Genomic DNA, 56,721 nt, shown 5'->3' with positions numbered 1-56,721 from the left:
CACTTTGAATTGCTGCGTGATTTTGTCCTTAGATCGATTCCGATTTAAGGATCGATGCAGCAGGCAAACTAAGGAAGAGCGGAGAGCCCATGGCAAGCGTTCTGGCGGCAAGCGGCGGCGTCAAGCAGGTGATATGCATCAACTGGGGCACGAAATACGGGCCTCCCTTCATCAATCGGCTTTACGCCATGGTCGCGCGCAACATTACGCCGCCTTTCACATTCACCTGTTTCACCGACAACCGCAGCGGCCTGCGTCCAGAGATTCTCTGCGAGGACCTGCCGCCGCTCGACGTTGCGATGCCGGTCAATACGAAAGGCATCTGGCCGAAGGCGCGGCTCTGGGGTCCGAAACTCGGCAGCCTCACCGGCCCGGTCCTCTTCCTCGACCTCGACCTCGTGATCGTCGGGTCGCTTGATTCTTTCTTCGAGGTCGGCGAGCCCGATGATGTGATCCTGGCGCGCAACCAGACGACGCCGTTCGAACGGCTCGGCCAGACGTCATTGTTCCGGTTTCCGGTCGGCAAGCTCGTTCCCTTGCAGGAAAAGTTCCGCGCCGATCCGCAGGGGGTTGCGGATGAATACAGCTTCGAACAACGCTTCGTCACCCGCAATGCACCGGGCGGCGTAAAGCTCTTTCCGCGGCGCTGGGTTCTGCATTTCCGGCAGGATTGCCGCTGGCCCCTTCCGATCAACTATTTCCTCGCACCGCGGTTGCCTGCCGACGGCCGGGTGGTCCTCTTTCCCCGCAGTCTGCTGCCGCAGCACGCGATCGATGGACGGTTCGGCTACAAGGGGCGTCGCGCGACGCCGCTCGAACATATCCGCGGCCTTTTTTCTCCGGACCGGCGCGAGAAAAGTGCGCTGCGCTATCTGCGGCACTACATCCGCCCGACGCCATGGGTGGCTGAACACTGGCACGAATGAGCGGCTTTCCTCCGCGACATTCAGAAGAATATCAGCAGCGGTCTCGAAGATTGGCTTAGAGGCGACGAACCTCCGGTCTGCGAGCCGCCACGGCAATTTCTCGGAAACCAACGATTTCGGAGGGAAGACTGTTACACCCTTCCCTGGACTTGCTTTGGTAAAACGAATGTGTCGTGATAGCCGAGCGACTGTTGACAGCTGTCAACCATGGAAAGCGAAGAGCTTGAGAGCGGTCCGCGAGCGTTAGCTTCGTTCGGCCGCCGAGTGGGTGGGAACGGCTCGTTTTTTTGCCATCCGAGGTGTCGGAAATTATGAGCGAGATAGCTTCCGCAAGGCCCAATTAAACTCTTTTTCACCAATAGCTTACGATAGCCGCAGAATTGTTAAGAAACAGCCACCAAAGACCGCCAAACGCGCATCCAAGCGAATCCGTCACGGCATCGAGTGTCGGATATTTCGTGGTTTAACGCAATGGTCCGATGGGGGTGCGGCTATAGGAGAGGCGTCACTTCCCCCTGCCGCTGATGACAGCCATTCGGACAGCGCCCGAACGCGAAGGCTGCGTTCCTTCCAAACGGCCATGCTCGCCCTAATGCGCAAGCACCATTCCTCCGGGCTCCTTCCCTCCACTTTGCTTGGCGCGGCTCAACGCGACGATCATTGGAGCAAGCGTAAATTCCTGCCGCTGCGCCCGTTTGGTGAGCTCACGCAGGTAACCGCCTGGCGATGTGATGTGCTCGGCCCTTTCGAGAATGCAGGCGACGACGGTTGCCGCGTTCTCGCAACCAAGGACGGAGCAGGCCGCATCATAGGCATCGGCGCTGACGTTGAGCATGGAGCGGACGACGATCGCCGCCGTCATCAGGTCCTTCCAACTGGAAATCCGGCCGGAAGGCCCATAGTCGGCGATCTGTGGGCAGGCCTGCAGGATGGCGAGCAGCGGGATTTCACGATGTGGTCTTTGAGATGGCGTGACCGAGCGATCGGCGGCTGCCGACGACCACGGTGCGCCGCCAGGCGCCGGTCTCGGTAAGCGTTCGGTCAAAGCCGTTGCCGGGCTCGCTTCGACGTCGTTTCGTAAAAATGGTTCCGATCCTTTTCCCAAGCCACGTTCAGATTCAGAAAGGGAGTCTGGATGTGTATTCTGTATGTGGCATCCATTCTGGCGATCATTGGTGTCCGTTTTTCCAGAATTCAGTAATTTTTCCAATTGATTGGTAAGATCGCACCGAAGACTCTCCATGGAGCCGAGGAGAGCCTCGATGTCGGCGGGCGAGGGCTTGCGGGGAAGCGGGGCGGTAAGGTGCTCAAACAGGAGCGCGTAGTCCTGCCAGTCGCCTTGCGGAGCGCTTTCGCGGACGAGATCCAGCAACTTGGCAACGTCGCGCCGGCAGAGGCTCAATCTCTCACGCATCACGCGCAGATGCTGCCGTTCAGCGGCAAGCTGCGCCGAGGTGGTTTCGAACTCGGCCGCGCGTGCGATCAGCGGTGAGAGGTCGAACCCGAAGGCTTCTCCGACAGAGCCGCTGTGGCTTCGCCGGGCGTAGCGCTTGCCGTTGGGGCTATCGCGTCGAAGGATGAGGCCAGCATCGACAAGGGCCGCGATGTGGCGGCGCAACGTCGTTCCAGCCATGCCATGCGCTCGAAGCGAGAGCTGTGCATTCGATGGGAAAACGACGAGGCCGCTCCCCTTTGCGAGCTCGGAGCCCGGATAAAAGCTCAGCAATGCGTTCAGCACCGCCAACGATCGATCCGACACGCCGACGACCGTCTTCGCTTCACAGAGCCAGCGAAACAGTTTCCATTTGTCGACCGATCGCTCCGCCTGGGTGCGGCTGGCGGTGATTTGACTTGAGAGCATCCCAAGCGTCATCGGCCGCCGCCCAAAGGGCGTCGTCACACTTCCACGTTCCATTTTTCTTCACCTTATCCAAGGCAAAAGAAAATCGTTCGCCGAAACGACGTCAAAAACTCTTGACACTGATTCGCGGAAATGGGATTCTCAGGTTGCTACACGAGAGAAGGGTTTCCGCAGCGCTAGTCGTTCGGAAGCCTTTTTCTTTTGCTCTGTTTAATCTCCTGTTTCCTGTTGGTATTCGAGGTACAGAGATTGCAGCCTCTGCCTCACGAAATCGGCAAAACCCGGCGCAACCTTCTTACTGAAGGCGAGAGTCGTTTCCGACTCTGTCTCGCGGATGCGCACGGGGCGTGTACGGTCAGGTGCGGTCCAGGCTTCCGCCTTTGATCGCTCCTTGGCGGTGCTGAGAAAGCTGAACAGTTTCTCGAAGCGCTGATCGCTTTCACCCGTCGGAAAATCGGCTTGCTCGACAAATCCGAGCGCCCGCGTTCGGCTGCCGTCGAGATCGAGAAGATCGGCCAGTTCCATCCATCGCCGACGCCCAAAGGACGGGGCGGCACCGACCGCCTCGATCACTTCGACCGGCAATCGACGAACGATGGTGATCATCTTCGACAAGGCCGCCTTGTCGACGCCGAGCGCCGACATGATGATCTCGCGGGAGAAGCCGCGATCTTCAAGCCGGGTCGCAAACAGCGCGCGTTCGATGAAGGAAAGATCGGTGCGGGCGTTGTTCTCCTGTCCCTGGGAGACGACAAGCTGTTCGTCGCTGAGGTTGCGAATGACCGCCTTGATCTTCCCGCCGATCTCACGCAGTGCCGCAAGCCGGCGATGGCCATAGGCGACCTGATAGCGCTCCTTCGCGGTCGGGTGCGGACGCACCAGGATCGGGACCTGTTGTCCGTGGTCGCGGATCTGTTGCACCAGCGCGGCCTGCGCCTCGGCCGTAACGCCCAGCCGGTCGACGACGAAAGAAGCGTCGATCAGCGAAGGGTCGAGATCAACGATCGATTGCCCTTCGGCAAGCTGGCGCTCCAGTTCTTCAGCGCGCTCCACCTTCTGGGTGATGTTCGATAGCGACCTGGTGATTCCGCCGACGAGACCGCTTGACCGGTGGCCTTGCGCGAGGCCGGCGATCGGCCGCTCGACGGCCGGCCGCTCTCCTTCGATCGGGGCAGTCGGGCTGTCAGAAATACCGATCAGGTTCTTGCGCGCCATCGATTACTTCCTTCCCCAGACCTTGCGGACTATCTCTTCGATCTCCGCGTTGACGAGAGAGAGCGAATCCATCGCCCGGTCATAGGTGCCGCGTATGAATTGCGAGCGTTCCACCTCGTAGAGCGTCTGTTTGGTGACGCCGGCGTCCGAGATGGCGGTCGACTTCACCATGGCATTCTGGAGCATGCGATTGCCGAAGATCGCCCGCATGAAGCCGGTCATCTGGCTTTGGGGACCATCGTTTGGCTCGAAGCGTGTTACGAGATAGCGCATCCAGTCATAGCTGGTGCGGCCGCCCGCCTTCTCGACGACAGCCATGAGGTCGCTCGTCATCGACAGGAATTGCGACATCGACATCACGTCGAGCATTTGCGGATGCACGGTGATGAGCACCGACGTCGCCGCGCAGAGCGCCGACATGGTCAGAAAGCCGAGCTGCGGCGGGCAGTCGATGACGACGATGTCGTAGAAGCCCTCGATCTCGGAAAGCGCCTCACCGATTCTTGCGAAGAACAGCGTCTCGGATGAGCCGCCGATCATCGCCTTAGGTGTCTCGTGTTCGAACTCCATCAGCTCGAGATTGCCGGGGATCAGATGGAGATTGGTCGTGTAGGTGGCGCGGACGACGTCGGCGATAGAGCGCGGGCTCTCGTAGCGAATGGCGCCATAAAGTGTTTCCGCCTCGCCGACGTCGAGCTCCGGCTGATGACCGAAGAGGGCGGAAAGCGAGGCCTGGGGATCGAGATCGATCGCCAGCACGCGATAGCCGCGGAGCGCGAGATATTGGGAAAGATGGGCCGACGTCGTGGTCTTGCCCGACCCGCCCTTGAAATTCATGACCGAGATGACCTGGAGCTTTTCGCCCGGTCGGCGGTGGGGGATGTATTTTCCGGTCTTGCTGCCCTCGTCGAGCACACGGCGGATGCGATCGATGTCATCGACGGCATACATGCGCCGGCCGTTTGACAGCGGCTCCGGCCCGTGGCCTTCTGAAGCGATCTGGCGAAGATAGCCTTCACCGATTCCGATGAAGGCAGCCGCCTCGGCCGGCGTGAACAGCCGCATGGTTTTTTGTGCAGTCGGGGAGAAGATCTTTTTCTGATGTTCCTGCAGCTGGTGAGCGAGTTCCTGAGCGTCGGCGGACAGCAGTGATGGCAAATGCTCCTGCTCCTCAAGACCCTGGATTCTCTGTTGCAACATCGTCATCTCCGGAAAACTGCGCAAAATTCGCCAATAGGAACCAATCTGCGCAGTTATACTATGCGCCGATTCGCTGCCAATTTACAAACGCTTAACAAAATGCCCTTTTATGCGCTGCGCGGGTCGCAGTTTATGAATTTCACTGTTTACGAGTTGTCCGCGGACAACTTTACCGGCGACCTTCAACGCGGTTGTCCGCGGACAACCGGCGAGTTCGTCCGGGTGTCGTCAACGTGCCCACGTCGCCACCGGTTCAATCGACAGGATGACGATGCCGCGAGCGATGCTCGCGATTTGGCTAGGTGTGAACCAAACTAATGGACGCTACGCAGGTCCGATCGGAGGCTGGTCCGTCGTCGGTCGGCGCGACGGCTCGCAGTGTGATCGGCGCAGCGGAAGGTGATGGCCGCGCAGTTGGTCTGGAAATGTGGTGATTCCATCCGGCCTGTCCTTCCCGTTCGGATCGAGGGGTCAGTTGCGCGGCGTTTGTCGCGTGCTGCTGAAGCCGCGGCAGGGTTGGAACGCGGGCCTAGTGCTTTGAATTCATTTGATCCCTGTTTGGGCGATCGCTGCCACAAAGCGGCTTCGATCAATCGAAGCGTATGGGGCACCATCGCAGATCGGCTCTGCCGCCCGAGGAACTCCCGCATCCGTCGAGCCCTCGGTCGGCAGCAGGAGTGATAGAACATAAATTTAGTAGACTATTGACAGCATGCTGGATTGTGGCAGGCTTGTGTCTCGAAAACGCGAGCAGGGAAGGGCGCTGCATGTTCTATCTCGGTGGAATGACGCTTGGCTATTTCGAGCCGCCGGCACCAAAAGCGGTGATGCGCGGCGAGAAAACCGTGTCGAGTCTCGTCCGTGGCGATGCTTCGGCGGAGCGCGAACGGGAGCAGGAACAGGAATGGGCACGCGCCTTCCTGACACCTTGGCATCTCTTCTACTAGGCTTGAGGCTCGCATCGGAACCGCGGCTAAGAACATGCAGCAATTCAAGGCGTCACAGCGTGCTTTGCCCGCCTGACAGGACGCGCGGCATTGTAGACTTGGAGCAGTACGGAGGTAGCTGCCATGACGAAAACCGGTCTCTCCGACGTCTACCGAAGCTACATCGCCTGCCTGAACAAACAGGACTGGCCGAATCTGGGCCAGTTCGTTCATGATGACGTTCATTACAACGGCGAGCGGATCGGGTTATCAGGCTATCGGGAAATGCTGGAGGGAGATTTTCGCGCGATCCCCGACCTCCATTTCGATATCCATCTGCTCATCTGCGAACCGCCTCTTGTAGCGAGCCGTCTGCGCTTCGACTGCACGCCGACAGGACTCCTGTTTGGCCTCCACGTAAATGGAAAAAGAGTCTCGTTCACTGAGAACGTGTTCTATGAATTCAAGGACGAGCGAATCGAGAAGGTGTGGTCCGTCATAGACAAGGCCGCCATCGAAACCCAACTTTAGTGCGAAAAATGTCCGGAACGGTCGCTCTACGGCAAATTTTGCAGGCACGCTCAGGGTCAATAAAAGTCAACGGCGACGCGGCCGGTCCAAGGTTGAACCAGTTTCGAGGCTGGGCGATCCAGCAAGGGGAGGGGCTGCTTTCTGTATGCCTCGGCTGGGCGCACGAACACCGATCGCTGCACGCCCGCTGTCCATGGCGGCATCGGGCATGTTCTTCCGGAACTGCATGAGGCCGTCGTAACAATTTGATTGTGCAGCATCCTGCGTGGAAAAACGGTGGGCGGCCTCGCGGGGACTGTCGCCGCGGCAGGAATTGTTTAAGGTGCGGGATCAGTCACCAGCCGAGGGTCCCGCCATTTCCACCGATCGTTCTTCCCAGGAGGAAAACCGTCAAGAGCAGCCGCTTTCCCTGCATCAGCGGATCCTCAGCGACGTCGAGGGGCACATCATGTCCGGCGACTGGCCGCCGGGATATCGAATTCCTTTCGAGCACGAGTTGACGGAGCAATATGGTTGCTCGCGCATGACCGTGAACAAGGCGCTGACCGAACTCGTCAAAAAGGGATTGATCGAGCGGCGGCGTAAATCGGGCAGCTATGTCACTTTTCCGCACGTCCAGTCCGCGGTCATGGAAATCCACGACGTTAAGCTCGAGGTGCAGTCGCTCGGTCTCGAATACGGCTACCGTCTCGACGAGCGGCATGTCCGCAAGATCAGTGCTAGCGACTCGGGACGCATCGACCTGCCAGCCTCGTCGCGGTTGCTCGATATCACCTGCCTGCATCTGGCAAGCGGCCGGCCTTTTTGCCTCGAGGAACGGCTGATCAGCCTTTCGGCGGTGCCGGAGGCGGAGGCGGAGCCGTTCGATGCCGTCGCCCCCGGCTCCTGGCTGCTCGGCAAGGTGCCGTGGAGCACGGCGGAGCATCGTATCCGCGCCGTGGCGGCAAGCCGCCAGGCCGCCCAGGCCCTCGGTGTCGCGGTTGGATCCCCCTGCCTCGTCATCGAACGGCGGACCTGGAGCGGCGGTGCGCCGGTCACCAGCGTTCGGCTGACCTATCCGGGCGATCGCCACGAGCTGGTCGCGGAGTTTGCGCCGAGCGCCATCGGTTGACGGTGCGACGAAGGAGTGAATGCAGGCATGGCGTTCCTTCTGCCGTGTCGCACTTTCGCTGCCGGGTTCGCGGCCTTTTCCCGAGATAGTCGATCTCAGCTTGCGTAGCGACGGGCGCGGGTGCACCCTTGTAAAGCCTTGACCTCGCGAGGGGAGGGAACGGCGTCGGAGAAAGGACCGATCTCCGGCGCATTGCGCCGTGCGGGACATCTTGGCTGCTTGCATGTTCCTTGGATCGCAACGGATTTGAGGAGAAAACATGCAGCAATTCAAAGTGCTACAGCGACTCTGCGCGTCTGAAAAGACACACCACGCCGCTGTAGAGACGTGTCATCGTGGTAGATTGGAGGATCGCCGATGCGCTGCTTCACGGTACTTGGGCCTTCGCAGACCGGAAAATCCACGCTCGTGGAAAAGCTGGGTCTGCTTGAAGGCCAGCCAAGAAAATCCGCCTCTCCCTATGGGTTGAGCGTGACGGAGTTCGAATTCGGAAACGAGGAGTGGTGTGCGCTCGACACGCCCGGAACCAATGAAGCGCTGGCGCATGTGCAGGATGCGCTTCTCGCCAGCGACGCCTGCGTGCTCTGTGTTTCGCCGGTCCCGGACGAAGCCGTGCTCGCGGCGCCTTATCTCAAGGCGATCGAGGCGTCGGGGACGCCCTGCATTCTTTTCGTCAACCGCATGGATGAGCCGAGAGAACGGCTCAGAGACGTCGTCGCCGCTCTCCAGGACTATTCCAACCACCCTCTCGTGCTGCGGCAGATCCCGATTCGCGACGGCGACAAGATCATCGGCAGTTGCGACCTGATTTCGGAGCGCGCCTGGCGCTACCGGGAAGGCCAGACGTCTGCGCTTTTCGAGCTTCCAGAAAGCGTCATCGACCGCGAGCACGAGGCGCGGACCGAGTTGCTCGAACATCTTTCCGAATTCGATGACTGGCTTCTGGAAGAGCTGATCGAGGACCGCGAACCGGCGAGCGATGCGATCTATTCGATCTCGAAGCGGGTCTTGAGCGAAAACAAGATCATCCCGGTGCTCGTCGGTGCCGCAAGCCACAGCAACGGCATTCTGCGGCTGATGAAGGCGCTTCGTCATGATGCGCCACGGGTCGAGGCGCTGCGAACACGCCTTGCCGCCGCCGCCGGCATTTCCGATACGACGCTCTCTGCCGTCAGCTTTCATGCCCATCATCGCCCGAGTGTCGGCAAGACCGTGCTTGTTCGCGCCCTCCAGAACGGCGTGAAGCAGGGGGCCGCCCTCGGCGGCGCCGGTCTCGGGGCCTTGCAGGACCCGGCGAACGGCCGCCCTATAGCGTCGACGACGCCGGTTCCCGGTCAAGTCTTCGCCGCCGTGAAGTCCGATCACCTCATCGTGCCGTCGCTGTTGACGGCCAATGCCACGGTGGCGCCGCCGGAATGGACGGCGCCGCCAACGCCCATGCTGGAACGCATCCTGGTGCCGGAAAGCGAGCGCGACGAAACCAAGCTCTCCGAAACGCTCGCCAAGCTTTCCGAAACCGATCGCGGGCTCAAGGTCATGCAGGAGGAGGGGACCGGCGCGCAATTGGTCTGCGCCCAGGGGCCGGTGCACCTGCGCGACCTCTGCCGGACGCTCTCCGATGTCTTTCACGTCCAGGTCAGCGAGCAATCGCCGAGCCCCGTCTATCGCGAGACGATCTCGAAGTCGTCGGACGTGCATTATCGTCACCGCAAGCAGACCGGCGGCGCCGGCCAGTTTGCGGACGTGAAGCTCAGCGTTCATCCCAATGAGCGCGGCGGCGGGTTTACCTTTGCCGAAACCGTCAAGGGCGGCGCCGTTCCGAGGAACTTCATACCGGCGGTCGAAGCAGGCGCGCGCGAGGCGATGGACAAAGGCCCGCTCGGCTTCAAGGTCATCGATGTCGGCGTGATGCTGACCGACGGTCAGCATCACTCAGTCGACAGTTCGGAATACGCGTTTCGCACGGCCGGAAAGATGGGCGTCCGCCAGGCCCTCTCGCAAGCCTCGTCCGTGCTGATGCAGCCGATCTTCCGCGTAGAGATCCACATTCCTTCCATCTATTCCGGCAGTCTCGTGCCGATCGTTTCGACACTCAAAGGGCAGGTTCTCGGTTTCGACCGGGACGAGGGCGCAAAGGGGTGGGATATCTTCCGCGCTCTCGTTCCCGGGTCCGCGCTCGACGATCTGGCACGTTCGCTACGATCGGCCACGCAGGGGATCGGCTACTTCTCCAAGAGCTTCGATCATTTCGAGGAGCTTTATGGCAAGGAAGCGCAGAGCGTGATCACGGCGCATGGAGCGCATGCGAACGAACATTGAGTGAAACTTCGCGAGACCGCTGCGAGGGATATCCTCAGAGGCGGTCTCGCACCTTGGGGGCTTTAGACGACGAAATCGAAGCGGCCGAATTTCCCGTCGGCGGTCTTGCTGATCTCGAGCAGAAGCGCATCCGAATACAGGCGGTCCCGCGCGTTGCCCGGTTCGTTCGGAAAGAAGAGCTGCGTCGTAAGCAGCCTGCCGCCCCGACGCTGCACGCGAAGATGATAGTGCCGGGTCCTGCCGGAATAACGCGCTGGAACGACCGTGGCGAACCACCAGCGGCCGGTCGCATCGGTGAACTGGTGCGCGCGCAGCCGGAAACCGCTCGTGTCGTAGGCGCCCGTCTCGTCGGCATGCCAGATTTCGACGAGGCTGTTGCCGAGCGGCCGGCAGTCTCTGTCGAGAACATAGCCGGCCAGCGTAATGCGCTCGCCACCGGGGGAATCGGCAAAGAGCTCATGACGCATGGGCGCGTTGGGTTTGTAGAAGGGACCTGCTGTCCGTGCGAGGGTGAGGTCGCGATCGTTGCCGCAGGCGGGCGTCAGCGGCACGCGGGGCCGTTGCGCGGTGGCCTCTTGGATGCTCGCGATGGGCAAGGCCGGGATCGCGAGAAATGCGGTCAGCAGAGAACGTCGCGTTGGAAGCATGGCGGGCTCCTTTCACGCTCCTATCGGGCGCGGCCCGGTGCTTCCCGTCAAACATCGTCGTGCGCCGCGCCCGTCTGTCGACGTTAGCACGTAATCGACGGGAGCAGCTTCACAAAGCGTTCATCGGCGCGCGACCGCGAGTGGCCCGCGCATCCTTTCGGGACGCGCGGGGAATTCGTTTATTCCGCGGCGACGACCCGGCGGCGACGGCCGATCGTTGCCTGGGTAACAAGGAATGCTGCAAGCGCGCAGAGCGCGATGCCGGCGGCCATCGGCAGCGCCGTGCCGTCGAAGAAGATGCTGGTGATGACCATCGCCACGGCGGAGGTGACGAAATGCAGCGTTCCCATCAGCGCCGACGCGGTGCCGGCGATTTCGCCGTGATCTTCCAGCGCCAGCACTGCCGACGTAGGGATGACGAGACCGAGGACGCCGTAGCCGACGAAGAGGAAGGCCGCCATGACCGGCAGTTGATTGATGCCGAGGCTCATGACCACGAACATGCTGACCATGGTCAGCGCGAACAATATCACCGCCATCCGCATCAGCCGGACGAGTCCGAAGCGTTCGCCAAGCCAGCCGGTCGCCTGCGACACGGCGAAGAACGAGACGGCGTTGATCGAGAAGGCGAAGCTGTATTGCGTCGGCGTCAGGCCGTAATGGTCGATCAGGACGAAGGGCGAGTTCGCCAGATAGACCAGGAAGCTCGATATGCCGAGGCCGCCGATGAAGGCAAGCGTCAGGAAGTTGCGGTCGCCAAGGAGCAGCCGGTAGGCGGCCATGGCGCTGGCAACAGTGCTGTCCGACCGATGCTCCTTCGGCCTTGTCTCCTCGAGTTGCGTCGAAAGCAGGATGAGACCGATGATGGCCGCGATCATCACCGCATAGAAGACGCCGCGCCAGCCGTAGAATTCGATCACCGCGCTGCCGGTCAGCGGTGCGAGAATCGGCGAAATGCTGAAGACGAGCATGAGCAGCGACATCAGCCGCGCGGCCTGGACGCCGGTGTGCATGTCGCGCACGACCGCGCGCGGGATGACCATGCCGGCGGCACCGCCGATGCCCTGAAGGAAGCGGAAGGCGATTAGGGTTTCGATGTCGCTCGCCACCGCGCAGCCGATGCTCGCCACCGCGAAAAGCCCGATGCCGAGATAGAGCGGCGTCTTGCGGCCCCAGATATCCGAGAGCGGACCGTAGACGAGCTGGAACAGCGCGAAGGAGATGAAGAAGGAGAGCAGGCTCAGTTGCACGACGTGGTTTTCAGCGCCGAGATCCTTGCCGATCGACGGCAGGGCCGGAAGGTACATGTCGATCGCGAAGGGTCCTATAGCCGATAAAAGGCCGAGAATAATCGCAGTGCGTAGAAATGAGGTGGTCATGATGATGCTCTTTCAGAAACCGCGAAGGCAGAGCCGGATGTACCTGCCGGCCCATCGCTGTCGCTAAAGGTTGAAATGGAAAAGCAGCCACCGGAACTGCCTGGATGCGGCTTGGGAGGATCACACCGGCGCGGCGACTGCTTGTGTCAAATAAATTGGACACACATGTAAAATTAGACACCATTGTCTAAATCGTCAACACGTCTTATTTTCAGGGCATGAAAAAACCGAACGCGCCGCAACCGAAGACAGGCGGCCCCACCCAGAAAGGCCAATGCGCCAAACGCGTCTCGATATTGGACGCCGCCGCCGATGTGTTTTGCCGCGAAGGCTTTGCCGGCGCCAGCATCGACGAAATCGCGATGGAAGCCTGCGTCTCTCGGCAGACCGTCTACAACCACTACCGCGAAAAAGAGACGCTGTTCATGGCGGTCGTCCAGGACATCATGGACCGCGCCAATGCTGCGCTGTTTTCCATTCTGGCGACCTTTCCCGACAACGGCGACAATCTCGAAGACGATCTGACCGCCTTTGCCGTCCGTCTCAACAAGAACTGCGTGTGCAATCACGACGGAAAATTCATCCGCAAGCTGGTGCAGACGGAGGGCGAGCGTTATCCGCATCTCTTCGAGATCTGGCGCCAGCAGGGACCGGGCAAGATAGGAACCGCTTTATCGGCGCTCCTTGCCCGGCTTTCCCATGTCGCGCGGCTGGACATCGACGACTTCGACCTTGCCGCCAAGCAGTTCCTCGCTCTGGTTAACGCCGATCTGCCGATGAACAGCTTCTTTGGCGGAGTGCCGACGGATGAGGAACTCGAGAAGGCCGCCCGCGCGGCGGTGCGGACGTTCCTGCGCGCCTATGGCGGAAAGCCGGCTAAGGGCGCAGGGCAGGTCGAAGAACTCCGCGAAGAGCCGGTCTAACCGGACTCCGCTACCGCTGCAGCCAAGCCTCGATCCCGCGTGCCGCCGCCCGTCCCGTCGCAAAGCAGGCGGTCAGCAGATAGCCGCCGGTCGGCGCTTCCCAGTCGAGCATTTCGCCGGCGACGAAAACCCCCGGAAGCGCCTTCAGCATATAGTCGTCATCGATGGCATCGAGGCGAACGCCTCCCGCCGACGAGATCGCCTCCGCGATCAGCCGGGGTCTGAGAACCGGTATCGGCAAGGCCTTGATCAGCCCGGCAAGGTGCCGGGGATCGGCGTGAGGTGCGGCGGGTGCCATTTCCCTGACCAGCGCGGCCTTGACCCCGGCAAGGCCCGCAGCTTTACGAAGGCGGTTGGAGAAACTCGCTTTGCCGTGCTGCCGCGCAAGATCGCGGGCAAGCCGCTCCGCTGTTCGTCCAGGCACGAGGTCAAGCATGAGCACGGCCTCGCCATTTCTTTCGAGCTCGTCGCGCAAGCTCGACGCGTGGGCATAGACGAGGCTGCCCTCGATGCCGTGCCGCGTCACCACGAATTCGCCCGGGAAGACGCCGGCATCGGACGCAGCCGTCACCGATTTCAGCGGCTCGCCCGCGAAACGCTCGCGAAAGGTCTCGCTCCAGGCGACGTCGAAGCCGCAATTCGCGGGTCGAAAATCGCTGATTTCGAAGCCTCGGTCGCGCAGTAAAGGCAACCAGCCGGCATCGGAGCCGAGTCGCGGCCAGCTTGCGCCGCCGAGCGCCAGCAAGGCGGCGTCGCAATGGACGATCGTCCGCCCCTCCGGCGTTTCGAAGACATAGCCGCCGTCATCGAAACCCGACCAGCGATGGCGCGTGAGAACCCGGACGCCCTGCGCCTCCAGCCTGCGCAGCCAGGCGCGCAGGAGCGGCGAGGCCTTCATGACCTTTGGAAAGACGCGGCCCGAGGAGCCGACAAAGGTTTCCGTGCCGAGCTCGGCCGCCCAGGTCCGCACATCGTTCGGCGTGAAGGAGTCGAGGGCGGGGCGCAATCGATCCGACGCGGAGCCGAAGCGGGTCGCGAAATGCGCATAATCCTCGGCGTGGGTAATGTTGAGCCCGGATTTCCCGGCGAGCAGGAATTTGCGCCCGACCGTTGGCATGCTGTCATAGACGGTCACGGCATGGTCGAGGCTGGACAACACGTCCGCCGCCATGAGGCCGGCAGGCCCGCCGCCGATGATCGCGATCTCTCTTCTTTTCATCCGCCCGACGCCTAATCCCTGGCTGCACTCTTTGCCTGGACTTTTGGACTGCTCGGGCATGCCATGCAAGGGCGCGCCGAGCGAACTGGTCGACGTCGCCGGCCTCGCGGCCTCCTTCGGTCTCCGGAAGCCGCAGTACGCCTTGCCGATGGAATGGATCAGCCGGGCGCTTGCGGCACCGGACCGCTGGATTCGCGAAGGATGAGCTCGACTGGCCAGAGCTCGTGGATCTCCGTCGCCGGTCTGCCAGACAGAAGCTGCAGGACCAGATCCGCCGACCGCGCGCCCGCGGCGCGCAGCGACGAGCGGGTGGTCGAAAGAGAGGGCACCATGTTGTCGGCGGTGAGATAGGGAAAGACATCATCATGGGCGATGACGGAAATGTCCCGGCCGACCACGAGCCCGAAGGAGCGCACCGCGCGGTAGACGCCGAGCGCAGTCATCATCGAGCCCGCCACGAACGCCGTCGGCCGCGGCGATTGTTCGAGGAAGGAGCGGGCGAAGCGAAATCCCAGTTCGTCGGTGAAATGGCCATGGGCGACCAGGCGCGGATCGAACTGGATGCCGCGCTGCGCGAGCGCTTCGCGATAGCCCTTGTCGCGATGAAGCGAAAAGGTCAGGCCGGCGCGACCGTTGACCATGGCGATGCGCCTGTGGCCGAGGTCTATGAGGTGCGAGGTCGCGCGCCGGATGGCGCCCTCGTTGTCGATGTCGAGCCAGGCATGCGGAACCTGGGTCTCGGAGCGACCATGGACCAGAAACGGCATTCCGAGCCTGTGCAGGAGCGCGATGCGCTCGTCGTGCGGCATTGGAGAATGGATGATCACGGCGTCGACCCGGCCGCTAGTCGCGAGCCTGCTGTAGAGCTGGTTTTCGTTCTTGCCACCCTGCTCCGCGAGCGGACTGACGAGGATGTCGATGTCTTCGCTATCCAGCCGCTCGGCCATCCCGCTCATATATTCCGAGAACTGGAATTCGCCGCTGCGGCCCACCACCACGCCGATCGCGCCGGCACGGCCGGTCACCAGGCGCACCGCATTGATGTTTGGCCGGTAGCCGAGGCGCGCCGCTTCCTCCGCGACGCGTTGGCGGGTTTTCTCGCTAACCTCGGGATAGCCGCTCAACGCGCGACTGACCGTGGTCGGGGACAGCCCCAACTGTTTGGCGAACTCCTTGAGCTTCATTGATCGATCGTATTCCCTGCCCGCCCCCGCTGCACGATTTCCCAGTTCGGAGGCCATCCGACGACGAAATCATGCAGTATTTCAAACTGCCACACCGACCTTTGGCGCCCGATTGGACGCGCCGCCGCAGCATTTGCGCAAGGACTATACGCGGTTCGCCGGCGGTAACAATCCGTTCCCGCAGTGAGTGGGCGCAGGCCGAAAAAACGGCATGGAGTTTTGCAGCATCCAAATCGTTTTAAATTTATGCGAAATGTCGCGCCCGAGCCGTGTTTTGTGTCGCTTGTCGTTGCAGCTATCCACAGGCCTCGCAGAAGAAACATTTCATGGAAAAACAATGATATAGATCATGCACGTTGCCGTTGTGACATCGCCTCTGGACACGCCTTGACAGAAGTTTGGGCTTCTGCCAGCTTCTCCCGCAGCCAAACCGTTTTCGAATTCAGGGGAGTTTACGAAACCGGGGGAGCTTGGAGGAGCTAGAAAACATGAAGCCTATCCTGAGGACGCTGATTATCTGCGCTGCCATCGCCGGTGCTGCCGATCTTGCCGCCGCCGCTGAATTATCTATGGCGGCCAATTCGACCGGCAAGAATTTGAGCTTTCTGCGCGAGCAGATCGCCAAGTTCGAAAAGGAGACCGGTCACAAGATCAACCTGGTGACGATGCCGCCGTCGAGCAGCGAGCAATTCAGCCAGTACCGCCTCTGGCTTGCGGCCGGAAACAAGGATGTCGACGTCTATCAGACGGACGTCATCTGGGCGCCGCAGCTTGCCGAACAGTTCGTCGACCTGACCGAGGCCACGAAGGACGTGGTCGGTGCCCACTTCCCCTCGATCATTCAATCGCAGACCGTCAACGGCAAGCTGGTCGCGCTGCCGTTCTATACCGACGCGCCGGCGCTCTATTACCGCAAGGATCTCCTCGACAAGTATGGCAAGACGCCGCCCAAGACCTGGGATGAACTCGCCGCCACGGCAAAGGAGATCCAGGACAAGGAACGCGCCGCCGGCAATCCCGACATCTGGGGTTTTGTCTTCCAGGGCAATGCCTATGAAGGGCTGACCTGCAATGCGCTCGAATGGATCAAGTCCTCCGGCGGCGGCCAGATCGTCGAGTCCGACGGCACGATCTCCGTCAACAACGAAAAGGCTGCGGCGGCCCTCGAACGGGTGAAGGGATGGATCGGCACGATCTCTCCCCCTGGCGTGCTCGCCTATCAGGAGGAGGAATCGCGCGGCGTCTGGCAGACGGGCAACGCCGTGTTCATGCGCAACTGGCCCTACGCCTATGCGCTTGGAAACGGCGACGACAGTGCGGTCAAGGGCAAATTCGAGGTGAAGCCGCTGCCGACCGCGACAGACGGCGATCAGCCTTCCTCGACGCTCGGCGGATGGAACCTCGCGGTTTCGAAATATTCGGACGACCAGGAAGCATCGATTGCTTTCGTCAAGTTCCTGGGCTCGCCCGAGGTGCAGAAGACGCGCGCCATCCAGCTGTCGAACCTTCCGACGATCGCTGCGCTCTACGATGATCAGGAAGTCGCCGCCGCGCAGCCTTTCATGCCGAACTGGAAACCGATCTTCCAGAATGCCGTGCCGAGGCCCTCGGCGGTCGCGAAGGTGAAGTACAACGAGGTCTCCTCCAAGGTCTGGAGCGCCGTGCACAACACGCTGTCGGGCGGGGGCACGGCCGCCGAAAACCTCGAACTTCTCGAAGCCGATCTGACCGAGCTCCAGGGCGACGCCTGGTAAGTTCCCAAGGCCTGCGACGGCAGCCATCGCCGGCTGCCGTCGCAAACAGCATCGCAGGCTCTTCGGAACCCCGAAGAGCGCTTCAACCGAAATCATGCAGCAATTCAAAGTTCTACAGCGACTTTGCGCCTCTGGTCAGACGCGCGGCGCCGCAGGGAACCATGCAGCAGGTCGAACGTTCCGCCCAGAAGCTGGACGCCAACCAGTGAGCTCGTGTCATGACAGATCTTTCTCTCGCGGGGCCGCCGTCCGCACTTGTGGGCAAAAGGATAGGCTCCGACCTTCAGGCGCAGCGTGTCCGTTCGGCTTGGGTCTTTCTCGCGCCGACATTGCTTGTTCTGGCCATGGTCGCTGGCTGGCCGCTCGTGCGGACCATCTATTTCAGCTTCACCAATGCCTCGCTGACCAATCTCTCCGGAGCCGAATTCGTCGGCCTCCAGAATTATCTTTCCTGGGTCACGCTGAAGAGCGGGCGAACCATTTACAGGGGCCTGCTCGCCGATCCCGCCTGGTGGAACGCGGTGTGGAATACGCTGAAGTTCACCGCGATCTCCGTCAGCATCGAAACGGCATTGGGGCTGATCGTGGCGCTCGTGCTCAACGCGCGGTTTCCCGGACGCGGCCTCGTGCGCGCTGCGATCCTCATTCCCTGGGCGATCCCCACCATCGTCTCCGCGAAGATGTGGGCATGGATGCTCAATGACCAGTTCGGCATCCTGAACGACATACTGCTCGGCCTCGGTCTGATCGGCCAGAAGATCGCCTGGACCGCGAGCCCCGATACCGCGATGATCGCGGTGCTGATCGTCGATGTCTGGAAGACGACGCCGTTCATGGCGCTCCTGATCCTCGCCGGTCTGCAGATGGTGCCAGCCGATATCTATGAAGCCGCCAAGATCGACGGCGTGCATCCCTTGCGCGTCTTCTGGCGGCTGACACTGCCGCTCATCCGGCCGGAGCTGATGGTCGCGGTCATCTTCCGGATGCTGGACGCGCTGCGCATCTTCGACCTCATCTACGTGCTGACCCCCAACAACGCGCAGACGAAGACGGTGTCGGTGCTCGCACGCGAGAACCTCTTCGATTTCGACAAGTTCGCCTACGGGGCGACCGCCTCCACCATGCTGTTCCTGATCATCGCGTCGATCACCATCCTCTACATGTGGTTCGGGCGCGTAAACCTCGATGGAGGAGAGCGCTGATGGTCGCCACAATCGCAAAGCGGACCGGGTTCTATGCGCTCGTCGCCGCCATCATCGTCATCGCGGTTTTCCCGTTCTACTACGCGATCCTGACGAGCTTCAAATCCGGCACGGCGCTGTTTCGCGTCGACTATTGGCCGACGACGGTGTCGCTTGCCAATTACGCAGAGATCTTCTCGCACGGCACGTTCGTTCGCAACCTCGGCAATTCGCTCCTCGTCGCCACGCTGGTGGTGGCCATCTCGCTGCTGCTCGCCGTCACCGCAGCCTATGCGCTGGCGCGCGTGCGCTTCCGCGGCCGGTCGCTGCTGCTGTTGACCATCCTGTCGGTGTCGATGTTCCCGCAGATCGCCGTGCTTGCCGGGCTGTTCGAGCTCGTGCGCTTCATCGGGGTCTACAACACGCCGCTGGCGCTGATCTTTTCCTACATGATCTTCACGCTGCCGTTCACCGTATGGGTGCTCACCACCTTCATGCGCGACCTGCCGGTCGAGATCGAGGAGGCGGCGATCGTCGACGGCGCCTCTCCCTGGGTGGTGATCACGCGGGTCTTCATGCCGCTGATGTGGCCGGCATTGGTGACGACAGGGCTGCTCGCCTTCATCGCCGCGTGGAACGAATTCCTCTTCGCGCTGACATTCACGTCCTCGGACGTCCAGCGCACGGTGCCGGTCGCGATCGCGCTGCTTTCGGGCGGCAGCCAGTTCGAAATTCCCTGGGGCAACATCATGGCGGCATCGGTGATCGTCACGGTGCCGCTCGTGGTCCTCGTCCTGATCTTTCAGCGGCGGATCATTTCCGGGCTCACGGCCGGCGGCGTCAAAGGTTAGAGCGGATGAGGAAGAGCGGTTTTCCGCCCGAACCTCGCGTGATTTAGGAGAGAAGAATGGCAGAGCTTCAACTGCGGGACATTCGCAAGTCCTTTGGCGCCTTCGAGGTCATCAAGGGCGTCAGCATGGACATCCGGACGGGTGAGTTCATGGTCTTCGTCGGGCCGTCCGGCTGCGGCAAGTCCACGCTGCTCCGGCTCATCGCGGGGCTCGAGGAGATCACCTCCGGCACGCTGGCCTTTGACGGGCAGATCGTCAATCAGCTCGTACCGTCCCGCCGCGGTATCGCCATGGTGTTCCAGTCTTATGCGCTTTATCCGCACATGACGGTTTTCGACAATATGGCCTTCGGCATGCAGCTCGCCGGCAAGGACAAGGAGCAATGCAGGAAAAGGGTCGAGGCGGCAGCCGAAATGCTGCAGCTCACGCCCTATCTCAAGCGGCTGCCTCGCCAGCTCTCCGGCGGGCAGCGGCAGCGCGTGGCGATCGGCCGCGCGATCGTGCGCGACCCGAAGGTCTTCTTGTTCGACGAGCCGCTGTCGAACCTCGACGCGGCGCTGCGCGTCGCGACCCGTCTCGAGATCGCCAAGCTCCATCGCAGCATGCACAACACGACGATGATCTACGTGACGCACGACCAGGTCGAGGCGATGACGCTCGCCGATCGGATCTGCGTGCTCCGGGACGGGCTCGTCGAGCAGATCGGCACGCCGCTCGAAGTCTATGAAAGCCCGAATTCGGTCTTTGTCGCCGGCTTCATCGGCTCGCCGAAGATGAACTTCCTGAGCGGACCGTTCGCCGAACCCTACAAGGCACGGACGATCGGCGTCAGGGCGGAACATCTAGAGATCGTCGACAGTGCCGGGCAGTGGAGCGGAACGATCGTGCACTCCGAGATGCTCGGCTCCGACAGCTATGTCTATATCGACATCGGCTCCGACGAACCGGTGATCGTCCGGGAAAGCGGAACCTCCAGGCACCAGCCTGAACAGACCGTGCAGATTTCGCCGGCCGCCGGCCAGATCCATCGCTTCGATGCGGCGGGGCGCGCGATCGGCCGCACGGAATGGCGGGGTGCGGCGTAACCTCGCCGCAAGCCAAACTACAGCGCCGCGCGTCTTACCAGGCGCACAAAGATCGCTGTAGCACTTCGAATTGCTGCATGTTTTTGTCCTTAACCGGCTCCGATCCAAGGACACCTGCAGTAGAGACAAAGGCATCCGGCAGAGGATGCCGTAACCCAAGGAGAATGACCTTGTCTATCAACACCATCGTGTGGGGTGAGAACATCCACGAGCAGACGAATGCGGTGGTTCGGGAGATTTATCCGAACGGCATGCACAACACGATCGCGGCGGCGCTGAACGAGGATGCGGCGATTGCCGCGACGACGGCGACGCTCCAGGAGCCGGAGCACGGCTTGAGCGAAGAGCGGCTGGCGTCGACCGACGTGCTCGTCTGGTGGGGCCACAAGGACCACGGCGCCGTCGAGGATCGGGTCGTCGAGCGGGTCGCAAAGCGCGTTTGGGAAGGCATGGGGCTGATCGTGCTCCACTCCGGCCATTTCTCCAAGGTGTTCAAGCGGCTGATGGGCACGCCCTGCGCGCTCAAATGGCGTGAGGCGGGCGAACGCGAACGCGTCTGGGTGGTCAATCCGCGCCATCCGATCGCCGAAGGTCTCGGCGAGCATTTCGTCTTGGAAAACGAGGAGATGTATGGTGAGCAGTTTTCCGTGCCGGAGCCGCTGGAGACGGTGTTCATCTCCTGGTTCGCCGGCGGAGAGGTGTTCCGCTCGGGGCTGACCTGGCGGCGCGGCGCCGGTAACATCTTCTACTTCCGTCCCGGCCATGAAACCTATCCGACCTATCACGACGCCACGGTGCACACTGTGCTGCGCAATTCGGTGAAATGGGCGCACAATCCGCTCGGCAGCTACAAGGCGATCCACGAGGCGCCGAACGTCCCGGTGGAGAAGGCTCTGGAGCCGATCGTCGAGCGCGGGCCGAAGCTGCACCAGGCCGGCGAAGCAGGATATCGATGAGGTCCACCATGCGTTTGCTCATTCTCGGAACCGGCGGCATGGCCAACAGCCATGCGCAAGCCTTTGCCAAGATCGATGGCGTCGAGATGGTCGCCGCCGTCGATGTCGACCCGTCGCGGGCGCGCGGCTTTGCCGACATGCACGGCATTGCCCGCATCTTCACCTCGCTCGAAGACGCAATCGCCTGGGGCGAGTTCGACGCGGTGACGAACGTCACGCCGGACAAGGCCCATCATCCGACGACGCTGGCGCTGATTGCCGCCGGCAAGCACGTGCTGTGCGAAAAGCCGCTGGCCGAAAATTACGACAAGGCGGCCGAAATGGCCGATGCGGCCGAGCGCTCCGGCCTCGTCAACATGGTGAACCTCACCTACCGCAATGTCGCGCCGCTCCAGCGGGCACGCGAACTGGTGCTTGCAGGCGAGATCGGCCGAGTGCGCCATCTCGAAGCCTCCTACCTGCAGAGCTGGCTGGTATCGAAAGCCTGGGGCGACTGGGCGAGCGAATCGAAATGGCTGTGGCGGCTGTCGACCAAACATGGCTCCAACGGCGTGCTCGGCGACGTCGGCATCCATATCCTCGACTTCGCCAGCTATGGCGCCGGCAGCGCGGTCGATCGGGTCTTTGCCCGGCTGAAGGCATTCGACAAGGTGCCCGACAACCGCATCGGCGAATATGAGCTTGATGCCAATGACAGCTTCGCGATGACGGCGGAGTTCGAAAACGGCGCGATGGGCGTGATCCATGCCAGCCGCTGGGCGACGGGCCACCTGAACGAACTGCGTCTCAGGCTGCATGGCGACAAGGGCGCGCTGGAGGTGATCCACACGCCGGACGGCTCGCGCCTCAAGGCCTGCCTCGGCGCCGATGTCGAAAAGGCGATCTGGCGCGATCTCGATGCCGGAACGGTGCCGACCAACTACCAGCGCTTTGCTGAGGCGGTCGCAGCCGGTCAGGCTGTCGAACCGAGCTTCCGCCATGCCGCCAATCTCCAGAAGGTGCTCGATGTCGCAATCGAAACCGAAAGAGAACGGCGCGAACTGGATGTCGCGGATGTACTTTCGGTCGAGGAAGAACGCGCGGTCGTCGGGGGTTAAAAGGAAAATATCCCCGCTTTCGAGCGGGACGAGGAACGATACTTCGGCCAGCGTCCCGCTCGAAGGTTCACCCAATGATCCCGGACCGGCTAAGTCCAGGATCAAATTGGTCTACAGCGCCGCGCGCCTGATCAGACGCACAAGGGTCGCTGTAGCACTTTGATTCTAGAGCATCTTTTCCGCTTCCGGTGAAGCGGGATGCTCTAGGCGTGCGAGTGCGGGTGACGATAGTCCCAGACCGCCCAGGCCGACAGTGCCGCGACAAGCACGCCGAGAATGACATGCGTCCACATCGCGTTCACGTTCGTCATGAAGCCGAGCACCCAGGGAGAGACGATCAGCCAAAGGCCGATCACCATATTCACCCACTCCTCCCATTCTGCGAAGGCAGAAAGCGCCGCAATCGCCAGCGCACCAAGCACGATGCCGGCGATCCAGGCGTTCCAGGTCGGAACGGCCTCAGTCGCAAAACCGATGACCCAGGGAGAGAGGAACAAGCACACCGCCAGGATCAGGTTGGCCCAATCCTGGGCTCTTCGTCCGGCCATGAGAGTGTTTACCATGACAACCTCCACGTATGAAGCTTGACCAAAGCGTCACCCCTCGCGTGCGCCTTACGTTTCAGCTCCGGCCTTTCACTTCGCACGGTCGCTGTAACGCTTTGAATTGGCGTAGGATTTTATCCTCAAATCGCCCCCATATCAAGAAATCTTGTAGATTCGCTGCCATATAGGCTGCCGTGTCCGATCACGCGCAGGCCGATTTGCTCCGGCTTCTGCTGCCGACGTTCGACAGACCCGACAAAACCGTCCCCTCACGCTGGCGAGCAAGATCGGATTCACGCAGCGATTCAAGGCGATAATGCCGCACGCCTCGGGGGTGCGAGGCGCGCGCAGGCATGCGACCTAGAGCGCGGCGATCTTCTTCAGGTCGTCGATCGCGCCAGGTGCCGCGGCGAGAACGGCGGATCCAGTTGTAAGACGTTCACCCTCGACGGGGAAGGGCAGGTACCATCCGCCCGCTTCCTTTACCAGGCAATAGCCGGCGAGGCAGTCCCAGGCGTGCATGTGGGGTTCGTAATAGCCGACCAGGCGGCCGGCAGCGACATAGGCGAGCATCAGGGCGCCGGAACCGTTGCGCACGAAATTGCCGCCGGATTCAAGCAGCTTCTCGACTATCTTGCCGACGAATGCCGGCGTCACGTGATTATTGGCGCCGATCCCGGTGACAGAGTTGCGGATCGTGCGTGAAGCATCGAGCGACAACGGCTTGCCGTTGAGACGCGCGCCGCGCCCGAGTGCTGCGGCATAAAGTTCGCCATGGCACGGCGCCGCGATCACTCCCACCACAGGGACGCCGTCATGCAGAAGCGCGATCGAGACACACCAGTTCGGCATGCCGTTGACGAACGGGCTGGTGCCGTCGATCGGGTCGATCACCCAGGTGAAGCCGGAACTTCCCGGCACGAGGCCGTATTCCTCGCCGAGCACGCCATCGTCCGGGTAAGCTTCCGCAAAACGGGCGCGGATAAGATTCTCCACCTCGCGATCGGCGATCGAGACGACATCCTGCGGATCCCGTTTGATCTCGACGACCAGCGTCTCACGCCGGTTGAAATAGTCGAGCGCCACGGCGCCCGCCTCGCGAGCCACCGCTTCGGCTAGAGCCAGTCGGGTTTCGAGCCCGGAAGGGTCGTGTGACGTCATGAAGGTTTCCTCGGTTATGTTTTGCAAATGGGTTTCTCGGCAAGCGCGCGGTGGTGACATCTCGACCGGGGCTCAACTGCTGATGATGGCGATGCCGCGCTCCTTGAAGCCGATCGCGACATCCGTCGCCGGAGCCAGCGTTCTTTCGACAGCGGGATCGACGACGAAGAGCGTGCCTGCGGCCGTCTTCACCTCGTATTCGACGTGATCGCCGAGATAGGCGGCGTGGGTGATGCGACCGGAAAACGCGCCGTTTCTCGCCGGTTCCAGCGTGATTGCATTCGGCCGCACGGCGAGCTTCGCCGGTCCGGGGCGGATATCGCGGCCCGGTACGCGATGGGTCAGCGCCTCGACACGGATCGTCGCATCGCCGCCCTCGACGCCGAGGATATCGCAGGAAACGACATTGGCCTCGCCCATGAAATCGGCGATGAAGGCCGACGCAGGGGCATCATAGAGATCGCGCGGCGCGCCTTCCTGCGCGACATGCCCATCCCTCATCACGATGATGCGGTCGGAGACGGCAAGCGCCTCGTCCTGGTCATGGGTGACGTAGACGGCGGTGAAGCCGAGGCGCTGCTGCAACTCGCGGATTTCGGTCCGGACGCGACGGCGCAGCCGCGCGTCGAGATTCGACAGCGGTTCGTCGAGCAGCAGCACCTGTGGTTCGAGCACCAGCGCGCGGGCGACGGCGACGCGCTGTTGTTGTCCGCCGGAAAGCTCGGCCGGCAACCGCTCGCCCATGCCGGCGAGGCCGACGAGCGCCAATCCGTCCTCGGCGCGCTCGCGCGCCTCCTTTCGCTTCAGGCCGGACGATTCAAGACCGTAGGCGACATTTTCGAGCGCCGTCATATGCGGGAACAGGGCGTAGGACTGGAAGACCATGGAAACGTCGCGTTCATTCGCCGGCAACATGGTCACGTCCTTGCCGCCGATCAAAATGCGGCCGGATGTCGGATGCTCGAGGCCGGCCAGCATCCTGAGTGTCGTCGTCTTGCCGCAGCCGGACGGCCCAAGCAGCGTCACCAGCGTGCCCGGTTCGATCGTCAGCGACAGGTCGTGAATGGCCGTGAAGGCGCCGAACTGCTTGCGAATGTTTTGAAAGACGACGGAACCGGGACCTTCGGTGCTCATGCGGTTTTCTCCTGGCGAAGGGAAGCGGGCGTGGTGGCGGCAAGCGACTGCACGCGGTTCTCGCGTCTCAGCCGCCGCTCGCCGACAAGGAACTGGAAGCCGGCTATGACGGCGATCATCACCAGGATCAGCATCGAGGAATAGGCGATCGCGACACCGTACTCGCCGTTCTCGACTAGGCCGACAATGTAGGACGTCGCCATGTTGTATTCGGCGCTGACCAGGAAAATTACGGCGCTGATCGAGGTGATGGCGCGTACGAAGGAATAGACGAGCGCCGCGGTGATCGCCGGGCGCAACAGCGGGAGGATCACCTTGCGGATCGTGCGGAAGCTGTCGGCCCTCAGCGTCAACGATGCTTCGTCGAGGCTCCGGTCGAGCTGGCTCATCGCCGCGACGCCGCCGCGCACGCCGACCGGCATGTTGCGAAAGACGAAGCAGGCGATCAGGATCAGGGCGCTTCCGGTCATCTCCAGCGGCGGCAGGTTGAAGGCCATGATGTAGCTGATGCCGATGACCGTGCCGGGAATGGCGAAGCTCATCATCAGCGCGAATTCGAAGAGCTCGCGGCCGGCAAATTTCTGGCGCACGATCAGATAGGCGGTAAGGAGCCCGACCGCAGCCGTCAGCGGCGCCGAAACGAGGGCGATTTCCATCGTCGTCCAGAAGGAGTTCCAGGCAACGCCGGTCCAGGCAATGGCTCCGTCGCGCAATTCGATCGAGAAGGCTTGGGCGTAGTGCTCGAGCGTCAGCGTATTGTCGAGCCCCCAGGTCTTCACGAAACCGCCGATCAGGATCATGCCGTAGACGACGATGGTGAAGAGCGCCCAGGGAACGACCAGCGCATGGACGCCGATCGAGACCGAGCGGGGGAGGGCCGCATGCATGCCGCTGTCGCCCTTGCCGGTGACGGTCGAGAAATTCTTGCCCGAAAGCCAGATGCGCTGGGCGAGGAAGGCGGTGAGCGTGAATGAGAGCAGGATGATAGCAAGGACGGCGGCGCGCGAGGGATCGTTTTGCGAACCGACGACGGCGAAAAAGATTTCCGTCGAAAGCACGCCATGGCTGCCGCCGAGCACCAGCGGATTGCCGAAATCCGCCATGCTTTCGATGAAGCCGATGAGGAAGGCATTGGCGAGGCCGGGCTTCATCAAGGGCAGCGAGACGTGCCAGAAGGTCCGCCAGCGATCGGCTCTCAGCGTCTGCGACGCTTCCTCCATCGACGGGCTGACACCCTCGACGACACCGATCAGCACAAGGAAGGAGATCGGCGTGAAGGACAGGACCTGCGCGATCCAGATGCCGGTGAGACCATAGAGCCACCGACCTGGCTCGATGCCGAGGATTGCCGACATCGCCTGCGTCGCCACGCCCGAGCGGCCGAAGAGCAGGGTCAGCGCGAGGCCGACGACGAAGGGCGGTGTGATGATCGGCAGCACCGTCAGGAGCCGCAGGCTCTTCTTGTAGCGAAAGCCGGTGCGGGTGGCGACGAGAGCGAAGGCGAGCCCCAGAATGGTCGAGCCGCCAGCGGTCATGACTGCCAGCCAGAAGGTGCGCCAGGCGACGCCACAGCGGGTCCCGCCGATGACGCAGTCGAGGCTCCAGATCGACGGGTCGACGATGTTGCGCGTGAAGCCGTCCGGATTGAACGAGCCGTCGAAATCCTGGAAGGCGCCGACGAGCATGCTGCCGACCGGATAGAAGACAAAGACGGCGACAAGAAAGACGAGGAGCGCGATGGCCCCGACGACGAAGGCGTCACCCTTCATCGCGCCACGCTCGGCAAGCCCGAAGGAAAAGGTGAGGACGAAGACGAGCGCCGAAAGCACCGCGCCGGCTCCCATGGCAGGCTGCCCGTCGGGGAGCGCACCGAAGAACGCTTCGCTGATCGTCCAGGTCCAGCCGGTAAAGCCGATCGCCAGCCCCTGCAGCGCGAGGAGCGCGATCCCCAGTGCGCCGGTTGAGGCAAGGAGAGTGCCGCGCCGACGTGGATCGCCGACGAAGCGGGAGGCACCGGCAAGGAGGAGCAACAGCGCCGGCGCGGCAAGCCACCACCGGCCGTTCACAATGTGAAGCACGCCGGGCGAGACGGATGAGCTCCCCGGAAAATCGGCGAGCCAGCCGAAGCCGAAGAAGCCGCCCTCGATGCGGTACCAGGGTAGGAGGAGAAACGCCGCCAGCCCGAGGGCGAGAACGATATCCAGTCTGCGATTGCGATATCCCATGGATCGCGTTTGCCTCGGGTCGTCGGGGTCGCAAGAACCGTGCCCGAAGTCATCAGGGGGCATCATGCGACCGATTGCAAGAAAAGTGGAGCGGTGTGCGTCACCGCAGGGCTCATCCGTTCAGAGCGCGCGACAGCGGGTACGGTCGGCCGGCGAGAACGTCGCCGGCCGCAGTTCGCGGCGCGCCGGAATGCGCGTCAGTTCGCGTTGGCGCCGATCTCCCGGTCCCAGCGCTCCAGGAGCGCCTTGCGCTTGGCCGGATCACCATAGGTCTTGAAGTCGTAATCAATCAGCTTGATGTCCTCGAACTTCGGCGCTTCCTTCGGAATCTCGGCCGTCTTGTTCGACGGGAGCTGGAAGGATTTTGCCTCCTTCATTTTCGATTGCACCGCGGGCGAGAGCGCCCAGTCGTACCATTTCTTGGCATTGTCGAGGTTCTTCGCGCCCTTGATGATCGACATGGAGCCGATCTCGTAGCCGGTACCCTCGCAGGGCGCCACCGACTTCACCGGGAAGCCTTCGACGGCCTGCGCCACGGCGTCATGCATGAAGACGATACCGATCGCGGTTTCCCCGCGCGCAGCAGCCTTCACCGGTGCCGAGCCGGACTTGGTATATTGCGAGACGTTGTCGTTGAGCTTCTTCAGGTAGTCGAAGGCCTGGTCCTCGCCCATGATCTGAACGAGTGTTGCTAGCGCCGTATAGGCCGTGCCGGAAGAGTTCGGATTGGCGATCTGGACCTCGCCCTTGAAAGCCGGATCGAGCAGGTCGGCCCAGCACTTAGGCTCCTTGAAATTCTTCTGCTTGAAGATTTCCGTGTTGTAGCCCCAGCCGAGTGCGCCGGCATAGACGCCGACCGTGCGGTAGCCGGAACTTTCGGCCTGCTTGACCGCCCAATCCTGCAACTCACCGAGCATCGGCGACCTGTATTCGAGTGTCAGCCCCTCGGAAGCGGCCTGCAGGTGCGGGTCGCCGGTGCCCGCCCACCAGATATCGGTTTTCGGGTTGCGTGCCTCGGCGCGGATCTTGGCATAGGTTTCGCCGGACGAAAGGCGAACCATGTTGACCGAAATGCCCGTCTCCTTCTCGAAGGCGCCCTCCATCTGTTCGCAGATCACCACGTCCGCAGAGCAGATGAGATTGAGATTTCCGTCGGCATGCGCGGAAAAGGCAAAGAAAGCCACACCCGCGGCAAGCGTTGCCGCGGCGATTTTTACCGAACCCATGATTTCCTCCCAGATTGTGCCGGCGCCTCCATGCCGGACGCTGTTGCAAGCGCGTGCAAATGCTGCATGAGGAGGTTTTTCCTGTCAACATATTTCTTCGTCAATACCGCCGTTCACGGGGCACAGACGCCTTGCACACATTTGCAAAATCGTGCAATTCTCCGTGCACAGATCGCAACACATTCGGGCCATCGTGTCGCAAAAGCCTTTCGTCAGCGCTCAAGAGGTCGCCGAACGGGCGGGTGTCTCCCGTTCCGCCGTTTCGCGCACCTTCACGCCCGGTGCCAGCGTCTCTCCCGAGACGCGGCGCAAGGTGGTGGAGGCGGCCGAGGCGCTTGGCTATCACGTCAACCATCTCGCGCGCGGGCTGATGCGCAACGAAAGCGGCATCGTCTGCCTCATCGTCTCCGAGATGGGCACGCCATATCGATCGACCCTGATCCGGGCGCTGACGCAGCAACTGCAGAATGCCGGCAAGATCGCCATGCTGGTCAATACCGACCGTTCCGACGGCAGCGTCGGTCTCGCGCTCAGGCAGGCAATCCGGTATCGCGCCGACGCTTCCATCATTCTCTCGGGAATGCCGGACAAGTCGATTACGCAGCTCTGTCTCAAGAACGGTCAGAGACTGGTGCTGATCAACCGCGACGACGATCAGGAGGGGCCGTTCAGGATCAATCTGAACGACGCGGTGGCCGCGGGCCGGCTTGTCACGGCCTTCCTGCGTGCCGGCTGCCGACGCCTTGCCTTTGCCAATTCCGAGGCGGGAACGCCAAGCTTGATGGCGCGCGAGCACGGCTTCGTCGCGGCCGCGAAGGCGATGGGTCTGGATGTTGTCGTCGACCGCTACGGACCGACAGCCTATGAAAGCGGCCGCGTGCTGGCACAAAGGCTGCTGACGCTGAGTGAGCGGCCCGACGCTGTCTTTTGCGCGACCGACCTCATCGCCTGCGGCTTCATGGATGCAGCCCGGCATCAGTTCTCGGTTTCCATTCCGGATCAGCTCTGCGTCGCCGGCTTCGACGACATCGAGCAGGCCGCCTGGTCGTCCTACGAATTGACGACGTTCGCCCAGCCCGTAGAGGCGATCGCCCGGGAGGCAGTGAGATGGCTGGGCAGGGTCGACGCGCAAGATCCTTCCGCGCGCGACCATTCGATCAGACTCGACGCCGATCTCGTCTGGCGTTCCTCGATCCGCGGCGGGTAACAGCCCCACGCTCCGGGCGTCCGCAAATTTCGCCGGTGACTGGCAATCGCAACCCAACAGGCGCATGCTGGCCCTGTCGGCCTCGGCGGTCGCCGGTGAGAACGAGGCGTGCGCCGCGCTTTTCGCCACCCGCGAGGGCGATGTTCAGAAGAAGAAGCAATCAGAACCCGGAGGAGGTTGCTGTGAGCGGGCACGTCTACAAGAAGATAGAATTGATCGGAAGCTCGAAGACCTCGGTCAACGAGGCGATCGAAACGGCGATTTCGCGCGCCTCGAAGACCATGCGGAATCTCGACTGGTTCGAAGTCGACCAGATTCGGGGACAAATCGTCAACGGAGAGGTCGCGCACTATCAGGTCGTCATGAAGGTCGGATTTCGCCTCGACGAGTGATCTAAATGGACGATGGCGCCGGGTGCCTGCGCCTTTCCTCCGGGCGAAATCGAAGGCCCGGAGCGCCCTCGGCACTCCACGTCGGCTTGGATGATACAGATAGAGGATAGTCCGGGCACCGCTCTCCGAGCACGAGGTGCCCGAGGCGGACCTTTGCGTACCCGCTTCCTCGGGTCCCCTTCCTTTACATTTCGGTTTCCTATGCGCACACTCGCGCCCCAGCGGCGATCGCGTCTTTCAGACGCACAAAGGTGGCTGCAGCAGGAGGAAGGCGGTCCGTTGGGAGGCGGTCATGTTTTCACATTCCGACCATATCCGCGAAATCGAGCGCGTCGGCCGTGGCCTTCCAAGCAGTCGCGACGCTACGGTCGTCAAGTCCTGGCTGCGCTGCCTGGAACACCACCGCCTCGACCCGGCGCAGGCCTGCGAGGCCTATATCGTGCCCGAGACGCGGCTTAAGGAACATCGCCAGCAATCGGAAGACCTGATCGCCATCGCTCGCTCCGGGCTCGAACATCTGTTCCGCCAGGTCGCAGGGCAGAACTACGTGCTGCTGCTCTCCGACCGACAGGGTGTGACGGTTGAATTTCTCGGCGATCCGCTGTTCGACAACAGCCTTCGCAAGGCCGGGCTCTATCTCGGCTCCGAATGGTCCGAGTGGCGCGCCGGCACCTGCGCCGTCGGTGCCTGCATCGAGGCGGGTGAGGCGCTGACGATCCACCAGACCGACCACTTCGACAACACGCACACGCCGCTCTCCTGCACGGCCGCGCCGATCTACGATATCCACGGCGAACTTTCGGCCGTCCTCGACATCTCGCTTTTGAGTTCGCCGATCCTGAAGGCGAGCCAGAACCTCGCGCTTCATCTTGTCACCGCCAGCGCGAGGCGCATCGAGCTTGCCAACCTCATGGCCCAGGCGCGGCACCAGTGGGTGCTGCGTTTCTCGCGCTCGCCGGAATTCCTCGACGTCGACCCGGAGGCGGCGGTCTCGATCGACGGCCTCGGTCGGATCGTCGGCATGACCCATGGCGGGGCGAAGATCCTCGCCCGCTCGACCGGGCTCGACTGGCGTGATCCGCGCCAGCTCATCGGCGAGCCGGTGTCGCGCTTCCTCGATCTCGAGATCGACGACCTTCCCGAGCTTACGCGCAGGCGGCCGACCCAGGAACGGCTCGTCTTCGCCCGCGACGGCAATGCGCTCTTCGCCCACGCCATCGAGCCGCATGCCAGCATCCGCGCGCCAAGCGTCTCGCGCGCGCAGATCCCGCCGCCGCTGCGCCAGCTTGGCGGCGATGCGCCCGAAATCGTTGCGCTGCAGGCAAAGGCCGCGAAACTCGCCCGCACCGGGCTGCCGATCCTCATCCAGGGCGAAACCGGGACGGGTAAGGAACACCTGGCGCGCGCCATCCACGAGGGCAGCGGCCTCAGGGGGCGCTTCGTCGCCATCAATTGCGCGGCAATCCCCGAGCAGCTGATCGAGAGCGAGCTCTTCGGCTATCTGCCGGGGGCCTTCACCGGTGCGTCCGCCAAGGGCCGAAAGGGCCTGATCGAACAGGCGGACGGCGGCACGCTCTTTCTCGACGAGATCGGCGACATGCCGCTTGCGTTGCAAAGCCGGCTGCTCAGGGTGCTGGCCGAGCGTGAGGTGCTTCCGGTCGGGGGCACCGTGCCGCGTCCGGTCCAGATCAGGATCGTTTCGGCCTCGCATCGGCCGCTGAAGACGCTGGTTGCGAACGGCGCCTTTCGCGAGGATCTCTTCTACCGGCTCAATGCCGCGACGCTCTCGCTGCCGGCGCTAAGAGACAGGCCGGACTTCGATTGGGTGCTGGAGCAGATCCTGAAGCGGCATTCCAATGCGGCCAGAGAACTCACGCTCTCTCCGGCCGCGCGCGTGGCGTTGAGGGCGCACGACTGGCCGGGAAACATTCGCGAGCTCGACAACGCCATAGCTGTTGCTGCCGCGCTCGCCGAAGGCTGCGTCATCCAACCATGCGATCTGCCGGACCAGCTGGTCGCGACGGCTGAGCGGGAGACGGGCGATGCCGGAACAGCACTGGGCCTGATGCTCGATGCCTGCAACTGGAACATCTCCGAGGCGGCGCGAAGGCTGGGCATCGATCGCTCGACCGTGCATCGGCAGATCAGGCGCTACCACCTCGAGCAGAAGCACTGAGCGACTTTGCCTTGCAACAGGTAAGCTGCCACACCTGTGGCGGCTGTGCTGCCTGACGCAACACACCGCTCGATCATCGTCCTTGAAATCATTGTATTTTCCTCGCCCGCAACGGCTTGGCACGGCCATTGCAAATCGCTGCTCAACCATGACGGCAACGATCAGGAGGAAACATGCGAGCGCTCAGATTTCATGCGGCCAAGGATCTCAGGATCGAGGATATCCCGGCGCCGGGCGAGCCGGCAGCCGGGCAGGTGCTGGTCAGCAACCGCTTCGTCGGCATATGCGGCACCGACCTGCACGAATATGCCTACGGCCCGATTTTCATTCCCAAGGATCCGCATCCTTTTACCGGCGCATATGGTCCTCAGGTGCTGGGCCACGAGTTCGGCGGCGTGGTCGAGGCGGTCGGTGACGGAGTGACCTCGCTCCGCCCGGGCGACCGGGTTTCCGTCCAGCCGCTGATCATGCCGCGTGCCGGCGATTATTTCGCCGATCGCGGCCTTTTCCACCTGAGCACGGATTTGGCGCTGGCGGGCTTGAGCTGGGCTTGGGGCGGCATGGGCGAATACGCTTTGCTCAACGAGTACAATGTCGAGAAGATTCCCGACGAGATGACGGACGAGGAGGCTGCACTCGTCGAGCCCACCGCGGTTGCGGTCTACGCATGCGACCGCGGCGGGGTAACGGCCGGCAGCAGCGTGCTCGTGACCGGTGCCGGGCCGATCGGCGTGCTGACTCTGCTTGCCGCGCGCGCGGCCGGCGCGGCGCAGCTCTTCGTCTCCGATATCAACGACGCCCGGCTCGAATTCGCAGCATCGATCCTGCCGGATCTCGTCACGATCAACCCTGAGCGAAGAAAACCGGGTGAGGTCGTGCGCGCTTTGACCGAAGGCAAGGTCGGCTGCGACGTCGCGATCGAATGTGTCGGGAACGAGCACGCGCTCAAGGCCTGTGTCGATGCGGTGCGCAAGCAGGGCGTTGTCGTGCAGACTGGCCTGCATCCGCATGAAAACCCGCTGGACTGGTTCCAGGTCACCTTCAAGGACATCGATCTGCGCGGCTCCTGGGCCTATCCAACCCACTATTGGCCGTGCGTCATCCGCCTGATCGCGTCCGGCCTCCTGCCGGCGAAACGGATCGTCACGAAGCGCATCGCCCTCGATGAAGCGGTGACCAACGGCTTCGACGCGCTTCTCGACCCGTCCGGCAAGCACCTGAAGATCCTGATCGATCTCATGAAGTGACGCCGATGTTTCCCGCGCGGGCGGATGAGGAGCCGCCCGCGTCTCACTCAAGCGAAAAAGGAGGAGACCTCATGCTTGAAGAAAGTCCCAACACCCGCATCGACAACACGCTTGCCAAGCTCGGCAGGGCGCTCGAACAGGGCGATATCGAGGCCGCTGTCAACCTGTTCCAGGCGGATTGCTATTGGCGCGATCTCGTCGCGTTTACCTGGAACATCAGAACGATGGAGGGCCGGAACCAGATCCGCGACATGCTGACGAGCCAGCTCGCGGCGGTGAAACCGGCACTGTTCCGGCAGGACGAGAAGGAACAGGCGAGCGGCGGGGACGGCGTGAGCGAAGGATGGTTCGAATTCGAGACGGAGGTGGCGCGCGGCTACGGCCACATGCGGCTGAAGAACGGTCTGATCTGGACGCTTCTCACCACGATGACAGAGCTAAAGGGGCACGAGGAGCCGAAGGGCTTCAGGCGGCCGCTCGGCGCCGAGCACGGTCATGATCCCAACCGCAAGACGTGGAAGGAAAAACGCGAAGGGGAGGCGGCCGAACTCGGCTACGAGACCCAGCCCTATGTCGTCATCATCGGCGGCGGGCAGGGCGGCATCGCGCTTGGCGCGCGTCTGCGCCAGTTGAACGTGCCGACGATCATCATCGAGAAGAACGAACGCCCAGGCGATAGCTGGCGCAAGCGCTACAAGTCTCTCTGCCTGCACGACCCGGTCTGGTACGACCACCTGCCCTATATCCCCTTCCCGGAGAACTGGCCGGTCTTCGCGCCGAAGGACAAGATCGGCGACTGGCTGGAAATGTATACCAAGGTGATGGAGCTCAACTACTGGAGTTCGACCAACTGCAAATCGGCTGAGTACGACGAGGAGGCGAAGGAGTGGACGGTCGTCGTCGAGCGCAACGGCTTGGAGGTCGTGCTTCGGCCGAAGCAGCTCGTTCTCGCGACCGGCATGTCGGGCAAGCCGAACATCCCGAAGCTGAAAGGTCAGGAGGTCTTCAAAGGCGAACAGCAGCATTCCTCACAGCATCCGGGTCCGGACGCTTACCGCGACAAGAAGGTGGTGGTCATCGGCTCCAACAATTCCGCGCATGATATCTGCGCGGCGCTTTGGGAAGGCGGTGCCGATGTGACGATGGTGCAGCGTTCGTCGACGCACATCGTGCGCTCCGACACGCTGATGGATATCGGGCTCGGGGACCTCTATTCCGAACGGGCGGTTGCCGCCGGCATGACGACGCGCAAGGCAGATCTGATCTTCGCCTCGCTTCCCTACCGGATCATGCACGAGTTCCAGATTCCGCTTTACGAGAAGATGCGCGAGCGCGACGCGAAGTTCTATGCGGATCTGGAAAAGGCCGGCTTCATGCTCGACTGGGGCGCCGACGGTTCCGGCCTGTTCATGAAGTATCTCCGCCGTGGATCCGGCTATTACATCGACGTCGGCGCCTGCGATCTCGTCATCGACGGCAGCATCAAGCTGAAATCCGGCTCCGACGTCAGCCACCTGACGGAAGACGCCGTCGTCTTGAAGGACGGCACCGAGCTTCCGGCCGATCTCGTCGTCTACGCCACCGGCTATGGCTCGATGAACGGCTGGGCGGCGGATCTCATCTCGAAGGAGGTCGCCGACAAAGTCGGCAAGGTCTGGGGCCTCGGCTCCGAGACGCCGAAGGACCCCGGTCCGTGGGAGGGCGAGCAGCGCAACATGTGGAAGCCGACGCAGCAGGAGGCGCTCTGGTTCCACGGCGGCAACCTGCATCAGTCGCGGCATTATTCGCAGTATCTTTCATTGCAGCTGAAGGCCCGCTGCGAGGGCATTGCGACGCCGGTCTATGGCCTTCAGGAACGGCACCACCTCGGCTGATCGAGGATGAAATGCGCCAGCCGGCTTCTTCTTCCGGCTGGCGCATCAAGAATGGTCGCGGCGGAGCTTACTCTGCCGCGATCGGCGCGGGATAGCGCTCTTCGACATCATCGTCTTCGGTACGCTCGTCGGCGGCTTCCGGCTCCACTTTCCGCGCCTTCGGCTCCTTGCCGAAGAACAGCGCGTAGCCGGCTGGCAGCACCAGGATCGTCAAGACGGTCGCGACCAGGATGCCGCCCATCATGGCATAGGCGAGCGGGCCCCAGAACACGCCGCGCGAGATCGGGATCAGCGCCAGCACCGCTGTCAGTGCCGTAAGCATGATCGGCCGGAAGCGGCGGACTGCCGCGCCGATGATGGCTTCCGAACGCTCCATGCCGGCCGCGATGTCCTGATCGATCTGATCGACGAGGATGATCGAGTTGCGGATGATGATGCCGAGCAGCGCGATGACGCCGAGAATGGCGACGAAGCCGAAGGGTGCGCCGCTGATGAGCAGCGCGGCGGCAGCACCGATGATGCCGAGCGGACCGGTCGCGAGCACCAGCATCGACTTGCCGAAGTGCTGGAGCTGCGCCATCAGGAGGATGACGATGACCAGCAGCATGATCGGCGCCTTGGCGGCGATCGAGGCCTGGCTTTCAGCGCTGTCTTCGGCACCGCCCTGGATCTCGACCTTGTAGCCGGGCGCGAGGCCGTCTCTGAGGCCCTGAAGCTCTTCGTAGAGCTTCATCGTCACGTCGTTCGACTGCACGCCGTCGGGGAGCGTCGCTCGGACCGTGATTGTCGGGAGGCGGTCGCGACGCCATTCGATGCCCTGTTCTATGACAGGCACGACCTTGGCGACCTGCGACACGGGCACGAAGCCGCCGAAGTCGGTCGGCACATAGACCGAGTTGACGGCCGAAAGCAGTTGGCGATTGCCGTCCGGTTCGCGTGCGACGATCGAGACCGTTTCCTCACCATCGCGGAAATTGTCGAGCGGCACGCCGGACATCGACGCCTGCAGCATCTGGCGGATGCGCTGCGAGGTGACGCCCAGCGCCCGGGCGCGGTCCTGGTCGATCACCAGCTTCATCGCCGGCACCGGCTCCAGCCAGTCGTCGTGAACGGCGCCGAGCAGCGGGTTTTCGTTGAACTTCGCCTTTACCTCATCGGCGATGCGGCGCACTTCGGCGCGGTCCGGGCCCATCACGCGCAGTTGCACGGGCCAGCCGGTCGGTGGCCCCAGGAAGAGCCGATCGACCTTGGCGCGGATCGACGGGAAGTCTTCGGCAATGATCGTGCGCAGCTTGACGATCAGCCGCTCGCGGGCCGGCTCGTCCTTCGCCATGACCAGGAGCTGGGCGAAGTTCGGGTTGCGGAGCTGCTGGTCGAGCGGCAGGAAGAAGCGCGGCGCGCCTTCCCCGATATAGGTAGCGATGAAGCGCTTGTCCTCGTCGTCCATCATCTGCGTTTCGAGCGCCTTGGCCTGCTTCTCGACCTCCTTGATGCTGGTTCCTTCCGGCAGCCACAGATCGACGAGGATTTCCGGCCGCGAGGACTGCGGGAAGAAGTTCTTCGGAATGAACTGGAATGCCCAGAGGCTGCCGACGAACGTCGCCAGTGTCAGGACGAGGACGATGCCGTAATGGCGCACGGCCCAGCCGACGGTCGCCCGCAGGCGGCGATAGAAGCGCGTGTCGAAGACGTCGTGGTGGCTGCCCGCATGATGGCGCTGCTTCAGGATCATGTAGCCGAGCCAGGGTGTGAAATAGACGGCTACGAACCAGGAGACAACCAACGCAATGCCGACAACATAAAAGAGCGAGCGCACATATTCGCCCGCAGTCGATTCCGCGAAACCGACGGGGATGAAGCCGGCGGTCGTGATCAGTGTGCCGGTCAGCATTGGGAAGGCGGTCGAGGAATAGGCGAAGCTCGCCGCCTCGATCTTCACGAGGCCTTCCTCGAGCTTGCGCTCCATCATCTCGACGACGATCATCGCGTCGTCGACGAGCAGGCCGAGCGCGATGATCAGCGCACCAAGCGAGATGCGCTGCAGGTCGATGCCGAGTTCGTACATGATCGCGAAGGTGGCGGCGAGCACCAGCGGGATGGCGATCGCGATCACCAGGCCCGAGCGCCAGCCGATCGACAGGAAGGAGACGACGAGAACAATGATCAACGCCTCTCCGAGCGCATGCATGAACTCGCTGATCGCGTCGGTCACGACCTCCGGCTGGTTGGCGATCTGGTCGACCGACACGCCGTAGGGAAGCGAGGATTCGAAGCGGTCATAGGTCGCTTCCACCGCCTTGCCGACGTCCGTGACGTTGAAGCCTTTCGCCATGACCACGCCGATCTGGACGCTGTCGTGGCCGTTGAAGCGGTATTTGCGCTGGAAGGGGTCTTCCAGCCCCGAGGTGACGCTGGCGATATCGCCGAGCCGGATGACCTGATCCCCCGCACGCAGCCTCAACGCGCGGATATCCTCCGCCCGGTCGACTCCCCCTTCGACGGAAATGCGGACGGAGCGCGTGCCGGTATCGACGGAGCCGGCGAGATCGACATTGTTCTGACCGACGATCGCACCGCGCAGTTCGTTGAGCGTCAGCCCACGTTCCGCGAGCGCCTTGGAGGAAACGTCGATATAGATCTTTTCCGGCTGGTCGCCGATGATCGACACCTTTTCGACGCCGGGCGTCGTCAAGAGCATGTCGCGGCCCTGGATCGCGAACTTCTTCAGCTCAGGATAGCTGTAGCCGTCGCCGCTGATCGAATGGAGCGTGATGAAGGTATCGCCGAACTCGTCGTTGAAATAGGGACCGAGCAGGCCCTCCGGCAGCTCGTTGTCGATGTCGCCGACCTTCTTGCGTACCTGGTAGAAGGCGTCGGCGACCTCTTCGGCATTGGTGTCGCCTTCGACCTGCAGCGTGATGATGGCGCTGCCGGCGCGCGTGTAGGAGCGCACGAAATCGAGATGCGGCGTTTCCTGCAGCTTGCGCTCGATCTTGTTGACGACCTGGTCCTGCATCTCCTCGATCGATGCACCCGGCCAGACGGCCTGGATAACCATGACGCGGAAGGTGAATTCCGGATCTTCGCGCTGGCCCATGCGTACGAGGCCGAGCGCGCCGGTGATGATGATCAGCGCGAAGAGGAATCGCGCGATGCTCGGGTGGCCGATCGCCCAGCGCGAGAGGTTGAACGGTTTCCTGTCCTCAGTGGAGGCATCCATGGCGTCGTTCCGTTCTGTCGATCAATGGGAGTTAGCGAAGGACTTCGCCGGTTTCGGTGAGAGCTGCCTGCTGTTCGGCATCTGGCAGCTTCACCTTCAGGTCTTCCGTCATGAATTGCGTGCCGGCGGCAACGACGAGATCGCCCTGCTCAAGCCCTTCGGCGACGCGAACGCCATCGCCGGTGAATTCGGCGAGCTTGACGTCGCGCGCATGCACCGTCGAGCTGTCACGATCGACGACCCAGACGACCTTGCGGCCGTCCTTTTCGGCAAGCGCGCTCAAGGGGATGGAAACCGACGGCTGCGCATTGGCGACCGCCTCGATCGTCGCTGTCATGCCGAGCAGCACGCGCGGGTCGGTCGGCAGGCTGACGCGCACGGAAAAAGTCCGCGACTGCTGGTCTGCGCTGCCGGAGACCTCGCGCACCTTGCCGTCGAGCACGAGCGCGTCATCCGACCAGAAGCGCGCCTTGACGGTCTTGCCCGGCTTGAACTCGGAGATATCCATCTCGGGCACGGCGATCTGCACTTCCTTCTCGCCATCCACGGCGACGGTCACGACCGGCGTGCCGGTGCCGACGACCTGGCCGATATCGGCATTGATCGCGGTGACGATACCGTTCTGGTCGGATTTCAGATCCGTGTAGGTAACCTGGTTCTTCGCCTGGTCGAGCGACGAGGCGGCAGCGTCCCGAGTGGAGACCGCCTGGTCGTAGAGAAGCGCCGCCTGATCGAGCTGGGCCCTGGACGAGAACTCCTTGGTGAAGAGCTGCTCCGCCCGCATCTTGGTGAGCGCCGTCGTTTCCACCTGCTTTTCGGCGGCGGCCAGGGTTGCCTCGGCGCTCTTTACGGCAAGCTGGTAATCGGTCGGATCGACGCGGGCAAGCAGATCGCCCGGCTTCACCCGGTCGCCGATATTGACGAGCCTTTCGGTGATCTTGCCGTTGACGCGAAAGCCGAGGTTCATCTCTGTGCGTGCCTTCACCGAGCCGGAATAGTCGAGTTCACGCACACTGCCGCCGCCGGCAACCTCGACGACCTTGACCGGCCGGATAACCTCCGTGGTCTCGACCTTCTCTTCGGAGCAGGCCGAGAGGGCGGCGGCGATGGTAAGCGCGGCCGCGAACTTGGCAGCGACCGGGATGCTTATTCCGAAGGCCTTGGGTGAAAACATCGCTGGCACTCCTGATCCTGTCTGCCGCCACGCGGCTCTATTATTTCTTCAGCGCCCTGATCACGTATTCGATCAGTTCGTCGGGTGTCGCGCGATTTTGCTTTGCGAGACACTGGGCCACCATTTGCGGATGACAGAGCGTAACGGTGCTGGCGCCGAAACACCGGGCGGCGGCATCCGCGTCCTGATCGGCGAATTCGCCAGACGCGATCCCGTCACGGATGATGTCCGCTACGAGTTCGTGCAGGCGGTCGATATGTTTCTCGATGACGTGCCAATCCCGCTCGATCGCGACGACCACCATCTCGTGGACCTTCTGCTCGTCGAGCATGGTTTCGACGGTCATCTTGTGCTGGCTGTGCACGTAGCGGCGCAACCGCTCGGAGGCGCTCAAGGGAAGGTGTGAAATCTCGTAGGCCTGTTGGTAGCTGGCGGCGAGCATGCGGCCGCAGATCGCCTGGTGGATCTCGGTCTTGGAGGCAAAGAAGCGGTAGATATTCGCCGGCGACATTTCGAGGTCGCGGGCGATGTCGGCCACGTTGGTCTTGCTGTAGCCGTAATGGCGGAACAGCCGCTCGGCGGAATCGAGGATCCGCGTCACGTTTTCCTGTCTGGCTGCATCGACGCCGGTATCTGCGAGTTCGCTCATTTCATCTCACGAATTACGAGTGACGATTTTCGAATTTCGTCAGTCTTAATCCGATAGACGTAACCTGTCAACGATCTTCGGCGGCGAGGGTCGGAAAGCCGGCGCGATGACGTGGCGATCACGGGTCGAAGTTCGCATGCATGAGCGGAGAGGCGGTCGACCATCATCTTTCGCGTTGTTTGACGCGCGTCAAAGTCGGCAGGCCGGCGTCGGCCTATTTCCGGGGAGACAACCCCAGGCAAGGGCTTGGCGGTTCAACGGAGAAGATGAAATGCTGACTATGATGAAGAAGAGCCTTGGCCTCGCCGCGCTGGCAATGCTGGTCACCACGCCCGCGCTTGCGGCAGATTTCGAAGTGCACATGCTCAACAAGGGCAAGGACGGCGTGATGGTCTTCGAACCGGCTTCGCTGAAGGTCGCCGCCGGCGATACCGTGACCTTCGTTCCGACCGACAAGGGCCACAATGTCGAGACGATCAAGGGCATGCTGCCGGACGGCGCCGAAGCGCTGAAGAGCAAGGTCAACGAAAACTATAAGGTCACGTTCACCACTCCGGGCGTCTATGGCGTGAAGTGCACGCCGCACTACGGCATGGGCATGGTCGGCGTCGTGCAGGTCGGCGACAACCCGGCCAACCTCGACGCGGCGAGAGGGGCGAAGAACCCGAAGAAGGCGCAGCAGCGCCTGGACGCGGCATTCGCGGCGCTGGCGCAATAGAGACGCCGTCCGGCAAGGCCGGTGCCGCCGAAAGCCGCACCGGTCTTGCGCCCTGATCCTATGCCGCCGAAGGGCGCAACCTTCGCCCGCAAGCGTTGCAGTATTTAGTGCTTTAGGAAAGCATAAAATACTGCAGGTTCTTTCTTGGATAGGAGAGGTCGTCTAATTGCTCGGGTAAATATCCCGTTGAATTGACAGATGTTATTTTTATACCTGAGAAGAAGAGTTTAGTTTATTCTTCTTTCTTTCCCGTCTGGGATCGTTACTATGCGCATGGGTCGGATCAACGGGGAGATGTAATGTGTCAGAGCTATCTCCGCAGCAGATGACAACGCCAAGGCCGCAGTCCCGGCGGCGTGAACTTCTGACCTTTCTGGTGCTGGCCTTCGGCATCTGGCCGCTGCTCGCCGTCGCCGTCGTCGGCGGCTATGGCTTCATCGTCTGGATGTTTCAGATCGTCTTCGGACCGCCGGGTCCGCCACCGGCGCCGCATTGAGGTGCGCCATGGCGGTTACGACGATCTCCAGACGAAACCTCCTGTTCGGACGCGGCGCATCTGAGCCCGAACGGATCTGTCCGCCGGGCGTGACGCTCGAGAGCCTCGCCGCCTGCACCGGCTGCGGCCGCTGCGTAGACGCATGTCCCACGAATATCATCGACCTTGCCGCAAACCGGCCGTCGCTCGATTTTTCCGTCGGCGAGTGCACCTTCTGCGGTGATTGCCGGAGCGCCTGTCCGGAGCCGGTCTTTCAATCGGCGGACGTGACGCGCTTTGCGCATGTGGCGGCGACCGCCGATCATTGCCTGGCGAAGAACAACGTCGCCTGCCAGTCCTGCCGCGACAGTTGTCCGGAAGAGGCGATCCGCTTTCAGCCTCGCACCGGCGGGCCTTTCCTGCCGATCGTGAACGAAAATGCCTGCAGCGGCTGCGGCGCCTGCGTCGGCATCTGTCCGGTCGGCGCCGTCCAGGTCGCCGCACGGAATCGGGAGGGCGCCCATGCCTGAAAAATCGAGCGAAAAACCAGCCGAATATCATGTCTCGAGCGCCGTCGTCGTCGCCGTTCCGGCGATGGAGGAGCAGGTCCTCGCGGCGCTTTCCCGAATGAACAATGTCGAGGTTTACGGCCACCAGGGCGGCAAGATCGTGGTGGTCATCGAAGGAACGAGTACGGGCGTGCTCGGCGAGTGCCTGTCGCGGATTTCCACGCTCGAAGGCGTGGTCGCCGCCAACATGGTGTTCGAGCATGTCGAGAAAGAGGAGACGATCGGCAATGACCGACGAACTGACGCGGCGTGACATCCTCAAGGCCCACGCGGCTGGCATAGCGGCGGCAACGGCGGGCATTGCGCTTCCCGCCGCCGCGCAACCCGTACCCGGTGGCGTAAGCGCGCTGGAGATCAAGTGGTCGAAGGCGCCATGCCGCTTCTGCGGCACCGGTTGCGGCGTGATGGTGGGCGTGAAGGAAGGGCAGGTGGTCGCCACCCATGGCGACATGCAGGCGGAGGTCAATCGCGGCCTCAACTGCATCAAGGGCTATTTCCTGTCGAAGATCATGTACGGCGCCGACCGGTTGAAAACGCCGCTCATGCGCAAGCGAAACGGCGCCTACGCCAAGGATGGCGAGTTCGAGCCGGTGAGCTGGGACGAAGCCTTCGATGTGATGGCGGAGCAGGCGAAGAGGGTCCTGAAGGAGAAGGGCCCGACGGCTGTCGGCATGTTCGGCTCCGGGCAGTGGACGATCTTCGAGGGCTATGCGGCGACGAAGCTGATGCGCGCCGGCTTCCGCTCCAACAACCTCGATCCCAATGCCCGCCATTGCATGGCATCGGCCGCCTACGCCTTCATGCGCACCTTCGGCATGGACGAGCCGATGGGGTGCTACGACGATTTCGAGCACGCCGACGCCTTCGTGCTCTGGGGCTCCAACATGGCGGAGATGCATCCGATACTCTGGACCCGGCTCGCAGACAGGCGGTTGGGCCATCCGCATGTGCGGGTCGCGGTGCTCTCGACCTTCACCCACCGCAGCATGGACCTCGCCGACATCCCGATCGTCTTCAAGCCGGGCACCGACCTCGCGATCCTGAACTACATCGCCAACCACATCATCCAGACCGGGCGCGTCAACCAGGAGTTTGTCGAGAAGCACACGACCTTCATGGTTGGCGCGACCGATATCGGCTACGGCTTGAGGCCGGATAATCCCCTGGAGGTCAAGGCGGTGAATGCCAAGGACGCCGCCAAGATGACGCCGAGCAATTTCGAAGAGTTCAAGACATTCGTTTCGGAATACACGCTCGACAAGACCGCCGAGCTCACCGGCGTCGACGCAGCCTTCCTGGAACAACTGGCCGAACTCTATGCCGACCCCAAGCGCAAGGTAATGTCGCTCTGGACCATGGGGTTCAACCAGCATGTGCGCGGCGTCTGGGTCAACCAGATGGTCTACAACCTCCATCTCTTGACGGGGAAGATTTCGGAGCCGGGCAACAGCCCGTTCTCGCTGACCGGGCAACCATCCGCCTGCGGCACCGCGCGCGAGGTCGGCACCTTTGCCCATCGCCTGCCGGCCGACATGACCGTCACCAATCCGGAACATCGCGAGCATGCCGAAGAGATCTGGCGGATACCGCACGGGATCATCCCGGAAAAACCGGGCTATCATGCCGTCGAGCAGGACCGCATGCTGAAGGACGGCAAGCTCAATTTCTATTGGGTGCAGGTCAACAACAACGTCCAGGCGGCGCCCAACACTAGCAACGAGACCTACCAGGGCTACCGCAACCCCGACAACTTCATCGTCGTTTCCGATGTCTATCCGACGATTACCGCCATGAGCGCGGACCTCATCCTGCCGGCCGCCATGTGGGTGGAGAAGGAAGGCGCCTATGGCAACGCCGAACGCCGCACCCATGTCTGGCACCAACTCGTCCAGGCGCCGGCCGAGGCGCGCTCGGACCTGTGGCAGATGGTCGAATTCTCCAAGCGCTTCACGACTGACGAGGTCTGGTCGGCGGAAATCCTTGATGCCAATCCGTCCTATCGCGGCAAGACGCTGCACGACGTCCTGTTCAAGAATGGCGCGGTGGATCGCTTCCCCTTGAGCGAGGTCAACGGCGACTATGCCAACAACGAGGCGGAGGCCTTCGGCTTCTATATCCAGAAGGGCCTTTTCGAGGAATATGCCACTTTCGGGCGGGGGCATGGGCATGACCTCGCCCCTTATGACCGCTACCACGAGGAGCGCGGCCTGCGCTGGCCCGTCGTCGACGGGAAGGAGACGCTTTGGCGCTACCGGGAAGGCTATGACCCCTATGTGAAGCCCGGCGAGGGCGTGAAGTTCTACGGCCGCCCGGACGGCAGGGCGGTGATCCTTGCCGTTCCCTACGAGCCTCCGGCCGAAGAACCCGATGACGAATACGATATCTGGCTGGTTACCGGTCGCGTGCTCGAACACTGGCATTCCGGATCGATGACGATGCGGGTGCCGGAGCTCTATCGGGCCTTCCCCGGCGCGGTTTGTTTCGTGAACGCGGACGATGCCCGCAAGCGCGGCCTCAATCAGGGTGGCGAGGTCAGGATCGTTTCCCGGCGCGGCGAAATCCGTGCCCGCGTCGAGACACGCGGCCGCAACCGCATGCCTCCCGGCGTAATCTTCGTTCCGTGGTTCGACGCCAGCAAGCTCATCAACAAGGTAACGCTGGACGCTACCGATCCCATCTCCAAACAGACGGATTTCAAGAAATGCGCAGTCAAGATCGTCTCTGCCGCATGATGAGAAGCCCAGCATGGATGCTCGGAGCGCTGCTTGCGGTGCTGTTCGTGAGCACCGCGGCCATCGCCCAGATGGTGCCGGAACTTTCCGGGCCGCCGCAATCGATGGACGAACCGGGAGCCGAACCGATACCGAAATGGGTGGTCGACGACGTCCGCAAGATGCGGGCCTATCCCGATCAGCCGCCGGTGATCCCGCACTCGATCGAAGGCTATCAGCTGTCGGTCAACACCAATCGCTGCCTTTCTTGCCACAAGCGTGAATTCACCCAGGATTCCGGGGCTCCGATGATCAGCGTCACCCATTATCTGACGCGGGACGGGCAGATGCTCGCGGACGTGTCGCCGCGGCGCTATTTCTGCACCGCCTGCCACGTGCCCCAGGCCGACGTTAGGCCGCTCGTCGATAACACTTTCAAGGACATGAGCGAGCTGGGCGTCAAGCCGGCGGGAAGCGAGTGACGCCATGGGATGGATCCGGAAACTCGTCCTCTGGGCGTGGCACCTCGTCAGCACGCCGGCAGGAACACTGAGCCTCGGCTTTCTGACACTCGGCGGCTTCGTCGGCGGTGTGATGTTCTGGGGGGCCTTCAACACCGCGCTTGAGCTTACCAACACCGAAACCTTCTGCACCTCCTGCCACGAGATGCGCGACAACGTCTATCAGGAGATGTCGCGGACGATCCACTTCTCCAACCGCTCCGGGGTCAGGGCCACCTGTCCGGACTGCCACGTCCCGCATGACTGGACGGACAAGATCGCCCGCAAGATGCAGGCGTCGAAGGAGGTCTGGGGCAAGATCTTCGGAACGATCAACACCCGTCCGAAATTCCTCGAGCACCGGCTGGAACTCGCCCAGCATGAATGGGCGCGGCTGAAGGCGAACGACAGTCTCGAATGCCGCAACTGCCATTCGTCAATCGCCATGGATCTGCAGAAGCAGACGCAACGCGCGGCGGCGATCCATACGCGCTATCTGCTTCCCGGCCGGGCGACCTGCATCGATTGCCACAAGGGCATCGCGCACGAGCTGCCGAACATGGAAGGCATCGATCCGGGCTGGAAGATGCCGCCGGAACTGGAAGGCCAAAGCACCAGCAGCTTGACCCCGATCGACGAACTCAGGAAGGCGATGAGGGAGCTCCACGCCAGCAACTTCTGACGCCTTGTATCGACAGTCAATTGCTAGGGCGCGTGAGGATGAAGGCGACCGGGAGCACCATCACGGCCGCGACGAGGGCCGCAAGCGCGGCATTCGGCCTGCTGAACAGACAGAAGAGACCGTAGCTCGCGGCCATCAAAGCGACGGCGCTGAACTTCGCCCTCATCGCGATCGCGCCCTTTTCTCGCCACAGGCGCAGCGAGGGACCGAAGACGGGATGCTCGACGAGCCAGCGTTCAAGCCGAGGAGACGCGCGGGCGAACAGGCCCGCCGCCAAAAGCAGGAAAGGTGTGGTGGGCAGCACCGGCAGGAACACGCCGGCGACGGCGAATGCGACCATCAGCCAACCAAGGCACAGGCAAAGAATACGAAACGGAAGATTCATTCGCCGTCTCCAGATCGCGCGCAACTGCAGCGCCGCGCGTCTCATCAGAAGCGCAAAGGACGCCGTAGCACTTTGATTTGCTGCATGTGTCCTTAAATCGGTTACGATTTAAGGACACATGCAGCAGGCTCGATCCCGAAGGTCCGTGCCTCATCATCGCACACCCGCCTTCGAACTCGGCAAGGCGGAGGCGACATCGAGCAGCCGCGCCCCCTGGCGCGCGGCTTCGGCAATGTCCTCGAAAAGCAGCCGCGCTTCCATCAGAACGCTTCGGTCGGCGTCGTCATAACCGATCTCGTCGAGTTCGTGAAGAAGTTCCATGATCGCCGCGATGCGTCGCCGTTGGCGCCGGGCCTGGTCGAGCATCCGCTTTTCGCGTTGCCTGGCCGTCAGACTTTCAAAGCGAAGCAGCAAGTCGTCGACGCGAGCGCGGCAGCCGCATTCGAGCGAAGCGCCATCGATCAGCCGGCGGATCTGGCTGATGACGGTTGCGAGATTTTCGTCTTCCGCGGTCTCATTCGCGAGAACATCGAACTCATGTGCCATGGAACGACTCCAAATAGGTTAGTGCCGGTCGAAAACCACACACACTTTACCTCATCCTGCTCTAAGTTGACGCGTGGTCCGCGATCCAGGTGGCGCCTTGCTGGCCGTAATGGAAGCCGTTCGAAAACCGTGCGCCGGTATAGGCATCTTGAAGACGGACGATGGCATCGGCGGGGAGAGACCTGCCGGCGATCGCGTCATCGAAGACCTGAGCGACAGCGACCATGTCGCAGTCCTGGGGCGAAAGGCGGATCCGCGAAATGCCGGCCGCGGCCAATTCCGGCAGTTCCTGGATCAGTGCCTGGCACGTGTGCGACACGGTCTGTACACCGTTCAGGGCGAGAAAAGGCTGACGGTCGAGTGTTTTGACCACCAATCCATCCGGGTCGTCGCCGCAGATGAACTGACAATTGTCCTTGACCAGCCCCTTGGACCGGGCGTGCGCGCAGCGGGCCGAGATCGCCAGCGGTACACGCCCGAACGCGAATATCTCGAACGACACGCCGGGAGCATCGCGAACGATATCGCGGACGGACGCCATGGGCAGTTCGGGCGGCAGGCAGATGCTCGTCGCACCGCGCGAGGCGAGCAGCCGCGCGGTGGCGCCGTTATAGACGTTGATCAGCGGGCCGACCGAATGCGGTTTGCCGGCGAGCAGCCCGAGCGCCGACAGGTCGTTGGCCTCGACCGGATGCGTGCTGTCGCGCACCAGCGCGCGCACGACTTGGGCCTCGCGTTCGAGCGTGACGAGCGCCAGCGAGGCGAGGCCGACGCTCTTGCCGGCGCGCTCCAGCCGCTCGACCACTTCGACGACATGCGGTTCGATGAAATGCAACCGTTTCGAGCAGACCGTCTCGCCGATGACGACATGCGCGACCGGCGCTTCGTCGGCGATACGGAAATAGAAATCGCGCCATTTGGGTCCGTCCCAAAGGTAGAGGACCGGGCCGAGGCTAAGGCTTGGAAGCGTTGCGCCAGTCATGATCTACCTCCAACGCTTTTCATAGGCGCCGGATGTCGTCCGCTGACCTTCGCTCAAGAGTCGTAGCCGCGAGATGAGGGCGGGCCGCTCGGCGGCATTCGCGGCGAGAGCGCGGCGCATCACCGAGACGACCTCCGCGACATAGGCCTTGCCGCGCTGGCGTCCTTCGATCTTCAACGCGCTGACGCCAGCCTCGCGCAACAGGTCGACGTGGTCCATGACATCAAGCGAAACGGGGTCTTCGAAAGCGTATCCGCGCTCGTCGGCAACGTTGAAGCGCCCCTTGCAGAGTGTCGGATAGCCGGCTGCCTCGCCGGCGGGAAAGCGATTGATCGTGTAGTCGCCGAGTTCCGAGACGAGTTCGCGGCCATCCTCGCGGTAACGCACGTGGCTCGCCGGAGAACAGACCCCATTCATGTTCGGCGACTTGCCGGTGGCATAGGAGGAGAGCGAACAACGCCCCTCCGCCATCACGCAGAGCCCGCCGAAGACGAAGACCTCGATCTCGCATCGGATCTGTTTTGCTAGGCGGGCGATGTCGGGGATGGTGAGAATGCGCGGCAGCACGACGCGTTTTGCGCGAAACGTCTCGACCAGGAAATTGACGGCGTCCGCATTGGCGGCGGAGGCCTGGACCGACACGTGCAAGCGCTGCTCGGGGTAGCGTTCGGCGGTATAGGCCATCAAGCCGAAATCAGCGAGGATGACGGCGTCGGCGCCGAGGCGCACGGCATCGTCCACCGCCTCGTGCCAAAGCTTTTCGCGACCGGCGCGCATGAAGGTGTTGATGGCGACGAAGGTCATCGCTCCGTGCTGACGGGCATAGGCGATCGCCGCCTTGAGCTCGTCGCGGGAAAAGTTCAGTCCCGGGAAATTGCGGGCATTGGTCTCGTCGCGAAAACCGCAATAGACGGCATCGGCTCCGGCATCGACGGCCTCGCGGAAGGCGGCCGGCGTTCCGGCGGGGCAGATCAGTTCCATTGGCCGGCCTCCCGAGCCAGGACGCGACTACGAATTTCCGAGGCGGCGCGCCGCACCAGCGGTGCGAAAGGCCCCGCCAGGCTGCCGATGTCTGAGGGCAGGTCGATGTTGCAGTCGTCGAGCGCATTGCGCAGCGCCAGCATGGCTTCCATGTCGCCGATGACCGTCAGGTCGCGCGAGAAGAAGACCGCATCACCATCGAGGCGACCTTCGAGCAGCCCGAGCAGGAGGACGAAGCCGCCTGTGACCGCAGTGTCGGTGGATGGCAGATCGGGCTTGCGGTGCACGGATATGCGGGCTTTCGCAGGCTCGACCAGGAAGCCGACCGGCAGGTCGGACGGGATGAAGCCATATCGTTTGTCGGCGTAATCCCCCAACCGGTCGAACAGGCCCGGATGGCGCGCCATGACGTGAGAAAAAACGAGCCTTGTCGCTCGCTCGATGGCGGGAATGGGGATGAGCCGGAGCGGAACGGCCATCGCGGAGGAAACGGTCATATGGGGCCTGTGCAGTGTGAATGTTCTCCCAATGTTTAGCCGGCAGCCGTTCCTTGTGTTTGTCCCACATCAAAGACAGGCGGAAATCACGAGCACAAAGAAGCGGGCATGAACAAAGCCTTCCGCACCGCATCGCACTTCGCCTCGCTACAGGATTTTGCTTCGGCGCTTGAACGCGACGGCGAGTTGAAGCGGATTTCGCGGCCCGTTTCGCTCGTCCATGAAGTGACCGAGATCCACAGGCGCGTGCTTGCGTCGGGCGGGCCAGCCTTGTTGTTCGAAAAGCCGGTCGATGCTTCCGGGCGCGTGCACGAGATTCCCCTGCTCGCCAACCTGTTCGGCGCGCAAGCGCGGATCGAGCGCGGCTTCGGCCTGGAGCCGGGCGGATTGCCTTTCTTTGCCGAGGAACTCGCGGAGCTGCGTGATCCCCGCGCGCCGGCATCGCTGCGTGACGCCTGGGAGAAACTGCCGATGCTGCGGTCCGCACTTTCGATGCGGCCGAAGCATCATAGCCGGGCGCCGTGCCAGGAGATCGTCTGGAGCGGTCCGGAGATCGATCTCGGGAGCCTGCCGATCCAGTGGTGCTGGCCGGGCGAGCCGGCACCGCTCATCACCTGGCCGCTGGTCATCACCATGGCGCCTGACGATCCGACCGACATCAACGTCGGCATCTATCGCATGCAGGTTCTGGGTAGAGACCGGGCGATCGTTCGCTGGCTCGCCCACCGCGGTGGCGCGCGGCATCATCGCCTCTGGCAGAGACAGGGCCGGGACATGCCGGTCGCGGTCGCGATCGGAGCGGATCCGGCCACTATCCTCGCGTCGGTGATGCCATTGCCGGACGGGCTGAGCGAACTCAATTTTTCAGGGCTCATTCGCCGGCGTCGAACACCGGTTGCAACAGGCCGTACGGTGCCGTTGCCGGTACCGGCGAACGCGGAGATCGTGCTCGAAGGCACCGTGTCCGCAGCCGAGACGGCCGACGAGGGGCCTTACGGCGACCATACCGGTTACTACAATTCCGTCGATCGCTTCCCGGTCATGACTCTTTCGGCGATCACGATGCGTCGAAATCCGATTTATCTCTCCACCTATACCGGCCGGCCGCCCGACGAGCCGTCGCGTCTCGGCGAAGCGATGAACGTTCTGTTCGTGCCGCTGGTGAAGAAGCAGTATCCGGAGATCGTCGACCTGTGGCTGCCGCCGGAGGCCTGTTCCTACCGGGCAATGGTCGTGGCGATCGACAAGCGTTATCCGGGGCAGGCGAAGCGGTTGATGATGGGGCTCTGGTCGATGCTGCCGCAGTTCAGCTACGTGAAGCTCATCATCGTCGTCGACCCGGATATCAATGTGCGCAGCTGGCCGGATGTCGTCTGGGCGCTCTCCACGCGCTTCGACGCAAGCCGCGACGTCACGATCGTCTCCGACACGCCGATTGACTACCTTGACTTCGCTTCGCCGCGATCCGGTCTCGGCGGCAAGCTCGGTCTCGACGCGACGACAAAGATCGGCGCGGAGACCGACCGCGAATGGGGGAGGGTGCTCGACATGTCGCCAGAGGTGATGGCCGATGTCGATCGGATGTGGGCCGAGCTGGGTCTGGGAGACCGCCGATGACGGGAAGGTTGAGGATAGTCGTTGGTGTAACCGGCGCTTCCGGAGCCGCGATCCCGCTGCGCATCGCCAACCGGCTTGCGTGGATCGACGAAGTCGAGATGCATCTGGTCATGTCGCCGGCGGCGCACAGGACATTGAGCCACGAAGTTGGACCGGACGCACTGTTGCGCTTGTTCGAAAAGGCCGACCGCATCTACGAGCACGACGACATCGGCGCGGCGATCGCCAGCGGATCCTTCCCAACGGCCGGCATGATCGTTTCGCCCTGTTCGATGCGCACGCTCGCGGCGATCGCCAATGGACTTGCCGACAACCTGCTGGTTAGAGCCGCCGATGTGCATCTGAAGGAGCGCCGGCGGCTCGTCTTGATGACGCGCGAAACGCCGCTCCACCTTGGGCATCTGCGCAACATGTGTGCCGTTACCGAAATGGGCGCGATCGTCATGCCGCCGGTGCCGGGATTTTACCATCGTCCGGCAAGCGTCGAGGCGATCGTCGACCATCTCGCCGCGCGCGCCATCGATCTCTTGGCGCTGCCGATCGCGCCGATGGCAGAAGCCTGGCAGGGGTAAAGCCGGGTCAGGAAAAACGTCCCGGCGGCGGGTTCAAAGCAACAGGAAGGCTTGCAGCAGCGGATCGGCGCCGAAGATTGCGTAGTGGCCGCCGGCAAGCAGCCACAGCGTGATTGCGCCCGTGGCAAAGGCGGAGAGCACCAGGACCGGATCCAGGCGGAAGCGGGCGCGGCCGCCGAGAATGGCGGCGAAGGGCAAGATCGATGTGCCGGCGGCAACCTTCGGCCATTCATCGCCAATGCGGCGGCGCGCGCGCCGCTCGACCATCAGGAAGCCGCCCGCTGCAAAAAGCGCGAAGCCGCCGAAGAGCACGAGCGAGCGAAGATCGCCGTTCGGAACGACGTGTCCAGCCGCCCAGAGGAGGAACCCCCAAAGCACCGGATGGCGGGTGATGCTGACGATGGCGCCCGTTCCGCCGGTACCCTGAAAGATCGAAATCGAAAGCGGGTTCTCGCTGAAGAGGCCCGCAAGAACGAGGAAAATGCCGAGGGGTGCGAACACGAACGTGACCCAGGCCTGCCACGGCGCCGGGTCCCAGAGCGGTATGAAATCCAATGTCAGCGCTGCGTGGAAGACCCAGACGAGCGCTACGATCGACAGCAGCGAATAGCCGGCGAAATAATTCTTTCGGCCCAGCCGTTGAATGAGCCGCTCGCGAAGTTTCGGCATGGCGGGCACCATGTGCAGCGCAAGAAAGACCGCGAAGGCCAGCAAAAATTCACGCATGGCAGGCACCCCGACGGCTCTCGGAAAGCAGCAGGCGCTCGGTCGCGACGTGGCGGCGGAGGCTCTCGAAGAGCGCGCGCAGCATATAGCCGATCGCGTCCCAGCTAAGCCGGCAGCGACCGTGAAGGAGCTCGCGGAAGACCTGTGCGACATCGGCCGCAGCTCTCGCGTCGTGCTGATGCTCTTCGCGAAGACGTTCGATCAGCGCCGTCACGTCTCGGCCATCCGTTCGCGCGAGAAGTTGAGAAAAGAGGACTTGTTCCTCCAGCTCGTGCAGGCTGCCAAGCGTCGGCACAAGCGTATCCGCGATCTGCTCGTAGCGCGTTACATCGATTGCGTTGGGCAAGGCGTCGGCGATTGCCTCCAGCCGATCACACAATTCCAACAGCGCGTCATAGCCGTTCTCCAGCATGCTGCTTCGTTGCATCGTTTCTTTTCCAGCCATTAGCCGGACTCCGGTCTGTTTAACTTAGCGCAATCGTCTAGCCGGCGAATCGGCCCGCATCTTTGACATATCGCAAGTCCGGATTGAGACGACGCAACTCCGGACGGAAAACCGTTAGCGGTCGAGAAAGAGCACCACGGCGATCGCGATCGAAAATAGAACAGCCGAGACCGTGCCAGCGCGCTGCAACACGCCCATGCGGTGGAGGACAAGGGCGAAAACGATGATGATGGGGGTTGCGACCGAAAGGCCGATCTGTGCGTCTGTCATCGAAGAACTCCTGGAACACGATGATTTTGGGTCGAATCGACCCAAAATCATAAACGTGATCGATTCTAACAAGTTGAGACGCGGGATGCGGGCGGAAAACCGCGCACTTTTCCTCATCCCGCTCTGGTTGCCTCCCGCCGATATCGGGTTTTTGGCCCGGCTTCCTTGCGCAATGTCAAAGACATCGCCTTGCCGGCTCGCCTAAGTGCCGATCGTTTCCGATCAAGGGAGATGAGGCATGGATGCACGGGCGACGACTGAAATCGAGGCGAAAGAAGAAGCACCCACGGATGAGCTTCTGCTCTGGGTTCTGGTGTGGAGCGAGCTTGCGGCCTTCGGCATCCTGCTTGCGGCCTTTCTCATTAACGGCTTCCTGCAGGCCGACGCATTTGCCGCCGGGCGAAACGAACTCAACCCCTTGCTCGCGGGCATCAATACGCTGGTGCTTTTGACGAGTGGCTGGCAGGCGGCGCTTGCCGCGCGCAGTTCCGCTCTGCCGGGGGAGCGCCGGCGTGCCCTCGTCATGGCGGCCTTGCTCGGCTTCGTCTTCGTCGCGGTCAAACTCACGGAATACAGCGGCGAACTCGCAAGCGGCGACATTGCCCGGTTCGGTGCCTTCTTCGAGCTCTATTTCCTGATCACCGGTTTCCACCTCATGCATGTGGTGTTCGGCGGCCTGATCCTGCTTCTCGTCGCGTGGCGCCAGACACCCGGCAACGTAACCCTGATAACAACCCTCTGGCATGTCATCGATCTCATCTGGATCGTGATGTTCCCGATCATCTATCTGGTATGACGTCATGACGGACCGCACTCGAAACCAGCTCGGCCGAACCTGGATCGTGCTTGTTGCCATCGTCCTTGCGGGCATGTCGGCGGTCGCCTTTCAAGGCCGCGCCTCTATCGTCGTTTTCGCCGCCCTCCTCTTGGCGTTCATCAAAGCCAGGCTGATCATTCTGGATTTCATGGGTCTGAGCTCCGGTCCAGCCGCCATGCGGCGCGGGCTTTTGGTCTGGCCGCTGATCCTTGCGCTGCTGGCAGCGGCGAAGCTCTTCGCCACCGGCATGCCATCCGTTTGAAACCGCTTTCCTTGTTTGCCGAAACGCAAAGAACGCACGCGGGAAATCCATAGACATGGATCGTGCCCCGGACATTCGTCGGCGTTGCTGCAGGCGGCGTCAAACGGGGAGGGGATCAGATCAAGCCGGCCACGCATTCGCGGCCATCTGAAATCGAAAGGACCACGTGATGGCAGAACGCCTCACCAAGACCGGGGCCCGAAACGTCTTCTACGGCGGGTCCTTCTTCTTCTTTGCAATATTCGTCGGGCTGACGGCCCACAGTCACTATCACATGAAGACGACCTCGACGGACGAGACGACGCTGACGGACTCCGTCGGCCGCGGCAAGCACGTCTGGGAAAAGAACTCCTGTATCAACTGCCACACGCTTCTCGGCGAGGGCGCCTATTTCGCGCCCGAGCTCGGCAATGTCTGGAAGCGCTGGGGCGGCGACAAGGATCCGGACGGCGCGCGCGAAACGCTGAAGGCGTGGATGGCGGCGCAACCCTCTGGCGTCGAAGGGCGCCGGCAGATGCCGCAATTCAATCTCACCGAACAGGAGCTCAACGATCTCGCCGACTTCCTGGAGTGGACGAGCCGCATCAAGACCCAGAACTGGCCACCGAACGAAGCCGGCTAAGCGTTGCGATTGGAGTAAAGAACCATGAAATACCAGACCCAGAAGGTCGCGATGCTCTATTTTTATGGCGCACTCGGCCTGTTTCTCGCCCAGGTGCTGTTCGGTGTTCTCGCCGGCACCATCTACGTCCTGCCCAACACGCTCTCCGAACTCCTGCCGTTCAACATCGTGCGCATGGTGCACACCAATGCGCTGATCGTCTGGCTGCTGATGGGCTTCATGGGCGCTACCTATTATCTTCTGCCCGAGGAAGCGGAAACGGAGCTTTACAGCACCAGGATCGCCGTGGCCCAGTTCTGGATTTTCCTGATCGCCGCGGCCGTCGCGGTGGTCGGATACCTTCTCCACATTCATGAGGGCCGCGAGTTTCTCGAGCAGCCTTTCGCGATCAAGGTCGGCATCGTGGTGGTGGCGCTGATGTTCCTCTACAACATCACGCTTACCGTTCTTAAAGGCCGCAAGACGACGGTGACCAACATCCTGATCTTCGGTCTGTGGGGTGTGGCGATCTTCTTCCTGTTCGCCTTCTACAATCCGATGAACCTGGCGCTCGATAAGATGTACTGGTGGTACGTCGTCCACCTCTGGGTGGAGGGTGTCTGGGAGTTGATCATGGCCTCGGTGCTCGCCTTCCTGATGATCAAGCTCAACGGCATCGACCGTGAGGTCGTCGAAAAGTGGCTCTACGTCATCGTCGGCCTGGCGCTCTTCTCCGGTATCCTCGGCACCGGTCACCACTACTACTGGATCGGCGCTCCGGGATACTGGCAGTGGATCGGCTCGCTCTTCTCGACGCTCGAAGTCGCGCCCTTCTTCACCATGGTGATCTTCACCTTCGTGATGACCTGGAAGGCCGGGCGCAAGCACCCGAACCGCGCGGCCCTTCTCTGGTCGATCGGCTGCTCGGTCATGGCTTTCTTCGGTGCCGGTGTCTGGGGCTTCCTGCACACGCTGTCATCGGTGAACTACTACACCCACGGCACGCAGGTCACCGCGGCCCACGGCCACCTCGCCTTCTTCGGCGCCTATGTGATGCTGAACCTTGCCGTCATGGCCTATGCGATCCCGGAAATCCGCGGCCGCCAGCCCTACAACCAGTGGCTTTCGATCGTCAGCTTCTGGGCCATGTGCACCGCCATGTCGGTAATGACCTTCGCGCTCACCTTCGCAGGCGTCCTGCAGGTCCATCTGCAGCGCGTGCTCGGTGAAAGCTACATGGACGTGCAGGACCAGCTGGCGCTGTTTTACTGGGTCCGCCTCGGCTCCGGTGCGGTCGTCCTCGTCTCGGCGCTGATGTTCATCTGGGCCGTGCTGGTTCCAGGCCGGGAGCGCAGCGCGCGGCTTAGCCCTTCGATCCAGCCCGCCGAATGATCGCCCGACCGACCCCGACGGCCGCGTCGGGGTCGGTCCTTCCGCTTGCTTCGACTGTTTGTCACGGAGACCAAAATGAATTTCGTCCTGCCGAACGCATCCCGCCCGACCGCCGATAATCCGCACTACAGTCCGCTCGGCAACGAATGCGCGCTGTTTGAAACCGCCTGGGTCAGGCAATTGCCACTCTTGCTGAAAGGCCCGACCGGCTGCGGCAAGACGCGCTTTGTCAGCCATATGGCGGCAAGACTCGGCCTGCCGCTTTCGACCGTTTCTTGCCATGACGACCTTGCCGCCGCGGATCTCACCGGCCGTTACCTGTTGAAGGGCGGCGACACCGTCTGGGTCGACGGGCCGCTGACGCGCGCGGTGCGCGAG

The 56,721-nt window shown here is 62.5% G+C and carries 54 protein-coding genes; 31 read left to right on the top strand and 23 right to left on the bottom strand.

Going from position 1 to position 56,721, the window contains the following annotated elements:
- Positions 1–89: 89 nt before the first annotated feature.
- Positions 90–926 carry a glycosyl transferase gene (locus tag QN224_RS09520; RefSeq protein WP_283976454.1) on the top strand — a complete coding sequence of 279 codons (837 nt, stop codon included), beginning with the start codon at positions 90–92 and terminating at the stop codon, positions 924–926.
- A gap of 589 nt (positions 927–1,515) precedes the next feature.
- On the opposite strand, the gene repC is transcribed toward QN224_RS09520, so the two are convergent.
- The 3 genes from repC to repA form a co-directional block, all read right to left on the bottom strand.
- Positions 1,516–2,841 (bottom strand): plasmid replication protein RepC, encoded by a 1,326-nt coding sequence (repC, locus tag QN224_RS09515; RefSeq protein ID WP_283976453.1) that lies wholly within the window; start codon positions 2,839–2,841, stop codon positions 1,516–1,518.
- A 156-nt stretch (positions 2,842–2,997) separates the two neighbouring features.
- Positions 2,998–4,002 (bottom strand): plasmid partitioning protein RepB, encoded by a 1,005-nt coding sequence (gene repB / locus QN224_RS09510; protein WP_283976452.1) that lies wholly within the window; start codon positions 4,000–4,002, stop codon positions 2,998–3,000.
- Positions 4,003–4,005: 3 nt separating this feature from the next.
- The gene (gene repA, locus QN224_RS09505) at positions 4,006–5,202 is read right to left on the bottom strand and encodes a plasmid partitioning protein RepA (protein WP_283976451.1); all 1,197 of its coding nucleotides are present in this window, start codon (positions 5,200–5,202) and stop codon (positions 4,006–4,008) included.
- A gap of 767 nt (positions 5,203–5,969) precedes the next feature.
- Between repA and QN224_RS09500 the strand changes: the two genes are divergently transcribed.
- From QN224_RS09500 to QN224_RS09485, 4 genes are all read left to right on the top strand, one after another.
- Positions 5,970–6,149 (top strand): hypothetical protein, encoded by a 180-nt coding sequence (locus QN224_RS09500; RefSeq protein WP_283976450.1) that lies wholly within the window; start codon positions 5,970–5,972, stop codon positions 6,147–6,149.
- Positions 6,150–6,272: 123 nt separating this feature from the next.
- Positions 6,273–6,659 carry an ester cyclase gene (locus QN224_RS09495; RefSeq protein WP_283976449.1) on the top strand — a complete coding sequence of 129 codons (387 nt, stop codon included), beginning with the start codon at positions 6,273–6,275 and terminating at the stop codon, positions 6,657–6,659.
- A gap of 409 nt (positions 6,660–7,068) precedes the next feature.
- Complete coding sequence (gene hutC, locus QN224_RS09490; RefSeq protein ID WP_289624520.1) at positions 7,069–7,770, top strand: histidine utilization repressor; 702 nt, start codon at positions 7,069–7,071, stop codon at positions 7,768–7,770.
- A 357-nt stretch (positions 7,771–8,127) separates the two neighbouring features.
- A complete protein-coding gene (locus tag QN224_RS09485; protein ID WP_283976448.1) occupies positions 8,128–10,089 on the top strand; it encodes an elongation factor G in 1,962 nt (653 codons plus the stop codon).
- Between the two features lie 62 nt (positions 10,090–10,151).
- Here the strand turns inward: QN224_RS09485 and QN224_RS09480 are convergent, their stop codons facing one another.
- Together QN224_RS09480 and QN224_RS09475 are read right to left on the bottom strand one after the other, a co-directional pair.
- Positions 10,152–10,736, bottom strand: coding sequence for an intradiol ring-cleavage dioxygenase (locus tag QN224_RS09480; RefSeq protein ID WP_283976447.1), 585 nt, complete (start codon positions 10,734–10,736; stop codon positions 10,152–10,154).
- Between the two features lie 179 nt (positions 10,737–10,915).
- Positions 10,916–12,115, bottom strand: coding sequence for a multidrug effflux MFS transporter (locus QN224_RS09475; RefSeq protein ID WP_283976446.1), 1,200 nt, complete (start codon positions 12,113–12,115; stop codon positions 10,916–10,918).
- Between the two features lie 218 nt (positions 12,116–12,333).
- Between QN224_RS09475 and QN224_RS09470 the strand changes: the two genes are divergently transcribed.
- Positions 12,334–13,038: a TetR/AcrR family transcriptional regulator C-terminal domain-containing protein gene (locus QN224_RS09470; protein WP_283976445.1), complete on the top strand. Its 705-nt coding sequence runs from the start codon at positions 12,334–12,336 to the stop codon at positions 13,036–13,038.
- A 10-nt stretch (positions 13,039–13,048) separates the two neighbouring features.
- Here the strand turns inward: QN224_RS09470 and QN224_RS09465 are convergent, their stop codons facing one another.
- Together QN224_RS09465 and QN224_RS09460 are read right to left on the bottom strand one after the other, a co-directional pair.
- Positions 13,049–14,257 carry an NAD(P)/FAD-dependent oxidoreductase gene (locus QN224_RS09465; protein WP_283976444.1) on the bottom strand — a complete coding sequence of 403 codons (1,209 nt, stop codon included), beginning with the start codon at positions 14,255–14,257 and terminating at the stop codon, positions 13,049–13,051.
- 158 nt (positions 14,258–14,415) lie between these two features.
- Positions 14,416–15,441, bottom strand: coding sequence for a substrate-binding domain-containing protein (locus QN224_RS09460; protein WP_283976443.1), 1,026 nt, complete (start codon positions 15,439–15,441; stop codon positions 14,416–14,418).
- A gap of 488 nt (positions 15,442–15,929) precedes the next feature.
- On the opposite strand from QN224_RS09460, the gene QN224_RS09455 reads away from it, so the two are divergent.
- From QN224_RS09455 to QN224_RS09430, 6 genes are all read left to right on the top strand, one after another.
- Positions 15,930–17,195, top strand: a complete 1,266-nt coding sequence (locus tag QN224_RS09455; RefSeq protein WP_283976442.1) for an ABC transporter substrate-binding protein — start codon at positions 15,930–15,932, stop codon at positions 17,193–17,195.
- A gap of 218 nt (positions 17,196–17,413) precedes the next feature.
- The gene (locus tag QN224_RS09450) at positions 17,414–18,397 is read left to right on the top strand and encodes a sugar ABC transporter permease (protein ID WP_283976441.1); all 984 of its coding nucleotides are present in this window, start codon (positions 17,414–17,416) and stop codon (positions 18,395–18,397) included.
- The gene (locus QN224_RS09445) at positions 18,397–19,227 is read left to right on the top strand and encodes a carbohydrate ABC transporter permease (protein WP_173511930.1); all 831 of its coding nucleotides are present in this window, start codon (positions 18,397–18,399) and stop codon (positions 19,225–19,227) included. Before QN224_RS09450 ends, QN224_RS09445 begins: the two co-directional genes overlap by 1 nt.
- A 56-nt stretch (positions 19,228–19,283) precedes the next feature.
- Complete coding sequence (locus QN224_RS09440) at positions 19,284–20,312, top strand: ABC transporter ATP-binding protein (protein WP_283976440.1); 1,029 nt, start codon at positions 19,284–19,286, stop codon at positions 20,310–20,312.
- Positions 20,313–20,482: 170 nt separating this feature from the next.
- Positions 20,483–21,268 (top strand): ThuA domain-containing protein, encoded by a 786-nt coding sequence (locus tag QN224_RS09435; RefSeq protein ID WP_173511928.1) that lies wholly within the window; start codon positions 20,483–20,485, stop codon positions 21,266–21,268.
- 8 nt (positions 21,269–21,276) lie between these two features.
- The gene (locus tag QN224_RS09430) at positions 21,277–22,365 is read left to right on the top strand and encodes a Gfo/Idh/MocA family protein (protein WP_269286300.1); all 1,089 of its coding nucleotides are present in this window, start codon (positions 21,277–21,279) and stop codon (positions 22,363–22,365) included.
- Positions 22,366–22,568: 203 nt separating this feature from the next.
- On the opposite strand, the gene QN224_RS09425 is transcribed toward QN224_RS09430, so the two are convergent.
- From QN224_RS09425 to QN224_RS09405, 5 genes are all read right to left on the bottom strand, one after another.
- The gene (locus QN224_RS09425; protein WP_173511926.1) at positions 22,569–22,928 is read right to left on the bottom strand and encodes an SPW repeat protein; all 360 of its coding nucleotides are present in this window, start codon (positions 22,926–22,928) and stop codon (positions 22,569–22,571) included.
- Between the two features lie 342 nt (positions 22,929–23,270).
- Positions 23,271–24,071: an inositol monophosphatase family protein gene (locus QN224_RS09420; protein WP_283976439.1), complete on the bottom strand. Its 801-nt coding sequence runs from the start codon at positions 24,069–24,071 to the stop codon at positions 23,271–23,273.
- A gap of 72 nt (positions 24,072–24,143) precedes the next feature.
- A complete protein-coding gene (locus QN224_RS09415) occupies positions 24,144–25,205 on the bottom strand; it encodes an ABC transporter ATP-binding protein (protein WP_283976438.1) in 1,062 nt (353 codons plus the stop codon).
- Complete coding sequence (locus QN224_RS09410) at positions 25,202–27,430, bottom strand: iron ABC transporter permease (RefSeq protein ID WP_283976437.1); 2,229 nt, start codon at positions 27,428–27,430, stop codon at positions 25,202–25,204. Before QN224_RS09410 ends, QN224_RS09415 begins: the two co-directional genes overlap by 4 nt.
- Positions 27,431–27,627: 197 nt before the next feature.
- Entirely contained in the window at positions 27,628–28,656 is a 1,029-nt protein-coding gene (locus tag QN224_RS09405) for an ABC transporter substrate-binding protein (RefSeq protein WP_283976436.1), read from the bottom strand.
- Between the two features lie 193 nt (positions 28,657–28,849).
- Between QN224_RS09405 and QN224_RS09400 the strand changes: the two genes are divergently transcribed.
- From QN224_RS09400 to QN224_RS09380, 5 genes are all read left to right on the top strand, one after another.
- On the top strand, positions 28,850–29,863 hold the full coding sequence (locus tag QN224_RS09400; RefSeq protein WP_283976913.1) for a substrate-binding domain-containing protein: 1,014 nt from the start codon (positions 28,850–28,852) through the stop codon (positions 29,861–29,863).
- 182 nt (positions 29,864–30,045) lie between these two features.
- Complete coding sequence (locus QN224_RS09395) at positions 30,046–30,255, top strand: dodecin (protein ID WP_173511920.1); 210 nt, start codon at positions 30,046–30,048, stop codon at positions 30,253–30,255.
- A 292-nt stretch (positions 30,256–30,547) separates the two neighbouring features.
- Complete coding sequence (locus QN224_RS09390; RefSeq protein ID WP_283976435.1) at positions 30,548–32,431, top strand: sigma-54-dependent Fis family transcriptional regulator; 1,884 nt, start codon at positions 30,548–30,550, stop codon at positions 32,429–32,431.
- 173 nt (positions 32,432–32,604) lie between these two features.
- On the top strand, positions 32,605–33,678 hold the full coding sequence (locus QN224_RS09385) for a 2,3-butanediol dehydrogenase (RefSeq protein WP_283976434.1): 1,074 nt from the start codon (positions 32,605–32,607) through the stop codon (positions 33,676–33,678).
- A 71-nt stretch (positions 33,679–33,749) separates the two neighbouring features.
- Entirely contained in the window at positions 33,750–35,552 is a 1,803-nt protein-coding gene (locus QN224_RS09380) for an NAD(P)/FAD-dependent oxidoreductase (protein WP_283976433.1), read from the top strand.
- Between the two features lie 67 nt (positions 35,553–35,619).
- Here QN224_RS09380 and QN224_RS09375 read toward each other — a convergent pair whose 3' ends face one another.
- The 3 genes from QN224_RS09375 to QN224_RS09365 are packed head-to-tail and all read right to left on the bottom strand — an operon-like array spanning position 35,620 to position 40,595.
- Positions 35,620–38,772, bottom strand: a complete 3,153-nt coding sequence (locus tag QN224_RS09375; protein WP_283976432.1) for an efflux RND transporter permease subunit — start codon at positions 38,770–38,772, stop codon at positions 35,620–35,622.
- Positions 38,773–38,803: 31 nt separating this feature from the next.
- Entirely contained in the window at positions 38,804–39,946 is a 1,143-nt protein-coding gene (locus tag QN224_RS09370; RefSeq protein ID WP_283976431.1) for an efflux RND transporter periplasmic adaptor subunit, read from the bottom strand.
- 40 nt (positions 39,947–39,986) lie between these two features.
- Positions 39,987–40,595: a TetR family transcriptional regulator gene (locus QN224_RS09365; protein ID WP_283976430.1), complete on the bottom strand. Its 609-nt coding sequence runs from the start codon at positions 40,593–40,595 to the stop codon at positions 39,987–39,989.
- A 274-nt stretch (positions 40,596–40,869) separates the two neighbouring features.
- Between QN224_RS09365 and QN224_RS09360 the strand changes: the two genes are divergently transcribed.
- The 7 genes from QN224_RS09360 to QN224_RS09330 all read left to right on the top strand — a co-directional run bounded on the left by QN224_RS09360 (position 40,870) and on the right by QN224_RS09330 (position 46,250).
- A complete protein-coding gene (locus QN224_RS09360) occupies positions 40,870–41,313 on the top strand; it encodes a pseudoazurin (protein WP_283976912.1) in 444 nt (147 codons plus the stop codon).
- Between the two features lie 325 nt (positions 41,314–41,638).
- Entirely contained in the window at positions 41,639–41,809 is a 171-nt protein-coding gene (gene napE / locus QN224_RS09355; protein ID WP_173512487.1) for a periplasmic nitrate reductase, NapE protein, read from the top strand.
- 8 nt (positions 41,810–41,817) lie between these two features.
- The gene (locus QN224_RS09350) at positions 41,818–42,318 is read left to right on the top strand and encodes a ferredoxin-type protein NapF (RefSeq protein ID WP_283976429.1); all 501 of its coding nucleotides are present in this window, start codon (positions 41,818–41,820) and stop codon (positions 42,316–42,318) included.
- Positions 42,311–42,610, top strand: coding sequence for a chaperone NapD (locus QN224_RS09345; protein ID WP_283976428.1), 300 nt, complete (start codon positions 42,311–42,313; stop codon positions 42,608–42,610). The genes QN224_RS09350 and QN224_RS09345 overlap by 8 nt, the downstream gene beginning before the upstream one ends.
- Positions 42,585–45,089: a periplasmic nitrate reductase subunit alpha gene (gene napA, locus QN224_RS09340; protein WP_283976427.1), complete on the top strand. Its 2,505-nt coding sequence runs from the start codon at positions 42,585–42,587 to the stop codon at positions 45,087–45,089. Before QN224_RS09345 ends, napA begins: the two co-directional genes overlap by 26 nt.
- Entirely contained in the window at positions 45,059–45,550 is a 492-nt protein-coding gene (locus tag QN224_RS09335) for a nitrate reductase cytochrome c-type subunit (protein ID WP_173511910.1), read from the top strand. The genes napA and QN224_RS09335 overlap by 31 nt, the downstream gene beginning before the upstream one ends.
- 4 nt (positions 45,551–45,554) lie before the next feature.
- Positions 45,555–46,250, top strand: a complete 696-nt coding sequence (locus tag QN224_RS09330; protein ID WP_269286320.1) for a NapC/NirT family cytochrome c — start codon at positions 45,555–45,557, stop codon at positions 46,248–46,250.
- A gap of 16 nt (positions 46,251–46,266) precedes the next feature.
- Here QN224_RS09330 and QN224_RS09325 read toward each other — a convergent pair whose 3' ends face one another.
- The 5 genes from QN224_RS09325 to QN224_RS09305 form a co-directional block, all read right to left on the bottom strand.
- Positions 46,267–46,635: a YbaN family protein gene (locus tag QN224_RS09325; RefSeq protein WP_283976426.1), complete on the bottom strand. Its 369-nt coding sequence runs from the start codon at positions 46,633–46,635 to the stop codon at positions 46,267–46,269.
- Between the two features lie 153 nt (positions 46,636–46,788).
- The gene (locus tag QN224_RS09320) at positions 46,789–47,181 is read right to left on the bottom strand and encodes a hypothetical protein (protein ID WP_283976425.1); all 393 of its coding nucleotides are present in this window, start codon (positions 47,179–47,181) and stop codon (positions 46,789–46,791) included.
- A gap of 61 nt (positions 47,182–47,242) precedes the next feature.
- Positions 47,243–48,166 carry a U32 family peptidase gene (locus QN224_RS09315; RefSeq protein ID WP_283976911.1) on the bottom strand — a complete coding sequence of 308 codons (924 nt, stop codon included), beginning with the start codon at positions 48,164–48,166 and terminating at the stop codon, positions 47,243–47,245.
- A complete protein-coding gene (locus QN224_RS09310; RefSeq protein WP_269286324.1) occupies positions 48,167–49,144 on the bottom strand; it encodes a peptidase U32 family protein in 978 nt (325 codons plus the stop codon).
- Positions 49,135–49,623 (bottom strand): SCP2 domain-containing protein, encoded by a 489-nt coding sequence (locus tag QN224_RS09305; RefSeq protein WP_283976910.1) that lies wholly within the window; start codon positions 49,621–49,623, stop codon positions 49,135–49,137. Before QN224_RS09305 ends, QN224_RS09310 begins: the two co-directional genes overlap by 10 nt.
- 126 nt (positions 49,624–49,749) lie before the next feature.
- On the opposite strand from QN224_RS09305, the gene QN224_RS09300 reads away from it, so the two are divergent.
- Positions 49,750–51,258 carry a UbiD family decarboxylase gene (locus QN224_RS09300; RefSeq protein WP_283976424.1) on the top strand — a complete coding sequence of 503 codons (1,509 nt, stop codon included), beginning with the start codon at positions 49,750–49,752 and terminating at the stop codon, positions 51,256–51,258.
- On the top strand, positions 51,255–51,830 hold the full coding sequence (locus tag QN224_RS09295) for a UbiX family flavin prenyltransferase (protein WP_283976423.1): 576 nt from the start codon (positions 51,255–51,257) through the stop codon (positions 51,828–51,830). Before QN224_RS09300 ends, QN224_RS09295 begins: the two co-directional genes overlap by 4 nt.
- Positions 51,831–51,863: 33 nt before the next feature.
- Here the strand turns inward: QN224_RS09295 and QN224_RS09290 are convergent, their stop codons facing one another.
- From QN224_RS09290 to QN224_RS09280, 3 genes are all read right to left on the bottom strand, one after another.
- Positions 51,864–52,556: an NnrU family protein gene (locus QN224_RS09290; protein ID WP_283976422.1), complete on the bottom strand. Its 693-nt coding sequence runs from the start codon at positions 52,554–52,556 to the stop codon at positions 51,864–51,866.
- On the bottom strand, positions 52,549–52,983 hold the full coding sequence (locus QN224_RS09285) for a hemerythrin domain-containing protein (protein ID WP_283976421.1): 435 nt from the start codon (positions 52,981–52,983) through the stop codon (positions 52,549–52,551). The genes QN224_RS09290 and QN224_RS09285 overlap by 8 nt, the downstream gene beginning before the upstream one ends.
- A gap of 132 nt (positions 52,984–53,115) precedes the next feature.
- Positions 53,116–53,271 (bottom strand): hypothetical protein, encoded by a 156-nt coding sequence (locus QN224_RS09280; RefSeq protein WP_153439984.1) that lies wholly within the window; start codon positions 53,269–53,271, stop codon positions 53,116–53,118.
- Positions 53,272–53,509: 238 nt separating this feature from the next.
- On the opposite strand from QN224_RS09280, the gene QN224_RS09275 reads away from it, so the two are divergent.
- The 5 genes from QN224_RS09275 to QN224_RS09255 all read left to right on the top strand — a co-directional run.
- On the top strand, positions 53,510–54,067 hold the full coding sequence (locus QN224_RS09275; RefSeq protein WP_283976420.1) for a cytochrome c oxidase subunit 3: 558 nt from the start codon (positions 53,510–53,512) through the stop codon (positions 54,065–54,067).
- Positions 54,068–54,071: 4 nt separating this feature from the next.
- Positions 54,072–54,350 carry a cytochrome C oxidase subunit IV family protein gene (locus tag QN224_RS09270; protein ID WP_283976419.1) on the top strand — a complete coding sequence of 93 codons (279 nt, stop codon included), beginning with the start codon at positions 54,072–54,074 and terminating at the stop codon, positions 54,348–54,350.
- A gap of 169 nt (positions 54,351–54,519) precedes the next feature.
- Complete coding sequence (locus tag QN224_RS09265; protein WP_283976418.1) at positions 54,520–54,972, top strand: cytochrome c; 453 nt, start codon at positions 54,520–54,522, stop codon at positions 54,970–54,972.
- 24 nt (positions 54,973–54,996) lie between these two features.
- On the top strand, positions 54,997–56,343 hold the full coding sequence (locus tag QN224_RS09260) for a nitric-oxide reductase large subunit (protein WP_283976417.1): 1,347 nt from the start codon (positions 54,997–54,999) through the stop codon (positions 56,341–56,343).
- Positions 56,344–56,418: 75 nt separating this feature from the next.
- Positions 56,419–56,721 (top strand): MoxR family ATPase (locus tag QN224_RS09255; protein ID WP_283976416.1); only part of this gene is annotated, 303 nt, incomplete at its 3' end.

It is taken from the genome of Sinorhizobium sp. 7-81 (genome assembly GCF_030124405.1).
Classification (GTDB): domain Bacteria; phylum Pseudomonadota; class Alphaproteobacteria; order Rhizobiales; family Rhizobiaceae; genus Sinorhizobium; species Sinorhizobium psoraleae.
Note: the sequence above shows the minus strand (reverse complement) of the source record. Positions and strands in the feature narration are given on the sequence as shown.

Coding starts and splice junctions, on each gene's coding strand:
- QN224_RS09520 (WP_283976454.1), top strand. CDS start 90: ATGGCAAGCGTTCTGGCGGCAAGCGGCGGCGTCAAGCAGGTGATATGC.
- repC (WP_283976453.1), bottom strand. CDS start 2,841: ATGGAACGTGGAAGTGTGACGACGCCCTTTGGGCGGCGGCCGATGACG.
- repB (WP_283976452.1), bottom strand. CDS start 4,002: ATGGCGCGCAAGAACCTGATCGGTATTTCTGACAGCCCGACTGCCCCG.
- repA (WP_283976451.1), bottom strand. CDS start 5,202: ATGTTGCAACAGAGAATCCAGGGTCTTGAGGAGCAGGAGCATTTGCCA.
- QN224_RS09500 (WP_283976450.1), top strand. CDS start 5,970: ATGTTCTATCTCGGTGGAATGACGCTTGGCTATTTCGAGCCGCCGGCA.
- QN224_RS09495 (WP_283976449.1), top strand. CDS start 6,273: ATGACGAAAACCGGTCTCTCCGACGTCTACCGAAGCTACATCGCCTGC.
- QN224_RS09485 (WP_283976448.1), top strand. CDS start 8,128: ATGCGCTGCTTCACGGTACTTGGGCCTTCGCAGACCGGAAAATCCACG.
- QN224_RS09480 (WP_283976447.1), bottom strand. CDS start 10,736: ATGCTTCCAACGCGACGTTCTCTGCTGACCGCATTTCTCGCGATCCCG.
- QN224_RS09475 (WP_283976446.1), bottom strand. CDS start 12,115: ATGACCACCTCATTTCTACGCACTGCGATTATTCTCGGCCTTTTATCG.
- QN224_RS09470 (WP_283976445.1), top strand. CDS start 12,334: ATGAAAAAACCGAACGCGCCGCAACCGAAGACAGGCGGCCCCACCCAG.
- QN224_RS09465 (WP_283976444.1), bottom strand. CDS start 14,257: ATGAAAAGAAGAGAGATCGCGATCATCGGCGGCGGGCCTGCCGGCCTC.
- QN224_RS09460 (WP_283976443.1), bottom strand. CDS start 15,441: ATGAAGCTCAAGGAGTTCGCCAAACAGTTGGGGCTGTCCCCGACCACG.
- QN224_RS09455 (WP_283976442.1), top strand. CDS start 15,930: ATGAAGCCTATCCTGAGGACGCTGATTATCTGCGCTGCCATCGCCGGT.
- QN224_RS09450 (WP_283976441.1), top strand. CDS start 17,414: ATGACAGATCTTTCTCTCGCGGGGCCGCCGTCCGCACTTGTGGGCAAA.
- QN224_RS09445 (WP_173511930.1), top strand. CDS start 18,397: ATGGTCGCCACAATCGCAAAGCGGACCGGGTTCTATGCGCTCGTCGCC.
- QN224_RS09440 (WP_283976440.1), top strand. CDS start 19,284: ATGGCAGAGCTTCAACTGCGGGACATTCGCAAGTCCTTTGGCGCCTTC.
- QN224_RS09430 (WP_269286300.1), top strand. CDS start 21,277: ATGCGTTTGCTCATTCTCGGAACCGGCGGCATGGCCAACAGCCATGCG.
- QN224_RS09425 (WP_173511926.1), bottom strand. CDS start 22,928: ATGGTAAACACTCTCATGGCCGGACGAAGAGCCCAGGATTGGGCCAAC.
- QN224_RS09420 (WP_283976439.1), bottom strand. CDS start 24,071: ATGACGTCACACGACCCTTCCGGGCTCGAAACCCGACTGGCTCTAGCC.
- QN224_RS09415 (WP_283976438.1), bottom strand. CDS start 25,205: ATGAGCACCGAAGGTCCCGGTTCCGTCGTCTTTCAAAACATTCGCAAG.
- QN224_RS09410 (WP_283976437.1), bottom strand. CDS start 27,430: ATGGGATATCGCAATCGCAGACTGGATATCGTTCTCGCCCTCGGGCTG.
- QN224_RS09405 (WP_283976436.1), bottom strand. CDS start 28,656: ATGGGTTCGGTAAAAATCGCCGCGGCAACGCTTGCCGCGGGTGTGGCT.
- QN224_RS09390 (WP_283976435.1), top strand. CDS start 30,548: ATGTTTTCACATTCCGACCATATCCGCGAAATCGAGCGCGTCGGCCGT.
- QN224_RS09385 (WP_283976434.1), top strand. CDS start 32,605: ATGCGAGCGCTCAGATTTCATGCGGCCAAGGATCTCAGGATCGAGGAT.
- QN224_RS09380 (WP_283976433.1), top strand. CDS start 33,750: ATGCTTGAAGAAAGTCCCAACACCCGCATCGACAACACGCTTGCCAAG.
- QN224_RS09375 (WP_283976432.1), bottom strand. CDS start 38,772: ATGGATGCCTCCACTGAGGACAGGAAACCGTTCAACCTCTCGCGCTGG.
- QN224_RS09370 (WP_283976431.1), bottom strand. CDS start 39,946: ATGTTTTCACCCAAGGCCTTCGGAATAAGCATCCCGGTCGCTGCCAAG.
- QN224_RS09365 (WP_283976430.1), bottom strand. CDS start 40,595: ATGAGCGAACTCGCAGATACCGGCGTCGATGCAGCCAGACAGGAAAAC.
- napE (WP_173512487.1), top strand. CDS start 41,639: ATGACAACGCCAAGGCCGCAGTCCCGGCGGCGTGAACTTCTGACCTTT.
- QN224_RS09350 (WP_283976429.1), top strand. CDS start 41,818: ATGGCGGTTACGACGATCTCCAGACGAAACCTCCTGTTCGGACGCGGC.
- QN224_RS09345 (WP_283976428.1), top strand. CDS start 42,311: ATGCCTGAAAAATCGAGCGAAAAACCAGCCGAATATCATGTCTCGAGC.
- napA (WP_283976427.1), top strand. CDS start 42,585: ATGACCGACGAACTGACGCGGCGTGACATCCTCAAGGCCCACGCGGCT.
- QN224_RS09335 (WP_173511910.1), top strand. CDS start 45,059: ATGCGCAGTCAAGATCGTCTCTGCCGCATGATGAGAAGCCCAGCATGG.
- QN224_RS09330 (WP_269286320.1), top strand. CDS start 45,555: ATGGGATGGATCCGGAAACTCGTCCTCTGGGCGTGGCACCTCGTCAGC.
- QN224_RS09325 (WP_283976426.1), bottom strand. CDS start 46,635: ATGAATCTTCCGTTTCGTATTCTTTGCCTGTGCCTTGGTTGGCTGATG.
- QN224_RS09320 (WP_283976425.1), bottom strand. CDS start 47,181: ATGGCACATGAGTTCGATGTTCTCGCGAATGAGACCGCGGAAGACGAA.
- QN224_RS09310 (WP_269286324.1), bottom strand. CDS start 49,144: ATGGAACTGATCTGCCCCGCCGGAACGCCGGCCGCCTTCCGCGAGGCC.
- QN224_RS09305 (WP_283976910.1), bottom strand. CDS start 49,623: ATGGCCGTTCCGCTCCGGCTCATCCCCATTCCCGCCATCGAGCGAGCG.
- QN224_RS09300 (WP_283976424.1), top strand. CDS start 49,750: ATGAACAAAGCCTTCCGCACCGCATCGCACTTCGCCTCGCTACAGGAT.
- QN224_RS09295 (WP_283976423.1), top strand. CDS start 51,255: ATGACGGGAAGGTTGAGGATAGTCGTTGGTGTAACCGGCGCTTCCGGA.
- QN224_RS09290 (WP_283976422.1), bottom strand. CDS start 52,556: ATGCGTGAATTTTTGCTGGCCTTCGCGGTCTTTCTTGCGCTGCACATG.
- QN224_RS09285 (WP_283976421.1), bottom strand. CDS start 52,983: ATGCAACGAAGCAGCATGCTGGAGAACGGCTATGACGCGCTGTTGGAA.
- QN224_RS09280 (WP_153439984.1), bottom strand. CDS start 53,271: ATGACAGACGCACAGATCGGCCTTTCGGTCGCAACCCCCATCATCATC.
- QN224_RS09275 (WP_283976420.1), top strand. CDS start 53,510: ATGGATGCACGGGCGACGACTGAAATCGAGGCGAAAGAAGAAGCACCC.
- QN224_RS09270 (WP_283976419.1), top strand. CDS start 54,072: ATGACGGACCGCACTCGAAACCAGCTCGGCCGAACCTGGATCGTGCTT.
- QN224_RS09265 (WP_283976418.1), top strand. CDS start 54,520: ATGGCAGAACGCCTCACCAAGACCGGGGCCCGAAACGTCTTCTACGGC.
- QN224_RS09260 (WP_283976417.1), top strand. CDS start 54,997: ATGAAATACCAGACCCAGAAGGTCGCGATGCTCTATTTTTATGGCGCA.